This is a genomic window from Streptomyces sp. NPDC006487, assembly GCF_042870555.1.
GTDB lineage: Bacteria > Actinomycetota > Actinomycetes > Streptomycetales > Streptomycetaceae > Streptomyces.
Window position 1 is genome coordinate 1 of record NZ_JBIAHN010000012.1, and the last position, 57530, is coordinate 57530.

General features: G+C 71.1%; 51 protein-coding genes (1 of these 51 running past the window's edge). 12 read left to right on the top strand and 39 right to left on the bottom strand.

The genetic code is table 11. The features are described 5' to 3' along the window. The first annotated feature begins 377 nt into the window (after positions 1-377). Complete coding sequence (locus ACFYM0_RS21520) at positions 378-1085, top strand: bleomycin resistance protein (protein ID WP_388503646.1); 708 nt, start codon at positions 378-380, stop codon at positions 1083-1085. A gap of 519 nt (positions 1086-1604) precedes the next feature. Here the strand turns inward: ACFYM0_RS21520 and ACFYM0_RS21525 are convergent. Continuing rightward, positions 1605-2603 (bottom strand): helix-turn-helix transcriptional regulator, encoded by a 999-nt coding sequence (locus ACFYM0_RS21525; protein ID WP_388503649.1) that lies wholly within the window; start codon positions 2601-2603, stop codon positions 1605-1607. Between the two features lie 137 nt (positions 2604-2740). On the opposite strand from ACFYM0_RS21525, the gene ACFYM0_RS21530 reads away from it, so the two are divergent. After that, complete coding sequence (locus tag ACFYM0_RS21530) at positions 2741-3142, top strand: RidA family protein (RefSeq protein WP_388503651.1); 402 nt, start codon at positions 2741-2743, stop codon at positions 3140-3142. 11 nt (positions 3143-3153) lie between these two features. Here ACFYM0_RS21530 and ACFYM0_RS21535 read toward each other — a convergent pair whose 3' ends face one another. Continuing rightward, on the bottom strand, positions 3154-4602 hold the full coding sequence (locus ACFYM0_RS21535) for a transcription antitermination factor NusB (RefSeq protein ID WP_327251760.1): 1449 nt from the start codon (positions 4600-4602) through the stop codon (positions 3154-3156). Between the two features lie 148 nt (positions 4603-4750). Next, positions 4751-5698: a methionyl-tRNA formyltransferase gene (fmt, locus tag ACFYM0_RS21540; RefSeq protein ID WP_388503653.1), complete on the bottom strand. Its 948-nt coding sequence runs from the start codon at positions 5696-5698 to the stop codon at positions 4751-4753. A gap of 261 nt (positions 5699-5959) precedes the next feature. On the opposite strand from fmt, the gene ACFYM0_RS21545 reads away from it, so the two are divergent. After that, on the top strand, positions 5960-6475 hold the full coding sequence (locus ACFYM0_RS21545) for a hypothetical protein (protein WP_388503655.1): 516 nt from the start codon (positions 5960-5962) through the stop codon (positions 6473-6475). 164 nt (positions 6476-6639) lie between these two features. On the opposite strand, the gene ACFYM0_RS21550 is transcribed toward ACFYM0_RS21545, so the two are convergent. The 16 genes from ACFYM0_RS21550 to pyrR all read right to left on the bottom strand — a co-directional run bounded on the left by ACFYM0_RS21550 (position 6640) and on the right by pyrR (position 25505). Then, entirely contained in the window at positions 6640-8766 is a 2127-nt protein-coding gene (locus ACFYM0_RS21550; RefSeq protein ID WP_388503657.1) for a primosomal protein N', read from the bottom strand. A 141-nt stretch (positions 8767-8907) separates the two neighbouring features. Continuing rightward, complete coding sequence (metK, locus tag ACFYM0_RS21555; protein WP_243334350.1) at positions 8908-10116, bottom strand: methionine adenosyltransferase; 1209 nt, start codon at positions 10114-10116, stop codon at positions 8908-8910. Between the two features lie 195 nt (positions 10117-10311). Next, the gene (gene coaBC / locus ACFYM0_RS21560) at positions 10312-11541 is read right to left on the bottom strand and encodes a bifunctional phosphopantothenoylcysteine decarboxylase/phosphopantothenate--cysteine ligase CoaBC (RefSeq protein ID WP_388503659.1); all 1230 of its coding nucleotides are present in this window, start codon (positions 11539-11541) and stop codon (positions 10312-10314) included. 130 nt (positions 11542-11671) lie between these two features. Next, the gene (rpoZ, locus tag ACFYM0_RS21565) at positions 11672-11944 is read right to left on the bottom strand and encodes a DNA-directed RNA polymerase subunit omega (protein WP_004948662.1); all 273 of its coding nucleotides are present in this window, start codon (positions 11942-11944) and stop codon (positions 11672-11674) included. An 80-nt stretch (positions 11945-12024) separates the two neighbouring features. Next, a complete protein-coding gene (gene gmk, locus ACFYM0_RS21570) occupies positions 12025-12588 on the bottom strand; it encodes a guanylate kinase (RefSeq protein WP_388503662.1) in 564 nt (187 codons plus the stop codon). Between the two features lie 61 nt (positions 12589-12649). Beyond that, a complete protein-coding gene (gene mihF, locus ACFYM0_RS21575; protein WP_243334344.1) occupies positions 12650-12973 on the bottom strand; it encodes an integration host factor, actinobacterial type in 324 nt (107 codons plus the stop codon). Positions 12974-13217: 244 nt separating this feature from the next. Further along, positions 13218-14186, bottom strand: a complete 969-nt coding sequence (locus tag ACFYM0_RS21580) for a dihydroorotate dehydrogenase (RefSeq protein WP_388503665.1) — start codon at positions 14184-14186, stop codon at positions 13218-13220. Next, positions 14183-15043, bottom strand: coding sequence for a dihydroorotate dehydrogenase electron transfer subunit (locus tag ACFYM0_RS21585; protein ID WP_388503667.1), 861 nt, complete (start codon positions 15041-15043; stop codon positions 14183-14185). The genes ACFYM0_RS21580 and ACFYM0_RS21585 overlap by 4 nt, the downstream gene beginning before the upstream one ends. Positions 15044-15379: 336 nt before the next feature. Beyond that, complete coding sequence (gene pyrF, locus ACFYM0_RS21590) at positions 15380-16228, bottom strand: orotidine-5'-phosphate decarboxylase (protein ID WP_388503669.1); 849 nt, start codon at positions 16226-16228, stop codon at positions 15380-15382. Then, on the bottom strand, positions 16225-17334 hold the full coding sequence (locus ACFYM0_RS21595; protein WP_388504236.1) for a quinone-dependent dihydroorotate dehydrogenase: 1110 nt from the start codon (positions 17332-17334) through the stop codon (positions 16225-16227). The genes pyrF and ACFYM0_RS21595 overlap by 4 nt, the downstream gene beginning before the upstream one ends. 123 nt (positions 17335-17457) lie before the next feature. Continuing rightward, on the bottom strand, positions 17458-20766 hold the full coding sequence (gene carB / locus ACFYM0_RS21600) for a carbamoyl-phosphate synthase large subunit (RefSeq protein ID WP_388503671.1): 3309 nt from the start codon (positions 20764-20766) through the stop codon (positions 17458-17460). Beyond that, entirely contained in the window at positions 20759-21922 is a 1164-nt protein-coding gene (gene carA, locus ACFYM0_RS21605; RefSeq protein ID WP_388503674.1) for a glutamine-hydrolyzing carbamoyl-phosphate synthase small subunit, read from the bottom strand. Before carA ends, carB begins: the two co-directional genes overlap by 8 nt. Then, a complete protein-coding gene (locus tag ACFYM0_RS21610; RefSeq protein WP_388503676.1) occupies positions 21919-22503 on the bottom strand; it encodes a hypothetical protein in 585 nt (194 codons plus the stop codon). Before ACFYM0_RS21610 ends, carA begins: the two co-directional genes overlap by 4 nt. Continuing rightward, positions 22500-23786, bottom strand: a complete 1287-nt coding sequence (locus ACFYM0_RS21615; protein WP_388503678.1) for a dihydroorotase — start codon at positions 23784-23786, stop codon at positions 22500-22502. The genes ACFYM0_RS21610 and ACFYM0_RS21615 overlap by 4 nt, the downstream gene beginning before the upstream one ends. A 2-nt stretch (positions 23787-23788) precedes the next feature. Continuing rightward, positions 23789-24778, bottom strand: a complete 990-nt coding sequence (locus tag ACFYM0_RS21620) for an aspartate carbamoyltransferase catalytic subunit (RefSeq protein WP_356517230.1) — start codon at positions 24776-24778, stop codon at positions 23789-23791. A 130-nt stretch (positions 24779-24908) separates the two neighbouring features. Further along, on the bottom strand, positions 24909-25505 hold the full coding sequence (gene pyrR, locus ACFYM0_RS21625; protein WP_388503680.1) for a bifunctional pyr operon transcriptional regulator/uracil phosphoribosyltransferase PyrR: 597 nt from the start codon (positions 25503-25505) through the stop codon (positions 24909-24911). Positions 25506-25745: 240 nt separating this feature from the next. On the opposite strand from pyrR, the gene bldD reads away from it, so the two are divergent. Further along, the gene (gene bldD / locus ACFYM0_RS21630) at positions 25746-26246 is read left to right on the top strand and encodes a transcriptional regulator BldD (RefSeq protein WP_069929708.1); all 501 of its coding nucleotides are present in this window, start codon (positions 25746-25748) and stop codon (positions 26244-26246) included. 178 nt (positions 26247-26424) lie between these two features. Here bldD and nusB read toward each other — a convergent pair whose 3' ends face one another. The 13 genes from nusB to ACFYM0_RS21695 form a co-directional block, all read right to left on the bottom strand. Next, positions 26425-26862, bottom strand: a complete 438-nt coding sequence (gene nusB, locus ACFYM0_RS21635) for a transcription antitermination factor NusB (protein WP_214948214.1) — start codon at positions 26860-26862, stop codon at positions 26425-26427. Between the two features lie 2 nt (positions 26863-26864). Beyond that, positions 26865-27431 carry an elongation factor P gene (gene efp, locus ACFYM0_RS21640; protein ID WP_243334327.1) on the bottom strand — a complete coding sequence of 189 codons (567 nt, stop codon included), beginning with the start codon at positions 27429-27431 and terminating at the stop codon, positions 26865-26867. A gap of 59 nt (positions 27432-27490) precedes the next feature. Beyond that, positions 27491-28600 (bottom strand): M24 family metallopeptidase, encoded by a 1110-nt coding sequence (locus tag ACFYM0_RS21645; protein WP_388503684.1) that lies wholly within the window; start codon positions 28598-28600, stop codon positions 27491-27493. Positions 28601-28680: 80 nt separating this feature from the next. After that, positions 28681-29439, bottom strand: coding sequence for an AAA family ATPase (locus ACFYM0_RS21650; RefSeq protein ID WP_388503687.1), 759 nt, complete (start codon positions 29437-29439; stop codon positions 28681-28683). A 166-nt stretch (positions 29440-29605) separates the two neighbouring features. Then, on the bottom strand, positions 29606-30697 hold the full coding sequence (aroB, locus tag ACFYM0_RS21655) for a 3-dehydroquinate synthase (RefSeq protein ID WP_388503688.1): 1092 nt from the start codon (positions 30695-30697) through the stop codon (positions 29606-29608). Further along, complete coding sequence (locus tag ACFYM0_RS21660; RefSeq protein WP_388504238.1) at positions 30694-31176, bottom strand: shikimate kinase; 483 nt, start codon at positions 31174-31176, stop codon at positions 30694-30696. The genes aroB and ACFYM0_RS21660 overlap by 4 nt, the downstream gene beginning before the upstream one ends. A 44-nt stretch (positions 31177-31220) precedes the next feature. Then, on the bottom strand, positions 31221-32405 hold the full coding sequence (gene aroC / locus ACFYM0_RS21665) for a chorismate synthase (RefSeq protein WP_388503691.1): 1185 nt from the start codon (positions 32403-32405) through the stop codon (positions 31221-31223). A 179-nt stretch (positions 32406-32584) separates the two neighbouring features. Then, complete coding sequence (locus ACFYM0_RS21670) at positions 32585-33412, bottom strand: shikimate dehydrogenase (RefSeq protein WP_388503694.1); 828 nt, start codon at positions 33410-33412, stop codon at positions 32585-32587. Between the two features lie 465 nt (positions 33413-33877). Continuing rightward, positions 33878-35617: an endolytic transglycosylase MltG gene (mltG, locus tag ACFYM0_RS21675; protein ID WP_388503697.1), complete on the bottom strand. Its 1740-nt coding sequence runs from the start codon at positions 35615-35617 to the stop codon at positions 33878-33880. 127 nt (positions 35618-35744) lie between these two features. Then, positions 35745-36215 carry a Holliday junction resolvase RuvX gene (gene ruvX / locus ACFYM0_RS21680; protein ID WP_327251784.1) on the bottom strand — a complete coding sequence of 157 codons (471 nt, stop codon included), beginning with the start codon at positions 36213-36215 and terminating at the stop codon, positions 35745-35747. Between the two features lie 2 nt (positions 36216-36217). Next, complete coding sequence (gene alaS / locus ACFYM0_RS21685) at positions 36218-38887, bottom strand: alanine--tRNA ligase (protein WP_388503701.1); 2670 nt, start codon at positions 38885-38887, stop codon at positions 36218-36220. Beyond that, entirely contained in the window at positions 38887-39234 is a 348-nt protein-coding gene (locus tag ACFYM0_RS21690) for a DUF6167 family protein (protein WP_388503702.1), read from the bottom strand. The genes alaS and ACFYM0_RS21690 overlap by 1 nt, the downstream gene beginning before the upstream one ends. Positions 39235-39242: 8 nt before the next feature. Next, positions 39243-39683: a DUF948 domain-containing protein gene (locus tag ACFYM0_RS21695; RefSeq protein WP_388503705.1), complete on the bottom strand. Its 441-nt coding sequence runs from the start codon at positions 39681-39683 to the stop codon at positions 39243-39245. Between the two features lie 169 nt (positions 39684-39852). Between ACFYM0_RS21695 and ACFYM0_RS21700 the strand changes: the two genes are divergently transcribed. Further along, positions 39853-42120: an ATP-binding protein gene (locus tag ACFYM0_RS21700; protein WP_388503706.1), complete on the top strand. Its 2268-nt coding sequence runs from the start codon at positions 39853-39855 to the stop codon at positions 42118-42120. A gap of 33 nt (positions 42121-42153) precedes the next feature. Here ACFYM0_RS21700 and rpsD read toward each other — a convergent pair whose 3' ends face one another. Beyond that, positions 42154-42765, bottom strand: a complete 612-nt coding sequence (gene rpsD, locus ACFYM0_RS21705) for a 30S ribosomal protein S4 (protein ID WP_008740451.1) — start codon at positions 42763-42765, stop codon at positions 42154-42156. Between the two features lie 55 nt (positions 42766-42820). Between rpsD and ACFYM0_RS21710 the strand changes: the two genes are divergently transcribed. Further along, positions 42821-43711: a DUF2470 domain-containing protein gene (locus ACFYM0_RS21710; protein ID WP_388503708.1), complete on the top strand. Its 891-nt coding sequence runs from the start codon at positions 42821-42823 to the stop codon at positions 43709-43711. Between the two features lie 12 nt (positions 43712-43723). Here ACFYM0_RS21710 and ACFYM0_RS21715 read toward each other — a convergent pair whose 3' ends face one another. The 3 genes from ACFYM0_RS21715 to ACFYM0_RS21725 form a co-directional block, all read right to left on the bottom strand. Beyond that, a complete protein-coding gene (locus tag ACFYM0_RS21715) occupies positions 43724-44431 on the bottom strand; it encodes an HNH endonuclease family protein (protein WP_388503710.1) in 708 nt (235 codons plus the stop codon). 297 nt (positions 44432-44728) lie between these two features. Beyond that, positions 44729-46084, bottom strand: a complete 1356-nt coding sequence (locus tag ACFYM0_RS21720; protein WP_388503712.1) for a replication-associated recombination protein A — start codon at positions 46082-46084, stop codon at positions 44729-44731. Between the two features lie 76 nt (positions 46085-46160). After that, on the bottom strand, positions 46161-46781 hold the full coding sequence (locus tag ACFYM0_RS21725) for a vitamin K epoxide reductase family protein (protein WP_388503714.1): 621 nt from the start codon (positions 46779-46781) through the stop codon (positions 46161-46163). 151 nt (positions 46782-46932) lie between these two features. Here ACFYM0_RS21725 and ACFYM0_RS21730 point away from each other — a divergent pair, with 151 nt between their 5' ends. From ACFYM0_RS21730 to ACFYM0_RS21745, 4 genes are read left to right on the top strand one after another with little or no spacing between them, the layout of a single operon-like run. Continuing rightward, a complete protein-coding gene (locus ACFYM0_RS21730; protein ID WP_388503716.1) occupies positions 46933-47811 on the top strand; it encodes an ABC transporter ATP-binding protein in 879 nt (292 codons plus the stop codon). Further along, entirely contained in the window at positions 47808-48695 is an 888-nt protein-coding gene (locus ACFYM0_RS21735) for an ABC transporter permease (protein WP_388503717.1), read from the top strand. Before ACFYM0_RS21730 ends, ACFYM0_RS21735 begins: the two co-directional genes overlap by 4 nt. Next, a complete protein-coding gene (locus ACFYM0_RS21740) occupies positions 48653-49891 on the top strand; it encodes a sensor histidine kinase (protein WP_388503720.1) in 1239 nt (412 codons plus the stop codon). Before ACFYM0_RS21735 ends, ACFYM0_RS21740 begins: the two co-directional genes overlap by 43 nt. 13 nt (positions 49892-49904) lie before the next feature. Beyond that, complete coding sequence (locus tag ACFYM0_RS21745; protein WP_388503722.1) at positions 49905-50537, top strand: response regulator; 633 nt, start codon at positions 49905-49907, stop codon at positions 50535-50537. A 168-nt stretch (positions 50538-50705) separates the two neighbouring features. Here ACFYM0_RS21745 and hisS read toward each other — a convergent pair whose 3' ends face one another. Both hisS and ACFYM0_RS21755 read right to left on the bottom strand, forming a co-directional pair. Beyond that, on the bottom strand, positions 50706-51965 hold the full coding sequence (gene hisS / locus ACFYM0_RS21750; RefSeq protein ID WP_388503725.1) for a histidine--tRNA ligase: 1260 nt from the start codon (positions 51963-51965) through the stop codon (positions 50706-50708). Positions 51966-51975: 10 nt separating this feature from the next. Further along, positions 51976-52686 carry an MBL fold metallo-hydrolase gene (locus ACFYM0_RS21755; RefSeq protein WP_274547944.1) on the bottom strand — a complete coding sequence of 237 codons (711 nt, stop codon included), beginning with the start codon at positions 52684-52686 and terminating at the stop codon, positions 51976-51978. A 153-nt stretch (positions 52687-52839) separates the two neighbouring features. Between ACFYM0_RS21755 and ACFYM0_RS21760 the strand changes: the two genes are divergently transcribed. Together ACFYM0_RS21760 and ACFYM0_RS21765 are read left to right on the top strand one after the other, a co-directional pair. Continuing rightward, on the top strand, positions 52840-53628 hold the full coding sequence (locus ACFYM0_RS21760) for a peptidylprolyl isomerase (RefSeq protein ID WP_388503728.1): 789 nt from the start codon (positions 52840-52842) through the stop codon (positions 53626-53628). Between the two features lie 209 nt (positions 53629-53837). Continuing rightward, on the top strand, positions 53838-55067 hold the full coding sequence (locus tag ACFYM0_RS21765; protein ID WP_266876534.1) for a DUF349 domain-containing protein: 1230 nt from the start codon (positions 53838-53840) through the stop codon (positions 55065-55067). 72 nt (positions 55068-55139) lie between these two features. Here the strand turns inward: ACFYM0_RS21765 and ACFYM0_RS21770 are convergent, their stop codons facing one another. Next, positions 55140-57530, bottom strand: the 3' portion of a protein-coding gene (locus tag ACFYM0_RS21770) for a RelA/SpoT family protein (protein WP_388503731.1). It continues 45 nt past the right edge of the window; 2391 of the gene's 2436 nt are visible here — the last part of the coding sequence; its start codon lies beyond the right edge, outside the window; the stop codon is at positions 55140-55142.

A 57530-nucleotide genomic window follows, 5' to 3' on the forward strand; every position in this document is an offset into this window, starting at 1 on the left:
AAGCCACAAGACTTCCGGGATCCCCCCGGGGAACGGCCGGGAGGGAGGAGGGGGGAGGAGCGGCCTGGTCTGGATGCGCAGCCCCCTTGGGCCAGAGGGCATCTGGACACGGCCCCGGCAGGACCGTGACCTCGGCCGGAACGGACGCGCGGGGCGATCGGAGCATCCAGGGGCGGGCGTCTGGACACCCTTCCCGTGACCGTCGACCGCCACCACGAGCGCAAGGACGACGGGAAGGGCTTCAGGGTCGGTGGGCGCGACAGATCGCTACACACTCCCACTCGGCTAAGCGACTACCGGCCGTCCGTGGCCGAGGGGACGAAGAGATGCCACTACTCAAGTTTGACTAGTTGAGATGCTGGTCCTACGGTCGGAGGATGAGCGAGAAACTGGCTGCGATTCTCCCTTGCAGGTCCATCCCTGAGACAGTCGACTTCTACAAAGCCCTAGGTTTCGAGGTCACGTTCCACCAAGAACGTCCGTACGCCTATGCCGTCGTGCAACACGGTGAAGTCGAGTTGCAGTTCGCGGCACTGAAAGGCTTCGAGCCGGCCGCTTCGTACGGCGCGTGCTACATCACGACGGACGACGTCGATGGTTTGTACGCGAAGTTCCGCAAGGGACTGAAGCAAGAACTCGGCAGGATCCCGATTCGTGGCCTCCCCCGGATCGGTCCGCTGAAGGACACCACCTACGGGATGCGGCAGTTCATCATGGCCGACCCGGGCGGCAACAGCATTCGCATCGGCCAACCGATCAGCGAAGACCTCCACCACTCCCCGGTTCCGAAGGAACCGGTGGCCAAGGCCCTCCACATGGCCTCACTCCTCGGCGATTCCAAAGAGGACTACGCAGCCGCCGCCAAGATCCTCGACCGCCTCCTTTCCTCCGACGTCCCTCCCCCGTCGCGCGTCCAAGCCCTGATCCTCCGCGCCGCCATGGCCGTCCACCTGGACGACACCTCTCTAGCCGCCCGCCTCCTGTCCGAGGCCGACGAGATCCCCCTCCCGGCCCCCGACCGCATCTCCCTGGCCGACGACCTCCTCCGCGCCGAGGACCTCCGCGACAACCTCTCCGATAGTTGACAGAAGCCCTCCCTGGATCAGCCACGGACGGTCGGTAGTCGCTTAGCCGAGCGGGAGTGTGTAGCGATCTGTCGCGCCCACCGACCCTGAAGCCCTTCCCGTCGTCCTCTCGCTCGTGGTGGCGGTCGACGGTCACGGGAAGGGTGTCCAGACGCCCGGCCCTGGATGCTCCGATCGCCCCCGCGCGTCCGTTCCGGCCGAGGTCACGGTCCTGCCGGGGCGGTACCCGGATGCCCTCTGGCCCAAGGGGGCTGCGCATCCAGACCAGGCCGCTCCTCCCCCCACCTCCCTCCCGGCCGTTCCCCGGGGGGATCCCGGAAGTCTTGTGGCTTTTCGGCGTGGGTCGGTCGGTCAAGGGTGGCCGAAGGCCATCGCGAAGCGACGCGACCGCAGGGAGCGCCCTTGAGGGACCGGCCCACGCCGAAAGAACACTGGACTACCGGGACGCCCCCCGAACCCCTGCCAAAGCCACCACCCCACCCGCAGCACAAGCCCCCCCACACACACCCCGATCCCGCCTCACTCCCCACCCACCCCTCGAGGCAAGTCCCCATAGCGCGCCGCGACCGCCGCAGCACGGTCGTGCAGCACCGTGCGCAACGACTGCGGGGCCAGGGCTTCCCCGTCCATGCCGAGCTGCCACAGGGCCCATTGGGCATGTCGTGCATCCTGGAAGGTCACCTCCAGACGCAGCCAGCCGTCCGCATCTGCGTCGGGCTCTTCCGCGCGGACCGCCAGTGCGGTGTTCAGCAGGTCTTCCCGCCTCGCCGGGTTCACCCGGACCAGCACGGCGATATGGTCGCCGCCGGAGAGGAACTGCGCGGAGCGTTCCCGCCAGATCCGGTCCAGATCGACCCGGTTCGGTCGCTGTGCCGCTTCGGGGAGTTCCTCGGCAGCCAACACGCGCGACAGCCGGTAGGTGCGGTCCTCGCCGGACTTCGTGGCCAGCAAGTAGCCCCGGTCCCGTACGGTGACCAGCCCGATGGGGTCCACCGTGCGCCACTGTGGCGGCTCCCCCGTGGCCGCGTACCGGATCCGCAGCTTGTGTCCGGCGAGCACCGCGCGCCGGACCTCGATCATCGTGGTTCCGGGCACCTCCTCGGCAACGAGCCGGCGCGAAAGCAGGTCGGCCTCCGGGTCCACGAGAAATCGCTGGGCCGCGTCGCTCGCCGTGGCCCGGTGGCTTTCGGGCAGCGCGTCGACCACCTTGCGCATCGCCGAAGCGAGCGCCGAGCCCAGGCCGAACACCTGCTCGCCGCGCCCCGATCCGGCGGCCAGCAGGGCGAGGGCCTCTTCGTGGTTCAGGCCGGTGAGCTCGGTCCGGAATCCGGGGGACAGCGCGAAACCACCGTGCCGGCCGCGTTCCGCGTAGACCGGCACCCCGGCAGCCGACAGCGCCTCGATGTCGCGCAGCACCGTACGGGTGGACACCTCAAGCTCGCGGGCCAGCGTGTCCGCAGTCAGCCGACCGCGCTGACGCAACAGCAGCACCAGCGAGACCAACCGGTCTGCGCGCATGCAAAAACTTTATCGGAATACACGACAGAGGGTGTCGTGATTCCTTGCGAGGCTCGTCAACAGAACAACCGGCGGCGCCAACCGACCCAGCGCCCGCACACCCACACGCACACCCACGCACCCGATGGAGACCAGACATGGCAACGCAACGAACCGCAGTCAACCCGGTGACCTGGTCAGTCGACATGGGCTTCAACCAGGGCGAGGTCGTCTCCGGCCAGACCCGGACCCTGTACCTCTCGGGGCAGACCGCGATGAACGCGGACGGCAAGCCCGAGCACGACGGGGACATGGCGGCGCAGCTGGCGCTGAGCATCGACAACGTGGAGGCCGTGCTCGCCGAGGCCGGCATGTCCCTGGCGAATCTCGTCCGCCTCAACGTCTACACGACCGACGTCGACGTGCTCTTCCGGCACTACGGCGTGCTCGCGGCGCGACTGGGCGCCGCCGGGGTGGCACCGACCACCACCATGCTCGGCGTGACGCGGCTGGCGATCCCCGGCCAGCTGGTCGAGCTGGAGGGAACCGCCGTCGCGTAAGGCGGCCTCGGCTAGCCGGTCCTGCGGATCAGCGCCAGGTACATCGCGTCCGTCCCGTGCAGGTGCGGCCACAGCTGCACGTCCGGGCCGTCGCCCAGCGCCGGGACCTCCTGCATGTACGGGCGTGCGTCGATCAGTTCCGCCGCGATCGGGGCCGCGCCCGCGCCCCGTCCCTTCAGTACGTCCTCCACGACCACCCGGGTCTCCGCCAGGTGCGGGGAGCAGGTCGCGTAGCCCACGACGCCGCCCACCCGGACGGCCGACAGCGCTTCGCGCAGCAGCCCGCGCTGGAGCGGCGCGAAGCTCTCCAGGTCCTCCGGCCGGCGGCGCCAGCGCGCCTCCGGCCGGCGGCGCAGGGCGCCCAGGCCGGAACAGGGCACGTCCATCAGGACGCGGTCGAAGGAACCCGGCAGCCACGGCGGGCGCGTTCCGTCGGCCGTGATGACCTGGTAGGGGCCGGGGTTGCCGGCGAGCGCCCGCTCGACCAGCCGGGCACGGTGGGGCTGCTTCTCGGAGGCCAGCAGGAACGCCCCGCGCTGGGCGGCGAGCGCGGCGAGCAGGGCCGCCTTGCCGCCCGGGCCCGCGCAGCCGTCCAGCCAGCGCTCGTCGCGGCCCTCGACCGGCACCGCCGCCAGGGCCATCGCCACCAGCTGGCTGCCTTCGTCCTGGACACCGGCGCGGCCTTCGCGCACCGCCTCCAGGGCGCCCGGTTCGCCGCCCTCGGCCATCCTGACCGCGTACGGGGACCAGCGCCCGGGCAGCGCCGAGTCCTCGCCCACCGCTTCCAGCAGCTCCTGCGCCGTGGACCGCCCGGGCCGCGCCACCAGCGTGACCTCGGGCCGCTCGTTGTCGGCCTCCAGCAGGTCCTCGATCCCGGCGCGGCCGCCACCCAGCGAATCCCAGAGGGCGCTGACGACCCACCTCGGGTGCGAGTGGAACACCGCGAGGTGCTCCTCGGCGTCGTCCTCGTACGGCGGGGCGACCTTCTCCAGCCACCCCTCCAGGTCATGCGCGGAGATCTTCCGCAGCACCGCGTTGACGAACTTCGCCCGCCCGTCGCCGAGCACCACCCGGGCCAGCTCCACGCTCGCGGACACCGCCGCGTGGGTGGGGATCCGCGTCCCGAGCAGCTGGTGCGCGCCGAGCGAGAGCACGTCGAGCACCGGCGGGTCGACCTCGCGCAGCGGCCGGTCGATGCAGGCCTTGATGACCGCGTCGTACGTGCCCTGGCGGCGCAGGGTCCCGTACACGAGCTCGGTGGCCAGCGCAGCGTCCCGCGCCTGGAAGGTCTCGTCCTTGCGGGCCTTCTTCAGGAGCGGGGGCAGCACGAGGTTCGCGTACGCGTCACGCTCGTCCACCGCCCTCAGCACCTCGAAGGCCAGCATCCGGACGGGGTCCTTCTTGGGCCTGCGGTACGGCTTGGCCGTCTTGGCCGGCTTGCTACGAGGCTGCTCGCTCACGTGAAAGGTGCTCCGGGGGTTACGGGAAGAAATGCAAGAACCGAAAAACAAGGAACGAGGAACCAGGACCTACGAACCAGTACCTACGCAACAGAAACTACGGACGACGGCCTACCGACGACGGACTACCGACTACCGACTACGAAAATCAGCCTACGTCGGCCCCGCCGCCCAAACGCTCACCAGGAGCGATCCGCACCCCGCGCGCCCAGTCGGCGGCCTTCATCGGCTTCTTGCCCTGCGGCTGCACCCAGAGCAGTTCCACGGCGTGCGAGCCGGTGCCGACGTAGACGTTGTTCTTGGCCGCGCTCAGGTCGCCCGGCTTCAGGTCGGTCCGGTCCGCGACCAGTCCGAGCGAGATCAGCTTGAGCCGCTCCCCCCGGAAGACCGTCCAGGCGCCGGGCGCCGGCGTGCAGCCGCGCACCAGCCGGTCGGCGCGCATCGCGGGCGCGTTCCAGTCGACCCGGGCGTCCTCGACCGTGATCTTCGGCGCGAGCGAGATCCCGTCGGCGGGCTGTTCGACCGCGCGCAGGGTGCCGTCCTCGATGCCGTCCATGGTGGCGACCAGCAGCCCGGAACCGGCGAAGGCGAGGCGGGTCAGCAGGTCGCCGCTGGTGTCGGTGGGCCGGATCTCCTCGGTGAGGATCCCGAAGACGGGGCCGGTGTCCAGCCCCTCCTCGATCCGGAAGGTGGAGGCACCGGTGACCTGGTCCCCCGCCATGATCGACTGCTGCACGGGCGCCGCACCGCGCCACGCGGGCAGCAGCGAGAAGTGCAGGTTGACCCAGCCGTGCCGGGGGATGTCCAGGGCTCCCTTGGGAATCAGCGCGCCGTACGCGACCACCGGGCAGCAGTCGGGGCCGATCTCGCGCAGCCGGGTCTGGAAGTCCGGGTCGCGCGGCCGGGCGGGCTTGAGCACCTCGATGCCGGCTTCCTCGGCGCGTTCGGCGACGGGGCTGGCGACGAGGCGACGGCCTCGGCCGGCCGGCGCGTCGGGCCGGGTGACGACGGCGGCGACCTCGTGGCGCCCGGAGGCGATCAGAGCGTCCAGGGCGGGCACGGCGACCTCGGGGGTGCCTGCGAAGACGAGCTTCACTGGGGTCTACCTCGCTATCTCGGCTGTCAGCAGCACATCAGTCTATGGTCTGTCCGCCCACGGTCCCACCTGCGTCGCGGTGCCCGCCCGAGGGGGCGTACGCACACACGCGCGCTCCTCGCATATGCCGACACGCCCCCACAGCGTGACCTGCCCACCGGGTAGCGCGTTGGTCAAGAGAGATTGACCGAAACGGGCCGCGAAACAGAACGGTGTCTGCGGCCCGATCCGCTCTTCAGCACCGGTTCGAGAGGCTTCTTCATGGCCGACCACGCCACCCACGACGCCCAAGCACGGGCCAGCCTGCACCTCCTGGTGCGGGACATCGAGCGGGTTCGCCGGCAGGTGGATGCTCTGCGTACGCTCACCGCCCAGCTCGGCAACGTCTACCGCCCGCGCCGCTCAGGCCCCTCCACGGGCTTCGTCGTCTATGGCCGGGCACCCGCGCCCACCGTCCGCCTCGCGCAGGAGCTGCGGGACAGCGTCGAGACGCTGGTCACCGCCGCGGTGGACTTCGACCGCTCGCTCGGCTTCTCGTGGGACGCGGTCGGCTCGGCGCTCGGCGTCACCAAGCAGGCCGTCCACCGGCGCTACGGTGCCCGGCGGGCGCAGAGCGCCGAGTCCGCCGAGCGGGAGCCGCTGGCCGAGGGCACGACGACCCGGACCCTGGGCCCCCTGCCCACCGTCCCGGCGGCGCGCTCGGTGCCGCCGCAGCCGGTGCGCGAGGAGGCGGGCGCGTCCCGTCCCGGCGCCTTCCCCGGCCCCCGCAACGGCTGACCCCCGGCCGCCGGGACGCCGACCCCCGACGGCCCCCCAGCCCCCGCCGGAGCGACCCACGCGGCCGCCCCGCCGGGGGCTTCCGTCGTCCCCGGCGGGACCGCCCACCCGCCCGGTCCGGGCCGGGCAGGACCCGTGCAGCCGTGCAGCCGTGCACGGAGCCCTCAGCCGATGTCCAACGGATCGATCCGGATCCGGACCGCCTCCGCCGCCGGAACTCCCCGTGCCATCCGAGCCACCTGCGCCGCCTTCAGCGCAGTCGCCAGCGCGGCCCCGCTCCCCGGCGGGACCCGGACCAGCGCCCGCTCCCCCGCGGACGGCTCCCCCCGGAGCCCGGGCAGCGGCACCGGTCCCAGGACCTCCGCGTCCGGCGGCAGCCCGGCCCCCGCCAGGAAGGCCGAGACGGCCTCCGCGCTGCCCGCCGCCACCGCCGCCATCCGGGAGACCGGCGGGAAGCCGAGCTGCGCCCGCTCCGCGAGTTCCCGGACCGCGTGCCCGACGGGATCCCACCGCACCAGCGCCTGGACGGGCCGCAGGGTCGGCTCGGCGACGACGACCACCTGCCCGTCCCCCCGTACCAGCGAGGCCGCCGCGATCCACCGCCGCAGGGCGTCCTCGCTCGCCCGCAGGTCGGGCCGGCTCAGCATGGCCCAGCCGTCCAGCAGCAGCGCCGCCGCGTACCCGGCGCCCGCCGCGACCGGCTCGGCGCCGGGCGTGGACACCACCAGCGCGGGCCGGTCCGGCACCTCGTCCAGGATGTGGTCGCGCCCGGAGGTCCGTACGGGGACGGCCGGGAAGGCCCGCCCCAGCTCCTCGGCGGTCCGCCGCGCGCCCACCACCTGGGCCCGGAGCCGGAACGATCCGCACTCCTCGCAGTGCCAGGCCGGCTCGGCCCGCCCGCACCACCCGCAGTGCAGGTCCCGCGTGTCGGGCGCCTCCAGGGGTCCCGCGCAGACCGTGCACCGCGCGGGCGTCCGGCACCGTTCGCACGCCAGCCGGGGCACGTAGCCGCGCCGGGGCACCTGTACGAGCACGGGCCCGGTCTTCAGGCCCTCCCGTACGGTCTCCCACGCGAGGCTCGGCAGCCGGGCGGCCCGGGCGGCTCCGTCTCGGGCCAGCAGCTCGTCGCCGACGGTCCGGATCCGGGGGGCGTACGTGCGTACCGTCTCGCGGTCGGCGACCAGCGGGCGGGCCCAGCCGGACTCGACGAGCTGCGCGGCCTCCACGGTGCAGCTGGTGCTGCCCACCAGGAAGGCGCAGCCGTCGGTGACCGCGCGCAGTTCCAGGACCTCCCGTACGTGCGGGAAGGGGGCGTGGACGTCGCTGTGGCTGGAGTCTCCGTCGTCCCAGACGGCGACGAGCCCGAGGTCCCGTACGGGGGCGAACATCGCGGCCCTGGTGCCGACCACGGCCCGCACCGCGCCCCGGCTGACGGCCAGCCACTGGCGGTAGCGCTTCTCCGGCCCGGACTCCGCGGTCAGCAGCGCGTGCCGCCCCTCCCCGAGCAGGGCGGTGAGCGCCGCGTCGACGCGGGCGGCGGTGCGCCCGTCGGGGACCACGGCGAGGGCGCCGCGTCCGGAGGCGAGGGTGGCGGCCATGGCGCGGGCCAGTTCGTCGGCCCAGCCGGGCCCTGGCAGGGCGGTCCACACGGCGCGCGGGGTTCCGCCGCCCGCCAGGGCCCGCAGGAAGCCGGGGCCGGCTCCGTACCGCTCCCAGCCGGCGGGCTCGGGCGCGGCGGGCGGCGGCAGCGGTTCGGGGGACGGCTTGGCCTCGGCGCGGGCGCTGCGCGCGGGCAGCGCGAGCTGGAGCACGTCGGCGAGGCTGCCGGCGTACCGGTCCGCGACGGCGCGGGCGAGGGCGAGCATGCGGGGGCCGAGAACGACCTCGGGCGAGACGACCTGGGCGAGGGCGGCGAGGGCGCCGTTGTAGTCGGACTCGGCGCGGCGCTCGATGATGAAGCCGTCGATGAGCCCGCCGCCCTCGCGGCGGCCGCCGTGTACCCGGTGGGAGCCGGCGCCGAAGCGGACCCGGACGCGGACGCCGGGCTGGGCGGACTCGGCGAGCTCGGCGGGGACGGCGTAGTCGAAGAGCCGGTCGAGGTGCAGCACGCCCTTGTTCACGAGGACCCGGGCCACGGGCAGTTCCTCGGCCACGGAGGCCCCGCGCCAGGTCCGCGGCTTGGCCTTGGGCGCCTTGGCCTTCGCCTCGGCGACCATCTCCCGCATCAGCGCGAGCTGCTCCGGCGGACCGCCCGGTCCGCTCCGCTCCCCCGCGTCATTGGTGCTGCTCACACCCGCATTCTTACCAAACCCCACCGACAACGGCGGACGGGGCGCCGCACGCGGACGGCCCCGGACCACAAGGGGTCCGGGGCCGTCCGTAGAGCAGGTTCCCGGCCTGGAAGGGCCCGGCCTGACCTGGTCGAGCAGGTGCTACAGGCCGGCAGCGGTGCGCAGGGCGTCCACGCGGTCGGTGCGCTCCCAGGTGAAGTCCGGCAGCTCGCGGCCGAAGTGGCCGTAAGCGGCGGTCTGGGCGTAGATCGGGCGCAGCAGGTCGAGGTCGCGGATGATCGCGGCCGGGCGCAGGTCGAAGACCTGGCCGATGGCGTTCTCGATCTTCTCGACGTCGACCTTGTGCGTGCCGAACGTCTCCACGAACAGGCCGACGGGCTCGGCCTTGCCGATCGCGTACGCGACCTGGACCTCGCAGCGCGAGGCGAGGCCGGCGGCGACCACGTTCTTGGCGACCCAGCGCATGGCGTAGGCGGCGCTGCGGTCGACCTTGGACGGGTCCTTGCCGGAGAAGGCGCCGCCACCGTGACGGGCCATGCCGCCGTAGGTGTCGATGATGATCTTGCGGCCGGTCAGGCCGGCGTCGCCCATCGGGCCGCCGATCTCGAAGCGGCCGGTCGGGTTGACCAGCAGGCGGTAGCCCTCGGTGTCGAGCTTGATGCCGTCCTCGACGAGCTGGTTCAGCACGTGCTCGACCACGAACTCGCGGATGTCGGGCGCGAGCAGCGAGTCCAGGTCGATGTCCGCCGCGTGCTGCGAGGACACGACGACCGTGTCGAGGCGGACGGCCTTGTCGCCGTCGTACTCGATGGTGACCTGGGTCTTGCCGTCGGGACGCAGGTACGGGATGGTCCCGTTCTTGCGCACCTCGGACAGGCGCTTGGAGAGGCGGTGCGCGATGTGGATCGGCAGCGGCATCAGCTCGGGGGTCTCGTCGCAGGCGTACCCGAACATCAGGCCCTGGTCGCCGGCACCCTGCTTGTCGAGCTCGTCCTCGTCGCCCTCGACCCGCTTCTCGTACGCGGTGTCGACGCCCTGCGCGATGTCCGGGGACTGCGCGCCGATGGACACCGACACGCCGCAGGAGGCGCCGTCGAAGCCCTTCTTCGAGGAGTCGTAGCCGATCTCGAGGATCTTGTCGCGGACGAGCTGCGCGATCGGCGCGTAGGCCTTCGTCGTCACCTCTCCCGCGATGTGGACGAGACCGGTGGTGATGAGGGTCTCCACGGCGACGCGCGAGGTCGGGTCCTCGGTGAGGAGCGCGTCGAGGATGGTGTCGCTGATCTGGTCAGCGATCTTGTCGGGGTGACCCTCGGTCACAGACTCCGAGGTGAACAGGCGACGGGACACAACGCTCCCTGGGGTTGCAGCGGCTGCTGGCTGAAATATTGGTGGAACCACATCGGAGGCTGCGCCCGATCACGTTCCGGCTGCAGTTTATCGGTCGCCACCGTTCGCCGGACCACCCGTCTCGCCCTATGGGAGCCGTGTGACCTGCGACACTCCATTCTTACTCAAGGATCAGTCTGCGGAAAGAGCCTCCGCTCAGGCGCGTCGCGCTCCGATGCGCGCTGCCACCTGATCCCAAATCACGTCTGCGAGCGTTTCCTTCGGACCGTAGGGGACGGCCAGCTCGCTTCCGTCGGAGGACAGGATGACCGCTTCGTTCTCCTCGGAACCAAAGGTCTTCGCTTCACCCACCTCGTTGACGACGAGAAGGTCACACCCCTTGCGGAGGAGCTTGCTCCGCCCGTTGGCGAGTACGTCGTCGGTCTCGGCGGCGAAACCCACCACGACCTGGCCCTCCCGGGCCCGGTCGGCGGAAATCTCCGCGAGAACGTCCGGATTGCGTACGAGGGCGACCGGCGCGGGGTCCTGCCCGTCCTTCTTCTTGATCTTCCCGCTTGCGTACTCGGCAGGCCGGAAGTCGGCCACGGCCGCGGCCATCACCACCACGTCGGCGTCCGCGGCGGCCTTGAGCACGGCCTCGCGCAGCTGCAGGGCCGTCCCCACCCGTACGAGGTCCACCCCGGCCGGGTCGGCGAGCGCGGTGTTGGCGGACACCAGGGTGACCCGGGCCCCGCGGGCCACGGCCGTACGGGCGAGGGCGTAGCCCTGCTTGCCCGAGGAGCGGTTGCCGAGGAAGCGGACCGGGTCCAGCGGTTCGCGCGTACCGCCCGCGCTGATCACCACGTGACGGCCGGCGAGGTCGGGCTCGGCCACCCCGTGGGCGAGGCTTCGCCTTCTCAGTACGCTCGCGCACACTTCGAAGATCTCCTCGGGGTCGGGCAGCCGCCCCTTGCCGGTGTCCTTGCCGGTGAGCCGGCCGACGGCCGGCTCGATGACCACGGCGCCGCGGCGGCGCAGCGTGGCCACGTTCTCCCGGGTGGCGGGGTGCTCCCACATCTCGGTGTGCATCGCGGGTGCGAACACGACGGGGCAGCGCGCGGTGAGCAGCGTGTTGGTGAGCAGGTCGTCGGCCAGCCCGTGGGCGGCCTTGGCGAGCATGTCGGCGGTGGCCGGGGCGACGACGACGAGGTCGGCGGTCTGCCCGATGCGCACGTGCGGCACCTCGTGGACGCTCTCCCAGACCTCGGTGGAGGCCGGGTTCCCGGAGAGGGCGGCCCAAGTGGCTTCCCCGACGAAGTTCAGCGACGCCGCCGTCGGCACCACGCGGACGTCATGTCCGGACTCGGTCAGCCGGCGCAGCAGCTCGCACGCCTTGTAAGCGGCGATCCCGCCACTGACTCCGAGCACGACCTTCGGCTTACCCACCACACACGCCCCTTCGGCTGACGACCCGCCGTCACACCTGTACGGCACCACGACACCTGTGAACACCTATGACACACCACAGGCCCGGCAGATGTTCTGCCGGGCCTGTGGTGAAAGGAAAACTCGTGCCTTACTGAGCCGGGGCCTCGATGGCCTCGGAGGTCAGCAGACCCGCGTTGATCTCGCGCAGCGCGATCGAAAGCGGCTTCTCGTGGACGTGGGTGTCCACCAGCGGGCCGACGTACTCGAGCAGGCCCTCACCGAGCTGCGAGTAGTACGCGTTGATCTGACGGGCACGCTTGGCCGCGTAGATCACGAGGCTGTACTTCGAGTCCGTGGCCTCGAGCAGCTCGTCGATCGGCGGGTTGATGATGCCCTCGGGCGCAGTAATGGAAGAGGACACGCTCTACCTTCCGAAGATGGGGTAATACCTAGAAGTGTCGAATCTCGGACCGTCCGGACCGGCTGGACACCGGTCAACGATCAGACGACATTCATCAAGGCTAGCAGCTCGCGCGCGACGTCCTCGACCGAGGTGTTGACCAGGGTGGTGTCGAACTCGGATTCGGCAGCCAGTTCGATCTTGGCGGCAGCGAGCCGGCGCTCGACGACCTCGGCCGTTTCGGTGCCCCGGCCGGTGAGCCGGCGGACCAGCTCTTCCCAGCTCGGAGGAGCCAGGAAGACCAGCTGAGCCTCGGACATGGACTCGCGTACGAGCCGTGCGCCCTGGAGATCGATCTCCAGCAGGACCGGCTCGCCGTTCTCCAGGCGTTCCAGCACTGCGCCGCGCGGTGTGCCGTAGCGGTTGCCCGCGAACTCGGCCCACTCCAGCAGCTCGCCATTGGCGATCAGCTTGTCGAACTCGTCGTCGTTGACGAAGAAGTAGTGGACTCCGTGTCGCTCACCGGGCCGCGGCTTGCGGGTGGTGGCCGACACCGAGAGCCAGACCTCGGGGTGAACCTTGCGCATATGCGCGACGACCGTGCTCTTGCCGACCCCCGAAGGGCCGGAGAGCACGGTCAGCCGCGGACGAACCTCTGCTGCCATAGAGCGATTATCCAGCTTCTCGGGACTGCCTGAGAACGCCGGGAGAACTTCGGACGACGCCTTAGGCGGCGTTGCCGCCGAACTCGCGCTCCAGAGAGGCGATCTGGTTGGAACCGAGACCTCGGACACGCCGGGACTCGGAGATGCCGAGGCGCTCCATGAGCTGCTTGGCGCGCACCTTGCCGACGCCAGGCAGGGACTCCAGGAGAGCGGAAACCTTCATCTTGCCGATGACGTCGTTCTCCTGCCCCAGCTTGATGACGTCATGCAGGGAGGCGCCGGAGTGCTTGAGTCGATTCTTCACCTCGGCCCGCTCCCGGCGAGCCGCGGCGGCCTTTTCGAGCGCTGCTGCGCGCTGTTCAGGGGTAAGGGGCGGAAGAGCCACGCCTACGTCACCTCGGATGTCGAACTGTCGGATACGGACCAGTGGAATGCCGGAAGGCATCACACCAGGCGAGCGCCCGAACAGCGGTGGTGCTCGATCGCTGCTCGTTACTCTGCTCGGAGACTAGCGGCCATGACCGCTCCAGTCAGCGAGAACGGACGAAAAGTCCTGGTCAGCCTCCACTGAACCGTACATCACGGACAAAACACCCCGGATTTGTCCGGTGAAGGACGTTCGAATTTCGTCAGAGAGTGCGATGAGCCAGTCCGACGGCGTCCTCGAACGCCCCGATCCCGCGTACGGCGAGTGCCGCGCGCAGGTCGTCGCGGATCCGCAGGGGCGCGGACGGATCGTTGAACAGGGCGGTCCCCACCGCCACGCCCGAAGCGCCCGCGAGGACGAACTCGAGCGCGTCCCGGCCGGAGGAGATCCCGCCCATCCCGAGGATGGGGACCCGCCGGACGGCGCCGGCCAGCATCGCGCCGTACACCTGGAAGACACAGCGGACGGCGACGGGCCGGATCGCCGGGCCGGAGAGGCCTCCGGTGACCCCGGCGAGGGCCGGGCGCATGGTGTCGGTGTCGATGGTCGTCCCGAGGACGGTGTTGATCATCGAGAGCCCGTCGGCGCCCCCTTCCGTGCAGGCGGCCGCGATGTCGGTGATACGCGTCACGTCGGGGGTCAGCTTGGCGTAGACGGGCAGTGCGGGGTCGGCCGCCGCCTTGACCGCCTTGACCACCTCGAAGGAGGCATCGGGGTCGCAGGCGAAGACGAGGCCGCGGTCCGCGACGTTGGGACAGGAGATGTTGGCCTCGATGCCGACCACTCCGGGCCGACCGGTCAGCCGGGCGGCCGCCTCCGCGAACTCCTCCGTACGCTCCCCCGCGATCGATACGAGGACCCGCGCGCCGCGCTCGGCCAGCCAGGGCAGCTCGTGCTCGACGAAACGGTCGATGCCGCAGCCCTGGAGCCCGATGGAGTTCAGCATCCCGCTGGGGGTCTCGGCCATCCGGGGAGTGGCGCGGCCGGAGCGGACGTACGGCATCACGGTCTTGGTGGTGATGGTGCCGAGCTCGTCCAGGGGGGTGAACCGGTGCAGCTCGCGGCCGTAGCCGGCGCAGCCGGAGGCGGTGGAGACGGGGTTGGGGAGGGTGACGCTCGCACCGAGGGGTGCGGACATGTCGACGCCTTCGGGGCGCAGGGTGTTGTTCACCGGTCGTCGCTCGCCTTCGGAGTCATGGCGGCTGCGCCTTCGAGGTCCTCGGGCAGGGTTCCGGCGTCGTCCCAGCGGACGGTGGCACCGTCGAAAACGGGGCCGGATGTGCAGGAGCGAAGAAAACGGGTGACGCCGTCGGGGCCCGTGACCGGCAGGACGCAGCTCATGCAGATCCCGATGCCGCAGGCCATGGCCTCCTCCACGGCGGTGTGGCTGGCGGCTCCGGCGGCCGTGGCGATCTCCGTGACGGCCTTGAGCATGCCCATCGGGCCGCAGGAGTGGACCTCGGTGGCGCCGGTCACCGTGATGGCCTCCGGGAGCACGTCCGTGACCCGGCCCCGGCGTCCGGCCGAACCGTCGTCGGTGACCACGTACACGTGCTCGGCGAGGGCCTCGGCCCGCTCCACGCCGAACAGCCGGTCCTCGGTGACCGCACCGAGCACGAAGGCGACCCGGCCGCCGCGCCCGAGGATCTCCTCGGCGAGGGCGAACATCGGGGCGCTGCCGTAGCCGCCGGCCACGAGGACCGCCCCGACCTGGCCGCCGGGGAGCGGGAAGGGAGTGCCGAGGGGGGCGATGAGGTCCACGGTGTCGCCGGGGCGGTGCGCGGCCAGTGCCCTGGTTCCGCGGCCGGCCTCGGCGAAGACGAACTCGACGGTGCCCTGGTCCGGGTCGGCGCGGTGGATGGAGAAGGCGCGGCGCAGGAGCATCGCGGAGTCCCGGCCGCCGATGGCGAGGGCGCCGAAATGTCCGGGGCGCACCCCGGTGACGCCGGGGGCGTCGAGGACGAGGTGGTGGTAGGCCCCGATGGGCGTGATCCGCCGGATGGTGGCGACGGTCTGTACTGGGGGCACGCGGGGCGCTCCGATCGGCGTAGGGGGCGTAACCCCCCACCCCATGCTGGCCCGGGGACCCCCCGCACCACACCGGTCCGAAGCCCCGACCCTCCGGGCCCTACGCCCTGCGCCGCGCCCCGGATCCCCGCTGCGCGGGCCGGAGTTCCCCTACCCGCCCTTCCACCGTTCCCCGGGGGCCAGCCCCCGGACCCCCCTCCTCAAACGCCTGGTGGGCTGACGCCGGCCAAAATCCAGCCCCTCCGGCGTTTGAGGAGCGGGGTCTGGGGCGGAGCCCCAGGGAACGGCGGAAGGGCGGGTAGGGGACAGCCCCCGCAGGGCTCCGCTCCCAGCCGGCTACGCCGCTACGGCCGCGCGGATCTCCTCCGCGAAGGTGCGCGCCGAGGCGCGGAGCGCGGCCGCGTCCGGCCCGTGCTTCAGCACGCCCCGCGACACGTTCGGGACGACGTTGCGGACGGCCGCGCCGAACACCGCCGGGAGGTCCGCCGCGGTAGCGCCCTGCGCCCCGATGCCGGGGGCCAGCAGCGGCCCGTTGATGTCCAGGTCGAAGGAGGACAGGTCCCCCAGCGTCGCCCCGACCACGGCTCCGAAGGAGCCCATCGGAGAGGCCCCCGCGTTCTCCGCCGCCAGGTGCGCCAGCATCGTCGCGCCGATCGTGAGGCCGTCGGACCGCACCGCCCGCTGGACCTCCGCGCCCTCCGGGTTGGAGGTCAGCGCCAGCACGAACAGACCGGCCCCCGACTCCCGCGCCAGCTCGACCGCCGGCTTCAGCGAGCCGTAGCCGAGGTACGGGGAGACCGTCAGCGCGTCGGAGAACAGCGGTGACGAGGGCGAGAGGAAGGTCTCCGCGTACGCGGCCATCGTCGAGCCGATGTCACCCCGCTTCGCGTCCATGAGGACCAGCGTGCCCGCCGCACGGGCGTCGGCCACGGTCTGCTCGAGTACGGCGATCCCGCGCGATCCGAACCGCTCGAAGAACGCCGCCTGCGGCTTGAAGACCGCGACCGAGTCGGCCAGCGCCTCGACGACGGTGCGGGAGAACTTCTCCAGGCCCGCGACGTCGTCGTTCAGGCCCCAGGAGGCCAGCAGCGCCGCGTGCGGGTCGATGCCCACGCAGAGCGGCCCACGGGCGTCCATCGCCTCGCGCAGGCGGGTACCGAAGGGGATGACGGGGGCAGAGGTCACAGGGCGGCCTTTCGGGTTTCCGCGCCCACCGCTTCGGCGAGCGTCGCGTACGGGCTGGCGGCCAGGCGCGCGGCCAGGCCCTTGTGGATGGCGCGGGCGTAGCAGGGGCCCTCGTAGATGAAGGCGCTGTAGCCCTGGACCAGGCTCGCGCCGGCCAGGATCCGCTGCCAGGCGTCCTCGGCGTTCTCGATGCCTCCGACGCCGACCAGGACCAGCCGGTCGCCGACGCGGGCGTACAGCCGGCGCAGGACCTCCAGGGAGCGCTCCTTGACGGGGGCGCCGGACAGGCCGCCGGTCTCCTTGATCAGCGAGGGGTCGGACTTCAGGCCCAGGCCCTCGCGGGCGATCGTCGTGTTCGTCGCGATGATGCCGTCCAGGCCCAGCTCCAGGGCCAGGTCGGCGACCGCGTCCACGTCCTCGTCCGCGAGGTCCGGCGCGATCTTGACGAGCAGCGGGACCCGCCGGTCGGTCACGACGCGGTCCGCCGCCTCGCGCACGGCGCTGAGCAGGGGCCGCAGCGACTCCGTGGCCTGGAGGTTGCGCAGGCCCGGGGTGTTCGGGGAGGAGACGTTGACGACGAGGTAGTCCGCGTGCCGGGCGAGGCGCTCCGTGGAGGCGACGTAGTCGGCGACGGCCTCCTCCTCGGGGACGACCTTGGTCTTGCCGATGTTGACGCCGACGACCGTCTTGAAGACCGGGTTGCGGGCGGCCAGTCGGTCCGCGACGGCCGCCGAGCCCTCGTTGTTGAAGCCCATGCGGTTGATCAGCGCGCGGTCCGGGACCAGCCGGAACAGCCGCTTCTTGGGGTTGCCGGGCTGAGGTTCGGCGGTGACGGTGCCGATCTCGATGTGGTCGAAGCCGAGCATCGACATGCCGTCGATGGCGACGGCGTTCTTGTCGAAGCCCGCCGCGAGCCCGAAGGGGCCGTGCATCCGCAGGCCGAGGGCCTCGGTGCGCAGGGGCGCGTACCGGGGGGCCAGGTAGGCCGCGACGAAGGTGCGCAGCACGGGCGTGCGGGCAGCGAGGCGGATCCAGCGGAAGGCCGTGTAGTGGGCCTGCTCCGGGTCCATCCGCTTGAAGACCAGGTTGAAGAAGGTTTTGTACATCGTGCAGGGGTTCCCTTGTGCGCTCATGAAGCTCATGAAGAGGGGGACGACCGTCGCGCATCGCGCTTGACGGTGTCCCCCTCCCCTCTACGGGCCGTACGGGCTGTCGGTCCTGGCGGGGACCTAGTCGCGGGCCGCGGTCAGCCGCTCCGCGTGCTCCTGGAGCGAGCGGACGCCCACGTCGCCGCGGTTGAGCGCGTCGATGCCCTGGACGGCCGCGGCGAGCGCCTGGACCGTGGTGAGGCACGGGACTCCGCGCGCCACGGCTGCCGTACGGATCTCGTAGCCGTCGAGGCGGCCACCGGTGCCGTACGGGGTGTTGACGATCAGGTCGACCTGGCCGTCGTGGATGAGCTGGACGATGGTCTTCTCGCCGTCCGGGCCCTCGCCCTCGCTGAGCTTGCGCACGACGGTGGCGTTGATGCCGTTGCGGCGAAGGACCTCGGCGGTGCCGGAGGTGGCCATCAGCTCGAAGCCGTGGGCGACGAGCTCGCGGGCCGGGAAGATCATCGTGCGCTTGTCGCGGTTGGCGACGGAGATGAAGCAGCGGCCCTTGGTGGGCAGCGGGCCGTAGGCGCCGGCCTGCGACTTGGCGTACGCCGTGCCGAAGACGGAGTCGATGCCCATGACCTCGCCGGTGGAGCGCATCTCCGGGCCGAGGACGGTGTCGACGCCGCGGCCGTGGATGTCGCGGAAGCGCGACCACGGCATGACGGCCTCCTTGACGGAGATCGGCGCGTCGAGCGGCAGGGTGCCGCCGTCGCCGGTCTTCGGGAGCATGCCCTCTTCGCGGAGCTCGGCGATGGTGGTGCCGAGCGAGATGCGGGCGGCGGCCTTCGCGAGCGGTACGGCGGTCGCCTTCGAGGTGAAGGGGACGGTCCGGGAGGCGCGCGGGTTGGCCTCCAGGACGTAGAGGATGTCACCGGCCATCGCGAACTGGATGTTGATCAGGCCGCGGACGCCGACGCCCTTGGCGATCGCCTCGGTGGAGGCGCGCAGGCGCTTGATGTCGTAGCCGCCGAGGGTGATCGGGGGCAGGGCGCAGGCCGAGTCGCCGGAGTGGATGCCGGCTTCCTCGATGTGCTCCATGACGCCGCCGAGGTAGAGCTCGTGGCCGTCGTAGAGGGCGTCGACGTCGATCTCGATCGCGTCGTCGAGGAACCGGTCGACCAGCACGGGGCGGGTCGGCGAGATCTCGGTGGACTCGGCGATGTACGAGGACAGCCGGTCCTCGTCGTAGACGATCTCCATGCCGCGGCCGCCGAGCACGTACGAGGGGCGTACGAGGACGGGGTAGCCGATCTCGTCGGCGATGGCCTTGGCGCCGGCGAAGGTGGTGGCGGTGCCGTGCTTGGGGGCGGGCAGGCCGGCCTCGGCGAGGACCTGGCCGAAGGCGCCGCGGTCCTCGGCGGCGTGGATGGCCTCCGGCGGGGTGCCGACGACCGGGACGCCGTTGTCCTTCAGCGCCTGGGCGAGGCCCAGGGGGGTCTGGCCGCCGAGCTGGACGATGACTCCGGCGATGGGACCGGCCAGCGATTCGGCGTGGACGATCTCCAGCACGTCTTCGAGCGTGAGCGGCTCGAAGTACAGGCGGTCGGAGGTGTCGTAGTCGGTGGAGACGGTCTCCGGGTTGCAGTTGACCATCACGGTCTCGTAGCCGGCGTCGCTGAGGGCGAAGGAGGCGTGGACGCAGGAGTAGTCGAACTCGATGCCCTGGCCGATGCGGTTCGGGCCGGAGCCCAGGATGATGACCGCGGGCTTCTCGCGCGGGGCGACCTCGGACTCCTCGTCGTAGGACGAGTAGAAGTACGGGGTCTTCGCGGCGAACTCGGCGGCGCAGGTGTCGACCGTCTTGTAGACCGGGCGGACGCCGAGCGCGTGGCGGACCTCGCGGACGACGTCCTCGCGCAGGCCGCGGATCTCGGCGATCTGGCTGTCGGAGAAGCCGTGGCGCTTGGCCTCGGCGAGCAGCTCGGGGTGGAGCTTGTCGGCGGCGGCCAGCTCGTCCGCGATCTCCTTGATGAGGAAGAGCTGGTCGACGAACCAGGGGTCGATCTTCGTGTACTCGAAGACCTCTTCCTGGGTGGCGCCGGCGCGGATGGCCTGCATGACGGTGTTGATGCGGCCGTCGGTGGGGCGGACCGCGGTGGCGAGGAGCTCTTCCTTGTCGCCGGTGGGGCCGACGAAGGTGAACTGCGAGCCCTTCTTCTCCAGCGAGCGCAGGGCCTTCTGCAGGGCCTCGGTGAAGTTGCGGCCGATGGCCATGGCCTCGCCCACCGACTTCATGGTGGTGGTGAGGGTGGCGTCGGCGAGCGGGAACTTCTCGAAGGCGAAGCGCGGTGCCTTGACGACGACGTAGTCGAGGGACGGCTCGAAGGAGGCCGGCGTCTTCTCGGTGATGTCGTTGGGGACCTCGTCGAGCGTGTAGCCGATGGCCAGCTTGGCGGCGATCTTGGCGATCGGGAAGCCGGTGGCCTTCGACGCGAGCGCCGAGGAGCGCGAGACGCGCGGGTTCATCTCGATGACGATGACGCGGCCGTCGACCGGGTCGATCGCGAACTGGATGTTGCAGCCGCCGGTGTCGACGCCGACCTCGCGGATGATCGCGATGCCGATGTCGCGCAGCCGCTGGTACTCGCGGTCGGTGAGCGTCATCGCCGGGGCGACGGTGATCGAGTCACCGGTGTGGACGCCCATCGGGTCGAAGTTCTCGATGGAGCAGACGACGACGACGTTGTCCTTGGTGTCGCGCATCAGCTCCAGCTCGTACTCCTTCCAGCCGAGGATGGACTCCTCCAGGAGCACCTCGGTGGTCGGGGAGAGCATCAGGCCCTGGCCGGCGATGCGGCGCAGCTCGTCCTCGTCGTGGGCGAAGCCGGAGCCGGCGCCGCCCATGGTGAAGGAGGGGCGCACGACGACGGGGTAGCCGCCGAGGGTGTCGACGCCCTGGATGATGTCGTCCATCGTGTGGCAGATGACCGAGCGGGCGGACTCGCCGTAGCCGATCTTGGCGCGGACGGCTTCGACGACGCCCTTGAAGAGGTCGCGGTCCTCGCCCTTGTTGATCGCCTCGACGTTGGCGCCGATGAGCTCGACGCCGTACTTCTCCAGCACGCCCTGCTCGTGCATGGAGATGGCGGTGTTCAGCGCGGTCTGGCCGCCGAGGGTCGGGAGCAGCGCGTCGGGGCGCTCCTTCGCGATGATCTTCTCGACGAACTCGGGGGTGATCGGCTCGACGTACGTGGCGTCGGCGATCTCCGGGTCGGTCATGATCGTGGCGGGGTTGGAGTTCACCAGGATCACCCGCAGGCCCTCGGCCTTGAGGATGCGGCAGGCCTGGGTCCCGGAGTAGTCGAACTCGGCGGCCTGGCCGATGACGATCGGGCCGGAGCCGATGACCAGGACGGACTGGATATCGGTGCGCTTAGGCACGATCGGCCTCCATCTGGGCGGTGTTCATCAAAGACGTGAAGCGGTCGAAGAGGTACGCGGCGTCGTGCGGGCCGGCGGCTGCTTCGGGGTGGTACTGGACGGAGAAGGCCGGCTGGTCGAGCAGCTGGAGGCCTTCCACGACGTTGTCGTTCAGGCAGACGTGGGAGACCTCGGCGCGGCCGTAGGCGGTCTCGGACACCTTGTCGAGGGGCGCGTCCACGGCGAAGCCGTGGTTGTGCGCGGTGATCTCGACCTTGCCGGTGGTGCGGTCCTGCACCGGCTGGTTGATGCCGCGGTGACCGTACTTCAGCTTGTAGGTGCCGAAGCCGAGCGCGCGGCCCAGGATCTGGTTGCCGAAGCAGATGCCGAAGAGCGGGGTCTTGCGGGCGAGGACGCCCTGCATGACGGAGACCGCGTGGTCGGCGGTGGCCGGGTCGCCCGGGCCGTTGGAGAAGAACACGCCGTCGGGGTTGACCGCGTACACGTCCTCGACGGTGGCGGTGGCGGGGAGCACGTGCACCTCGATGCCGCGCTCCGCCATCCGGTGCGGGGTCATGCCCTTGATGCCGAGGTCCACGGCGGCGACGGTGAACTTCTTGGTCCCGATCGCGGGGACGACGTACGTCTCCTTGGTGGCGACCTCGGCGGAGAGGTCGGCGCCCTTCATCTGCGGGGCGGCCTGGACCTTGGCCAGCAGCGCCTCGTCGCGCACGCCCTCCCAGGCCTCGCCCGAGAAGATGCCGACGCGCATGGCGCCGCGCTCGCGCAGGTGGCGGGTCAGGGCGCGGGTGTCGATGCCGGAGATCCCGACGACGCCCTGGTTGACGAGCTCCTCGTCCAGCGAGCGCACCGATCGCCAGTTGGAGGGGACGCGGGCGGGGTCGCGTACGACGTACCCGGCGACCCAGATGCGGGAGGACTCGGGGTCCTCGTCGTTGACTCCGGTGTTGCCCACGTGCGGGGCGGTCATCACGACGACCTGCCGGTGGTACGACGGGTCGGTGAGGGTCTCCTGGTAGCCGGTCATGCCGGTGGAGAACACGGCCTCGCCGAAGGTCTCCCCCACAGCGCCGTAGGCGCGGCCGCGGAAGATCCGACCGTCCTCCAGGACGAGTACGGCGGGAGCTTTGGCTGCTCCCCTGGTGGAGGTCGTCATCGTTCGGCGCCTTCCGTCGTGGTGATTGAGTGGTTCATGTCGTTGATCGCTTCGACCCAGGCGGCGTGTTCCGCCGCACGGTCGGAGCGGAATCCGGAGTCGATCAGCCTGTCGCCGTGCGCCCATGTGACGACGAGGAGACCGCCCTCGGTGAGTACCTTGCCCGCGATTCCCTTGTCGAGGCGGGCGCCGCGCAGCTGCGCGGCCGGTACGAAGAAGTCGGTGGCACCCGGACGGACCACGTCGAGGCCCGCGTCGGTGAGCGTGAGCTCGACCCGGCTGCGGACGCCCAGTCCGTGGGCGACGATCCGGTCGAGCCATTGCCCGGCGGTGGTGGACCCGTGGTACCGGCCGGTCAGGGCCAGCCGGTGTTCGGGGAGACCGCCGGGGGCGGCGGGCAGCTCCGGCAGATCGCTCTGCAGGGTGCCGCGCCATTTCCAGCCCTGCCGCATCAGCCAGTACACGAACGCGATGAAGACGAGCAGACCGATCACCCACGCGATGCGGGCGCCCCAGTCCGTCACCTCCGCCGACTGTCGCTCGGCGGCCTGTGCGGCCAGTTGGATTACTGCAGGTGTCACGCCAGCGTCCCGTCCACGACCGTTGCCCGGCCCCGCAGGAAGGTGTGAGTGACGCGACCCGGCAGCTCACGGCCCTCGTAAGGCGTGTTGCGGCTGCGGGAGGCGAAGTGTGCGGGGTCCACGACACCACGGTACGAGGTATCGACCAAGGTCAGGTTCGCGGGTTCACCTGCCGAGACGGGGCGTCCGTGGTTCGGAAGGCCGCCGATGCGCGCCGGGGCGAAGGACATCCGGTCCGCGACGCCCGCCCAGTCGAGCAGTCCGGTCTCCACCATCGTCTGCTGGACGACGGAGAGCGCGGTCTCCAGGCCCACCATGCCCATGGCGGCGGCGGCCCACTCGCAGTCCTTGTCCTCGTGCGGGTGCGGGGCGTGGTCGGTGGCGACGATGTCGATCGTGCCGTCGGCCAGTGCCTCGCGCAGGGCCAGGACGTCGGCCGCGGTGCGCAGCGGCGGGTTGACCTTGTAGACCGGGTTGTACGAGCGCACGAGCTCGTCGGTGAGGAGCAGGTGGTGCGGGGTGACCTCGGCGGTGACGTCGATGCCGCGGGACTTGGCCCAGCGGATGATCTCGACGGAGCCGGCGGTGGAGAGGTGGCAGATGTGGACGCGGGAGCCGACGTGCTCGGCGAGCAGGACGTCGCGGGCGATGACCGATTCCTCGGCGACGGCCGGCCAGCCGCCGAGGCCGAGCTCGGCGGAGACGATGCCCTCGTTCATCTGGGCGCCCTCGGTGAGGCGGGGCTCCTGGGCGTGCTGGGCGACGACGCCGCCGAAGGCCTTCACGTACTCCAGGGCGCGGCGCATGATCACGGCGTCGTCCACGCACTTGCCGTCGTCGGAGAAGACGGTGACGCGGGCGGCGGACTCGTGCATGGCGCCCAGCTCGGAGAGCTGCTTGCCCTCCAGGCCGACGGTGACGGCGCCGATGGGCTGGACGTCGCAGTAGCCGGACTCCTTGCCCAGGCGCCACACCTGCTCGACGACGCCGGCGGTGTCGGCGACGGGGAAGGTGTTGGCCATGGCGAAGACGGCGGTGTAGCCGCCGGAGGCGGCGGCGCGGGTGCCGGTGAGGACGGTCTCGGAGTCCTCGCGGCCGGGCTCGCGCAGGTGGGTGTGGAGGTCGACGAGGCCGGGGAGGAGGACCTGGCCGGCGGCTTCGATGACGGTCGCGTCGCCGGCGTCGAGGCCGGTGCCGACGGCGGCGATGGTCTCGCCGTCGATCAGGACGTCCTGGACGTCGCCACCGAGTACCTTCGCGCCACGGATAAGGATCTTGCTCATCTTTACTTGCTCTCCTCGGTGCGGGGCGTGCTGGTGGTGGTGACGGCCGGCTCGGAGCCTCCGAGCAGCAGGTACAGGACGGCCATGCGGATCGAGACGCCGTTGGTGACCTGCTCGATGACCGTGCAGCGGTCGGAGTCGGCGACCTCGGCGGTGATCTCCATGCCGCGGACCATCGGGCCGGGGTGCATCACGATGGCGTGCTCGGGCATGCGGGCCATCCTGGCGCCGTCCAGGCCGTAGCGGCGGGAGTACTCGCGCTCGGTGGGGAAGAAGGCGGCGTTCATCCGCTCGCGCTGCACGCGCAGCATCATCACGGCGTCGGACTTCGGCAGCACCTCGTCCAGGCTGTACGAGATCTCGCACGGCCAGGCCTCGACGCCGACGGGCACCAGGGTGGGCGGGGCCACCAGGGTGACCTGGGCGCCGAGGGTGTGCAGCAGGTGGACGTTGGAGCGGGCGACCCGGCTGTGCAGTACGTCGCCGACGATGGTGATCCGGCGGCCGTTGAGGTCCTTGCCGAGCCCGGCGTCCTTGCCGACCAGGCGGCGGCGCATCGTGAAGGCGTCGAGCAGGGCTTGGGTGGGGTGCTCGTGGGTGCCGTCGCCGGCGTTGATCACCGGGGCGTCGATCCAGCCGGAGGTGGCGAGGCGGTAGGGGGCGCCGGAGGCGTGGTGGCGGATGACGACCGCGTCGACGCCCATGGCCTCCAGGGTCTGGGCGGTGTCCTTGAGGGACTCGCCCTTGGAGACGCTGGAGCCCTTGGCCGCGAAGTTGATGACATCGGCGGAGAGGCGCTTCTCGGCGGCCTCGAAGGAGATCCGGGTCCGGGTCGAGTCCTCGAAGAAGAGGTTGCAGATCGTACGGCCGCGCAGGGTGGGCAGCTTCTTGATCGGCCGGTCCGCGACGCGGGCCATCTCCTCGGCGGTGTCGAGGATCAGGACGGCATCGTCGCGCGTGAGATCGGCGGCCGAGATGAGGTGGCGCTTCATCCGGGTGCTCCGTAAGTCGGTGAGGTCAAGGCCGTGGTGAGGTCAAAGCCGTGGGAGGGCAGACGGGCTGGGGGGTGCGGGCAGGGCAAGCGCCGGCGCGGACCCCGAGGGGCCCGGCCGTCGTCAGGGGCTACTGCCCGGCTGCCCGGTCGGTCCGCTGGCCGAGCAGCACGGCGTCGCGGCCGTCCTCCTCCTGGACCTGGACCTGGACGTTCTCCCGCAGCGACGTGGGGAGGTTCTTGCCGACGTAGTCCGCGCGGATCGGCAGTTCGCGGTGGCCGCGGTCGACGAGGACCGCCAGCTGCACCGCGCGGGGGCGGCCGAGGTCGCCGAGGGCGTCGAGGGCGGCGCGGATGGTGCGGCCGGAGAAGAGAACGTCGTCGACGAGGACGACCAGGCGGCCGTCGATGTCGTCGCCGGGAATCTCGGTGCGGCCGATCGCCCGGGCCGGCTTCATCCGCAGGTCGTCGCGGTACATGGTGATGTCGAGGGAGCCGACCGGGATCTTCGCACCGGTGATCTCTTCGAGCTTGGCGGCCAGCCGGCGGGCGAGGAACACGCCGCGGGTGGGAATGCCGAGGAGCACCACGTCGTCGGCGCCCTTGGCGCGTTCGACGATTTCGTGGGCGATGCGGGTCAGAACCCGGGCGATGTCCTGCGCTTCGAGAACGGGGCGCATGACATCGGCAGCTGTTTTCTGATCCTGCTGACCGTGCTGAGTGTCCATGAAAAGGACCTCCTTCTCCGCCTCACGGGACGGACCTTAAAGGACGTCGGATGTACGTGTTCCACGGTACCAGGGGGATTCCCGCGACCTGGCATCGGGGCAGACCAGGACCCCTCTTACGTGGGCGTCGGAGACCATTCGGCTTGACGCATCCAAGTAACGCTGCGTAACCTCACAGTGAGTTACCAGCCGCGCGGCGGAGCCGCACGTGGTCATGTCGTCACAGCGTCCGGGAGCGTTATGTCCAGCGAATACGCCAAACAGCTCGGGGCCAAGCTCCGCGCCATCCGCACCCAGCAGGGCCTTTCCCTCCACGGTGTCGAGGAGAAGTCCCAGGGCCGGTGGAAGGCCGTGGTGGTCGGTTCTTACGAGCGCGGAGACCGCGCCGTGACCGTACAGCGTCTTGCCGAGCTGGCGGACTTCTACGGGGTTCCGGTGCAGGAACTGCTGCCGGGTACGACCCCCGGCGGAGCGGCCGAGCCGCCGCCGAAGCTGCGCCTGGACCTGGAGCGCCTGGCCCACGTGCCCGCGGAGAAGGCCGGCCCGCTGCAGCGTTACGCGGCGACCATCCAGAGCCAGCGCGGCGACTACAACGGCAAGGTGCTGTCGATCCGCCAGGACGACCTGCGCACCCTCGCCGTCATCTACGACCAGTCGCCCTCGGTCCTGACCGAGCAGCTGATCAGCTGGGGCGTGCTGGACGCGGACGCGCGTCGTGCGGTGGCGCACGAGGACATCTAGTCCCCCGAGCCTCAGCAGAAACGTTTACCGGTGGGTGCAGGGAGCCGATGGGCCCCCTGCACCCACCGGTTTTTTCATGCCCGCACGGGGCCCGAGGGCGGCATCGGGCCGTACGACGGAGGGCCCGCAGCGCGCGTGCGCTGCGGGCCCTCCGTTCACGCCGTACCGGCGGCGCCGGTCAGCTCTCGCTGCGGCGCAGCTTCGGCTTGAGGTCCTTGAAGCGGCCGAGCAGTCCGTTCACGAACGAGGGAGACTCGTCCGTGGAGAACTCCTTGGCCAGCTGGACGGCCTCGTCGATGGCCACGGCGTCCGGGGTTCCGTCGACCCAGATCAGCTCGTAGGCACCGAGACGCACGATGTTCCGGTCCACGACCGGCATGCGGTCGAGGTCCCAGTCCACGGCGTAGGTGGCGATCAGATCGTCGATGCGGTCCACCTTGTCGGCGTACCCCTCGACGAGTTCCATGGTGAACTCGTTCACCGCGGGCTGGCGGTCGGTGTCCGACCGGGAGTGGCGGACCCAGTCCGCGAGGACCTCGCGCACGGAGACCCCGCGCTGGTCGGCCTCGAACAGGATCTGGAAAGCGCGCTTGCGCGCGTTGCTCCGGGCAGCCACGGTTAGCTGTTCACCCGGCCGAGGTAGTCGCTGGTGCGGGTGTCGACCTTGATCTTCTCGCCGGTGTTGATGAAGAGCGGGACCTGGATCTCGTGGCCCGTCTCCAGCGTCGCCGGCTTGGTGCCACCGGTGGAGCGGTCGCCCTGGACGCCCGGGTCGGTGTGCTCGATGGTCAGCTCGACGGCGGCGGGGAGCTCGACGTAGAGCACCTCGCCCTCGTGGCGGGCCACGGAGGCCGTGAAGCCCTCGATCAGGAAGTTGGCGGCGTCGCCGACGGCCTTCTTGTCGACCATCAGCTGGTCGAAGTCCTCCATGTCCATGAAGACGAAGTACTCGCCGTCCATGTAGGAGAACTGCATGTCGCGGCGGTCGATGGTGGCCGTCTCGACCTTGGTGCCGGCGTTGAACGTCTTGTCGACGACCTTGCCGGACATGACGCTCTTCAGCTTGGTGCGCACGAAGGCCGGGCCCTTGCCGGGCTTGACGTGCTGGAACTCGACGACGGACCAGAGCTGGCCCCCGTCGAGCTTCAGCACCATGCCGTTCTTGAGGTCGTTCGTGGAAGCCACGGTGTGGGAATCTCCTGCACTGGAAGACCACGGGTGCGCGCACAGCCCGGCGACGCGGGCTAGAGCGCGAGCAGCTCCTTGGTCGTAATGGTGAGTAGCTCGGGACCGCCGTCCGCCTCGGGGCGTACGACGAGCGTGTCATCGATCCGGACACCACCCCGGCCAGGGAGGTGAACCCCCGGTTCGACGGTGACCGGCACGCAAGCGTCCAGTTTACCCATGGCCGTAGGTGCAAGCTGCGGGTCCTCGTCGATTTCGAGACCGACACCGTGTCCGGTCCACGCCGCGAGGGCCTCCCCGTGACCGGCGGAGTCCAGTACGGAACGGGCCGCGTGATCCACATCGCGGTAGGCGGCCCCGGGCACCAGGGCCTCCCGGCCCGCCCGCTGGGCGGCGAAGACGAGTTCGTACAGCTCGATCTGCCAGTCGGCGGGGGTCGTTCCGATCACGAAGGTGCGGCCGATCTCGCAGCGGTATCCCCGGTAGTTCGCGCCGAGGCAGACGGAGAGGAAATCACCCTCCTCGACCCGCCGGTCGGAGGGCCGGTGCCGGGAGCGGCCGGAGTGCGGGCCGGTGCCGACGGAGGTCGGGAAGGCCGGGCCGTCGGCCCCGTGGTCCACGAGCCGGCGTTCCAGCTCCAGCGCGAGGTGCCGTTCGGTACGGCCCACCAGGATCGATTCCAGCAGCTCCCCGAGGGCCTGGTCGGCGATCTCGGCGGCGATCCGCAGGCAGGCGATCTCCTCCTCGTCCTTGACGAGGCGCTGCTGTTCCACCGCGGTCCCCAGATCGGCCAGGCGCAGTCCGGGCGCCACCGACCCCAGGGCGCGGTGGCGCCCGACGGTGAGGTGGTGTTCCTCGACGGCGAGGGAGTCGGCGCGGGCCGCGGAGGCCGCGTCGGCCGCCGCGACGGCGGGATCCGCCCCGGGCCCGGCCAGCACGGAGAGCCGCAGGTTCTCGTCGAGCCGCCCCTCGTCGGCCTCCCCGGTGGGCTGCCCGGCGCAGAACAGCATGTCCGTACCCCCCGGACCGAGGAGCAGGACCGCGCCCAGCGGCGACGCCCCGGAGAGGTAACGGACGTTCGCCGGACGCGTGATGAGTGCGGCGGCGTTCCCGGCGGCCGCACAGCGGTCGCGAAGCAGGCCCCGGCGGGCCGCGTACACGTCTGACATGTTTCCGAGCCTACGAGCGTGGCGCGCATCCGGCCTGGTGAGCGCGGCCGTACGGGGGCCGGCCCGGGCCCGGTGCCGATTCAGTAGGACGGCTGGGAGATGACCCGGGCCAGTGTCTCGTCCAGGGCGCGGGCGGTGCCCTCGACGTCCAGGTGGGAGTTGTCGATGATCGGCAGCCCGGATCCGTACCAGCCGGCCATCCGGCCGTGGATCCGCGCGACTTCCTCGTCGGAGAGCCGCCTGTTCCCGGAGCGGGCGGCGTTGCGCTCCAGGACGATCTCCAGGCCGGGCAGCAGGACGACGGGGAGCAGCGCGGGCCCGACGTGGCGCTTCCACCCGCCGAGGCCCACCACCGGCCGGTCAGGGAACACGGCGTCGTCGAGGATGCAGGAGATCCCGTTGGCCAGGAAGTTCCGGGCGGCGAAACCGCAGGTGCGGCGGGCGAGGCGGTACTGGGCCTCGGAGTGGTCGTTCCAGCCGGCCTGGGGATCCGCGAAGCCCGAGCAGACCCATTCCCGTACGTCGTCCAGGCTGATGTGCGCGGTGGGAACGGGCCGGGTGCCGGCCCAGTGGCGGGCCACCGTGGTCTTGCCCGCGCCGGCGGGGCCGATCAGCAGGACCGCGAGGGTGGCACCGCCGGTGCCGGGAACGGCGGGCGGCAGCGGGACGTGCCCGGTGAACCCGTCCGGCTGAACCGGCGCGGCCAGGGACGCGGCGTGCCCGGAGGGCATGGGAGGCGCCGACCAGCCCTCCACCGGCCGTACCGGCGGCTGCGGGGGCGCCGCCGGGTGCTGACTCCCCGACGGCTCCCAGCCCCCGCCTCCCACTCCCTGCTGCATGCGCTGCCACTCCGTATCGTTCCACCACGACTGATGCGAGAACGTTATATGACCCCGGAGGCTCACCGGGCCACACGGTCGCGGGATGGCAGCTCCCCGGACCGGCGCAGACCGGCAGGGACCGGTTCAGACCGGTTCGTGCGGGTTCGTACCGGCCCTGGTGGGCTCAGGCCGTGACTTCTCCGAAGGCTGCCACGAGGACGGCCGGGTCGGGACCCTCCAGGACGGTCGGCTTCGCCAGCCCGTCGAGGACGATGAAGCGCAGCAGGTCGCCCCGGGACTTCTTGTCGAGCTTCATGGTCTCCAGCAGCTTGGGCCACTGGTCGCCGCGGTAGGTCAGCGGCAGCCCCACCGAGGCGAGGACGGCCTTGTGCCGGTCGGCCGTCTCGTCGTCGAGCCGGCCCGCGAGCCGGCCGAGCTCGGCGGCGAAGACCATGCCGACCGAGACGGCCGCGCCGTGGCGCCACTTGTAGCGCTCGTTCTTCTCGATGGCGTGCGCGAGGGTGTGTCCGTAGTTGAGGATCTCCCGCAGGCCCGATTCCTTGAGGTCGCTGGAGACCACGTCGGCCTTGACCTGGATGGAGCGGCAGATCAGCTCGGCCGTGTGCGGGCCCGCGGGCGTGCGCGCCGCCTCGGGGTCCGACTCGATCAGGTCGAGGATCACCGGGTCGGAGATGAACCCGGCCTTGATGATCTCGGCGAGACCGCTGACGTAGTCGTTGACCGGCAGCGATTCCAGCGCGGCCAGGTCGCAGAGCACGCCGGCCGGCGGGTGGAAGGCGCCGACGAGGTTCTTGCCCTCGGCGGTGTTGATGCCGGTCTTGCCCCCGACGGCCGCGTCCACCATCGCCAGGATGGTGGTCGGGACGGCGATCCAGCGCACCCCGCGCAGCCAGGAGGCCGCGACGAAGCCCGCGAGGTCGGTGGTGGATCCCCCGCCGACGCCGACGATGGCGTCGGTGCGGGTGAAGCCGGACTGGCCGAGCGCCTTCCAGCAGTACGCCGCCACCTCGGCCGTCTTGGCCTCCTCGGCGTTCGGCACCTGGATGGCGACGGCCTCGTACCCCTGGGCGGCGAGGTCGTCGCGCAGGGCCTCACCGGTCGAGGCGAGGGCCTCGGGGTGGATGACGGCGACCCGCTGGGCCTTCGTACCGATCAGGGAGCCCAGCTCCCCGAGCAGCTGCCGGCCGACCAGCACCTCGTACGCATCGTGCCCGGCGCTCGCGCCGACCTGAATCCGCGTCACCTTGTCCGTCATGCGTTCTTCAACTCCAGAGCGTCGAGGACCGCCTGGGCGACCTCTTCGGGCGTGCGCTCGTCGGTGGCCACCACGACGCGCGCGACTTCGGTGTACAGGGGACGCCGGGCGTCCATCAGCTCGCGCCACTGGCGGCGCGGGTTGACGGCGAGCAGCGGGCGCGCGGCGCCGAGGCCCACGCGCTTGACCGCTTCCTCGACGTCCATCGAGAGGTAGGCGACGGGCAGCCCGGCGAGCAGCTCGCGCGTCTTCTCGTCGAGGACGGCGCCGCCGCCGAGGGCGAGTACGCCCTCGTGGCCGGCGACGGCCGCGGCCACCGCCTCCCGCTCCAGCTCACGGAAGTACGGTTCGCCCTCGTCCACGAAGATGTCGGAGATCTCCCGGCCCTGGGCCGCGACGATGTCGGCGTCGGTGTCCCGGTAGGAGACTCCGAGCCGCCGGGCGATCAGCTCGCCGACGGTGGACTTGCCGGACCCCATGGGGCCGACGAGGACCACCAGGGGTCCGGTCGCGCTGGTGCCCGTCACCGGATCTGCAGGTTGTCGAGGTAGGACCGGACGTTGCGGCGGGTCTCGGGGACCGAGTCGCCGCCGAACTTCTCGACGACCGCGTCGGCCAGCACCAGGGCGACCATGGCCTCGGCGACGATGCCCGCGGCGGGCACGGCACAGACGTCGGAGCGCTGGTGGTGCGCGACGGTGGCCTCGCCGGTGGCGACGTCCACGGTCGCGAGGGCCTTCGGCACGGTCGCGATCGGCTTCATCGCGGCGCGTACGCGCAGCAGCTCGCCGGTGGTCAGCCCGCCCTCGGTGCCGCCGGAGCGGCCGGAGGTGCGCTTGATGCCCTCGGGGGTGTTGACGATCTCGTCGTGCGCCTGCGAGCCGGGCACGCGGGCCAGGTCGAAGCCGTCGCCGACCTCGACGCCCTTGATGGCCTGGATGCCCATGAGCGCGGCCGCGAGGCGCGCGTCGAGACGGCGGTCCCAGTGCACGTGCGAGCCGAGGCCGACGGGCACGCCGTAGGCGAGGACCTCGACGACGCCGCCGAGGGTGTCGCCGTCCTTGTGGGCCTGGTCGATCTCCGCGACCATCGCCTTCGACGCGTCGGCGTCGAGGCAGCGCACCGGGTCGGCGTCGAGCTTCTCGACGTCCGCGGGGGTCGGGTAGACGCCGTACGGGGCCTTGGCGGAGGCGAGCTCCACGACGTGGGAGACGATCTCGATGCCCGCGACCTCCTTGAGGAAGGACCGGGCGACGGCGCCGAGGGCCACGCGGGCGGCGGTCTCACGGGCGCTGGCGCGCTCCAGGATCGGCCGGGCCTCGTCGAAGCCGTACTTCTGCATGCCGGCCAGGTCGGCGTGGCCGGGCCGGGGCCGGGTCAGCGGCGCGTTGCGGCCGGTGTCCTTGAGCAGCGAGGGGTCGACGGGGTCGGCCGACATGACCGTCTCCCACTTGGGCCACTCGCTGTTGCCCACCATCACGGCGACCGGGGAACCGAGGGAAAGTCCGTGGCGAACACCCCCGAGAAATGTCACCTCGTCCTGCTCGAACTTCATCCGGGCACCGCGGCCGTAGCCGAGCCGGCGCCGCGCCAGGTGGTCGGCCACCAGCTCGGTGGTGACCGGGACGCCGGCGGGAAGCCCCTCCAGCGTCGCTACCAGAGCCGGGCCGTGAGATTCCCCGGCCGTCAGCCAACGCAACCTGCTCAACGATGCTCCTCGTGCTCGCGCCTGATTCATCGATGGCGCGATCGGGTGCGCGGCCCTGACCCGCCTTCACCCGATCCTCCCATGTCCGGGCCGGTACACCGCCCTCCGGTCCAGCTGTCGGACGGCGGCGCACCCCTGCCCGCGGCGACATGTGGATCTAGAAAGGGTTCCGCTCCGGCTCAGTGGCGGGCGCGCAGCGCCGCCTCGCCCGCTGCGCGCATGGCCCCGAGCGGAGCGGTGGGGCAGCCGGTCATCAGCTCGACCTGGAGGACCGCCTGGTGGACCAGGAGGTCGAGGCCGCCGAGGAGCTTTCCGCCCCGCTGCGTCCAGGCCGCGGCCAGGGGCGTGGGCCAGGGGTCGTAGAGGACGTCGAAGAGGGTGCCGGCGGCAGCGGGCACGGAGGCCGCCAGCTCGTCCGTGGCACCGGCCGGGGTGGTGGCGATGACCAGCGGCGCGGCCAGCGCCTCGGCCGCCCGCGACCAGTCGGCCGTACGGACGTCCACGCCGAGCCGCTCGCCCCACGCGCGCATCTCCGTGGCCCGGGCCTCGGAGCGGACGTACGCGGTCACCTCGCCCGTGCAGATCCGGGCCAGCGCGGCGAGCGCCGAGGAGGCGGTGGCGCCGGCGCCGAGGACGGCGGCGGACTCCACCTTCTGAACGCCCTGCTCGCCCAGCGCCGCGAGGAGGCCGGGGATGTCGGTGTTGTCGCCGACCTTGCGGCCGTCCTCGGTGAAGACGACGGTGTTGACCGTCTCCACCGAGGCGGCGGTGTCGCTGATCTCGTCGAGCAGCGGGATGATCGCCCGCTTGAGCGGCATGGTCAGCGACAGCCCGGCCCACTCGGGGCCGAGCTGTGCGAAGAACGCGGGCAGCGCCGCCTCGTCGATCTCGAACCGGTCGTACGACCGCTCGTCGAGGCCGAGCTCCTGGTACGCGGCGCGGTGCAGCACCGGCGAAAGGGAGTGCTCGATGGGCGAACCCAGCACCGCGGCCCGTATGCCGTGCATAGCACTCCTAAAGTGCCGACTTTCAGTTTCCCTCATCACGGGACGCGATTTTAGCACCCGGCGGAACGCGCTGCGCTCGACCTAGCGCCCTGGAGGAGACACTGCCGGGCCGCATGTGAAACCCATTCGACTCGGATTCACATCCACACCACTATTGAGCTCATACCCTCACGGCGAGCGCGATAAATTGCCCATTCTCACGTTCCGCGCAGGTCGCATATTTCGCGCTCGCATCATGGCCGAGTCGACACCCGGACCGTGAACCAGCCAGCCCGGTTCCGCGGGAGCCATCGCCCACTCCCCGTCGGCCCGTGCCGCACCCTGCGGATTCTCCGGACCGGCAGCACCGGCATGACGGGCAATTTCGATATTCATCCACCGCACGCGACAGGAGAGCGGGCTCCCATCCGACCTTGCGATCAGACGGGAGCCCGCCGGTCAAGCAATTTTCAAGCCATCAATCGGCTACTGCCCGCGCCCCTTCTCATACTCTTCGCGATTTCGATTGTGCTCGGCGTTCGTGACGGCGAATAGGGTCTTGTCCTCATTCACCGACACGAAGTAGTACCAGGGCCCCGGCTCCGGATTGAGCGCCGACTTGAGTGCATCGGGGCCCGGGTTGCCGATCGGACCTGCGGGCAGACCCTTGATCTTGTACGTGTTGTAGGGGTCGTCAAGCTTTCGAAGTTCGTCGACCGAACCGACGTCCAACGTGCTCTGGCCCTTCATGTAGTTGATCGTGGAGTCGAAGTCGAGCAGGCCGTACGTCTCGGTGTTTCCGGGCTTCAGGCGGTTGTAGACCACTCGCGAGATCTTGTCGAAGTCGTGCTGGTACTTGCCTTCGGCCTGGACGAGGCTCGCGACGGTGACGAGCTGGAGCGGGTTGCTCAGCCCCAGCTTGGCCGCCTGCCCCTTGAGGTCCGCGTTGCCGTAGGCCTCGTTGGCCTTGCCCACCATCTGCTTGAGCAGCAACTGGGGGGTCGCGTTCTTGCTCAGGTCGTAACGCGCCGGGTAGAGGAAGCCCTCCAGCGGGTCCTTGATGTCCTTGTTGGTGTTGGCCCAATCCGGCAGCCCGAGGTTCTTCGCCTCCTTGGCGGCGACCCCCTTCGTCGTGCCGGGGGAGAGTTTGAGCCGCTGGTCGATCGCCTCGTAGACCTGGACGTTGCGCCAGCCCGGGATGACGTCCAGGGCGTTCATGCCGGCCCCGTTCACCATGAGGGTCACGGCGGCCTGGGCCGACATGTGCTCCTTCATCGTGTACGAGCCGGCATGGATGGCGTTGCCCTTGGGGTTGGCCGCGGCGGCGGCCACGAAGGCACCGGCGCTCTTGACCACGCCGGCCGCCTTGAGGATGCGGCCCATCTCCCCGGTGCCTGCGCCCTTGGGGATGTCGACGGTGACCGAGCCCGTGCCTTCGCCGGCGAAGTCCTCGGCCGCGGAGAACTTGTCCTTCAGGTAGCTGTAGCCGTAGTAGCCGCCACCGCCGACCACGCCGACGATGACCACCGCCGCGATGAGGCAGGCCATGCCGCTGCGCTTCTTCGGTTTGCCGCCGGAGCGGCCCGACCGGCGGCCGCCGCGCCCGCCGTCGTCCCCGTCGCCGTCGTCGTCGCCGTCACCGCCGGAGCCGCCTGCGCCGCCCGCGAGGAAGGAGTCGGCCGCGGCGTCCTCTTCTTCCTGCCACGGCTCCTCGGTCTGCAGGTGCCTCATGCTCGGGGGCCGCGGGGGCGGAAAGGCCTCGGGGGTGCCGTAGAGGTCGGGGGCCTCGCCGGGGTAGCCGCTCGCCTGCTGCTGCGCGTACGGATCCGCGCCCGCGTACGGGTCCACTGCCTGCGGGACCGCGGCGTACTGGCCCTGGCCGGTGTCCCATACCTGGTGCTGGCCCGTGTCCCAGGCCTGGCCCTGATCCCCGTACGTCTGGGGGTGGGGGTGCTGCTGGGGGTGCTGTGGGTGCTGCTGCACCTGCTGCGGATACGGCATCTGCTGCTGGTACTGCATCTGCTGGGCCTGGGAGTACTGGTCCTGGCCCTGCTGCTGCGGGTAGTAGACCTGCTGGGGCTGAGGCTCCTGCTGGTACTGCTGCGGGCCTCCGACGTAGGGCATCTGACCCTGCTGGGCCTCGTGCCCGGTCCACCCCTGGTCCCCGTACTGCGGGTCCTCGGGATGCCACGGTTCGGGGCCAGGGCCCCGGCCATACTCAGTCATCGATCCCCTAGCGCGCCGCAGGGCGTTGGCCGCGGCTCCGTCCGCCGCGGCACACGGTGCCGCCTCTTCTGATGGGCGACGGCTGTTCGAATGCCGTCACATCGCGCGGAACGTTACCGTATCGCGATCAGACAACCACTTCGACGCACTCACCGGGCGGATTACCTGATACCCGTTCGGTCTCAAGAGCGTTCTGCAGGATCACCACGGCGGCCGCCTGGTCGATGACCGACCGGCTCTTCTTCGCGTTCTTCCCCGAGGCCCGCAGGCCCTGGGCGGCGGTGACCGTCGTCATCCGCTCGTCCACCAGACGCACCGTCACGGGCTTGATGCCCTTGGCGAGTTCCATGGCGAAGGCCCGGCACTTGGCCGCGGCCGGCCCTTCCCGCCCGCTGAGCGAGCGGGGCAGACCGACCACCACCTCGATGGGCTCGTACTCCGCGACGAGCTGCCGCAGCCGCCGGTGGGCGAAGGGAATGTCCCGGCCCGGAACGGTTTCCACCGGTGTGGCCAACACCCCGTCGGGGTCGCACGAGGCGACCCCGATCCGGGCGTCACCGACATCGATGGCCAGACGGCGGCCGCGGCGCAGTGTCATCTTCAGGCCGTCTCTACGACGAGGCGCTCGACCGCGGCGATGGCCTCGGGAATGGCGGCCGGGTTCTGGCCACCGCCCTGGGCCACGTCCGGCTTGCCGCCACCGCCGCCACCGAGGGTCTTGGCGGCCGTACGGACCAGGTCGCCGGCCTTGAGACCACGCTCGCGGGCGGCCTCGTTGGTGGCGATGACGGTCAGCGGGCGATCGTTGGCCGTGGTGAAGAGGGCCACGACGGCCGGGCGGTCGCCCTGGATGCGGCCGCGGACGTCGAGGACCAGCTTGCGCAGGTCGTCGGCGCCGGTGCCGTCCGGGACGGTGCCCACGACGAGGGCGACACCGCGAATGTCCTGGGCGCCGGCGGCGAGACCGGCGGCGGCCTGGAGGACCTTCTCCGCGCGGAACTTCTCGATCTCCTTCTCGGCGTCCTTCAGCTTGCCGAGCATGGAGGCGATCTTCTCCGGAAGCTCCTCCGGACGGCCCTTGACCAGCTCCTGGAGCTGGGCGACGACCGTGTGCTCCTTGGCGAGGAAGTTGTACGCGTCCACGCCGACGAGGGCCTCGACGCGGCGCACGCCGGAGCCGATGGAGGACTCTCCGAGCAGCTTCACCAGACCGAGCTGGCTGGTGTTGCCGACGTGCGTGCCGCCGCACAGCTCCTTGGAGAAGTCGCCGATGGTCACGACGCGCACGCGCTCGCCGTACTTCTCGCCGAACTCGGCGATGGCGCCCTGCTTCTTCGCCTCGTCGATGCTCATGATCTCGGCGGTGACGTCGAGCTCGCGCGAGAGCACGTCGTTGATCTTGTGCTCGACGTCGGTGAGGACCGAGCCGGGCACCGCGTTCGGCGAGCCGAAGTCGAAGCGGAAGCGGCCGGGCGAGTTCTCGGAACCGGCCTGGGCGGCCGTCGGGCCGAGCGCGTCGCGCAGGGCCTGGTGCGTCAGGTGCGTGGCCGAGTGGGCGCGGGCGATGGCCCGGCGGCGCTGGATGTCGATGGCGGCGTACGCGGAGGCGCCCACCGTCACCTCGCCGACCTGGACGGAGCCCTTGTGCACGGAGACGCCCGGGACCGGCTGCTGCACGTCGCGGACGACGATGACGGCGCCCGAGTCGAGCTTGATGCGGCCCTGGTCGGCGAGCTGGCCGCCGCCCTCGGCGTAGAAGGGGGTGCGGTCCAGGACGACCTCGACCTCGTCGCCCTCGGAGGCGGCGGGTGCGGAGACGCCGTTGACCAGGAGGCCGACGATGGTGGACTCGCCCTGGTTGGTGGCGTAGCCGGTGAACTCGGTGGCGCCGGAGCCGTCGGCGATCTCCCGGTAGGCGGACATGTCCGCGTGGCCGGTCTTCTTGGCTTTGGCGTCGGCCTTGGCGCGGTCGCGCTGCTCCTGCATGAGGCGGCGGAAGCCGGGCTCGTCCACGGCGAGGCCCTGCTCGGCGGCCATCTCCAGGGTGAGGTCGATCGGGAAGCCCCACGTGTCGTGGAGCAGGAACGCCTTGTCGCCGGCCAGGACCGTGCCGCCGGCGGCCTTGGTCTCGGTCACGGCGGTGTCGAGGATGTTGGTGCCGCCCTTGATGGCCTTGAGGAAGGCGGCCTCTTCGGCGAGCGCGACGGTCTCGATGCGCTTGCGGTCGGTCACGAGCTCCGGGTACTGCTGCCCCATCGTCTCGATGACCACGTTGACCAGGTCCTGGACGACCGGGCCGGTGGCGCCCATGAGGCGCATGTTGCGGATGGCGCGGCGCATGATGCGGCGCAGCACGTAGCCGCGGCCCTCGTTGCCGGGGGTGACGCCGTCGCCGATGAGCATGGTCGAGGTGCGGATGTGGTCGGCGACCACGCGCAGCGAGACGTCCGTGCCCTTCTCGGCGCCGTACTGCACGCCGGTCAGCTCGGTGGCCTTGTCCATGACCACGCGCAGGGTGTCGGTCTCGTACATGTTCTGCACGCCCTGCAGGATCATGGCGAGGCGCTCGAGACCGAGACCGGTGTCGATGTTCTTCGACGGCAGGTCACCGAGGATCGGGAAGTCTTCCTTCCCGTCGCCGGCGCCGCGCTCGTACTGCATGAAGACCAGGTTCCAGATCTCCACGTAGCGCTCGTCGTTGACGGCGGGGCCGCCCTCGACGCCGAACTCGGGGCCGCGGTCGTAGTTGATCTCCGAGCAGGGACCGCAGGGGCCCGGGACGCCCATGGACCAGAAGTTGTCCTTCTTGCCCAGGCGCTGGATGCGCTCCTGCGGGACGCCGACGACGTCGCGCCAGATGGCCTCGGCCTCGTCGTCGTCGAGGTAGACCGTGATCCAGAGCTTCTCGGGCTCGAGGCCGTAGCCACCGTCCGCCACGGAGCTGGTGAGCAGCTCCCAGGCGTACTTGATGGCGCCTTCCTTGAAGTAGTCACCGAAGGAGAAGTTGCCGCACATCTGGAAGAACGTGCCGTGGCGGGTGGTCTTGCCGACCTCTTCGATGTCCGGCGTACGGACGCACTTCTGCACGCTGGTGAGCGTGGACGCGGGCGGCTTGACCTCGCCGAGGAAGTACGGCTTGAACGGCACCATGCCCGCGGGCACCAGCAGCAGAGTCGGGTCGTCCGCGATGAGCGACGCCGAAGGGACAACGGTGTGACCGCGCTCTTCGAAGAAGCTCAGCCAGCGGCGGCGGATTTCAGCCGACTCCATCAGTGGTCCTCATTCCGGTTGTACGTAATCTTCGACATGCGGTTCTTGGTCTGGTCGTGCTCGATGGCCCGCAGCCGCCGCGGCCCGGGAAGGGCGGTGACGTTGCCGGGCAGGTCGGGATCCTGATGGAGTCCCAGTGCGTCGTTCAGCTCGTCCTCGCGCTGCGACATCCCCGACTTGACGTCGAGGGCGAAGTCCTTGAGGCGGTGGCCCGCCTCGATCGCCTTGTCGGCGGCCTGGGCGGCGAGGCTCTCCGGCGTCAGCTTCTTGAGCTGCCGGTTGACCTTGGTGGTGGCCCACACGCCGGCGGCCGCGCCGGCGGTGAACCAGAAGGCTCGGCGGAACATCGGAGATCTCAGCCCTTCTGCTTCCGGCGCCGGGCCGCCGGCACCGTACGGCCGACGATCACGGTCCGTCGGGGGGTCTTGGCCGGCGCGTCCTGCGGGGTCGCGCCGCCCTTGCCCAGCGCCTTGCGGACGCCGTAGCCGAAGGCCGCGACCTTGACGAGCGGGCCGCCGAAGGTGGACGCGACGGTGGAGGACAGTGCGGAGGCGTTGGAGGTGACTTCCTGTACGTCGCTCGCGATGGCGTCGACCCGGTCGAGCTGGGTGCGGGCGGAGCGGACGGTGGTGGAGGCGTCGGCGAGCAGCGGGACGGCCTGCTCGGTCACGTCGGCCACGAGCTTGGTGGTCGCCTTGAGCACCTGGGCCAGCCTCACCAGCACCACGGCGAGGAAGGAGACCAGGATGGCCCAGAAGACGGCCACGAGGATCCCGGCCACCTCTCCACCGGACACGTTCACACCGCTCTCTACAGATTGATCACCAAGCGAAAAAGTCGTCCTCCGACCCTATCGCGCCGGAGATCCGCCGCAGTACCGGAATTCCCGGGCGCCGCGCCCTGCGGGCGCCGGGAACCGACCCGTCTTGTACGCAGCGCATGCGGACCAGTACGCTCCGTGTCCCATGCGACAAAGACCCATTCCCCGAAGGACGCCGGGCAATCTTCCCTCGGACCTGAGCGGCTTCGTGGGGCGGGGCGGGGAACTTTCCGAGCTAGAGCAGCTGCTGGACGCCTCGAGGCTGGTCACGGTGACCGGCGCGGGCGGCGTGGGCAAGACCCGCCTGGTACTGGCGGCTGCCAGGGCCGCCGCCGACGCGGCGGCCGGTCCCGGCGGAGCCGGTGGCGCTCCGGACCCTGCGCAGGAACGCTACTGCGACGGCGTGTGGCTGGCCGAGCTGGCCTCCGTACGGGATCCGGCGCTGCTGGAGCTGACGCTCGCCGAGGCGCTCGGACTGACCGACCACACCACCCGTCCGCCCCGGACGGTCCTTGCCGAACACCTGGCCGAGCGGCGGCTGCTGCTGGTCCTGGACGGCTTCGAGCAGCTGGTCGACGAAACCGCCGACCTGGTACGGGACCTCCTGCGCCGCTCCCCCGGCCTGCGTGTGCTCGCCGCCGGCCGGCGCCCGCTGACCCTCGACGGGGAGCTGTCCTGGCCGCTGGCCCCGCTGGGTCCGGAGGAGGCCCTGGCCCTGCTGATCGAGCGGACCTCGGCGGCCGATCCGGCCTTCGCCCTGACGGAGGCCAACCGGGCGGAGCTGGCCGAGCTGTGCGCCCGCCTCGACGGCCTGCCGCTGGCACTGGAGCTGGCGGCGGGCCGGCTGCGCACGCTGTCGCCGGCGCAGGTGCTGTCCCGGCTGGAGGACCGCTTCGCCTTGCTGACGGGGGGCTCGCGCGGCGCGCTGCCCCGGCACCGGGCGCTGCGCACGGCGATCGGCTGGAGCCACGAGCTGTGCACGTCCGGGGAGCGGCTGCTGTGGGCGCGGCTCTCGGTCTTCGCCGGGCAGTTCGACCTGGACGCCGCCGAGTACGTGTGCGCGGGGCCGGACCTGCCGGTGGATTCGGTGCTGGACCTGATCGGGGAGTTGCTGGGGCAGTCCCTGCTGGTCCGCGAGGAGACGGCTGCCGGGGTCCGCTACCGGATGCTGGAGAGCGTCCGGATCTACGGGGCGGGCTGGCTGGAGTCGCTGGGCGACGCCCGGCGGCTGCGGCGCCGGCACCGGGACTGGTACATGGGCCTGGCCACCTGGTGCGAGCTGGACTGGTTCAGCCCGCGCCAGGAGGAGGTGGCCGCGCTGGTGGAGGCGGAGCTGGCGAACCTGCGGCTCGCACTGGAGTGCTGCCTGGACGAGCCGGAGGAGATCCACCTCGGCCAGTACCTGGCGGGCACCCTCTGGTTCTACTGGGCGGGCTGCGGCCGGCTCACCGAGGGCCGGCACTGGCTGGACCGGACCCTGGAGGGCGACCTCGGGCGCACCGGCTCGACGGGGGTGGAGTACGAGAGCTCCCGGCTGAAGGCGCTGTGGGTGCTCGGGTACGTCGCGGCGCTGCAGGGCGACTCGGTTGCCTCGATGAGCGCGCTGTACGAGTGCCGGGACGGGGCCGCGCGGAGCGAGAACCCGCTGGCGGGGGCGTACGCGGTGCACCGCATGGGCTGTCTGGCACTGGTCTCGGACGACATGACCCGGGCCGGGGAGCTGCTGGGCTCGGCGCTGGAGCGCTACCGGGAGGCCGGGGAGCTCAACAGCAACGTCCTGATGTGCCAGGTGGAACTCGCGATGGCGCTGGCCTTCCAGGGTGAGCTGGCGGGCGCGCTCACCTTGTGCCGGGAGGTCCGGGACATCTGCGAGGAGCGCGGGGAGCGCTGGACGAAGGCGTACGCCCTGTACGTCCTGGCGTACGCGGCGCTGGACGCCGGGGGCACGGCCGAGGCACGGCGGCTGCTGGCCGAGTGCGTGGCCATCAACCACACGTTCCGCGATCTGGTGGGGCTGGTGCTGGCGGTGGAACTGCTGGCTCTGGTCACGGTGTCCGAGGGGCATCCGGCGGAGGCGGCGGTCCTGCAGGGGGCTGCGGAGCCGCTGTGGGACGGGGTGGGGATGCGGCTGTTCGGCTCGGGCTACTTCAACGCCCCGCGGCTGATGTGCCAGGAGCGGGCGGGCGAGCTGCTGGGCGCCGAGCGGTACGCGTCCTGCGCCCGGCACGGCCGGACGCTGGCGCTGGACGTCCTGGTGGAGCGGGCCCTGCGGGGACCGGAGCCGGCGCCCGTGCCGGCGGGGCCGCTGCCGAGGCCGCGCGGGGCCGCGGACCGGGCGGATCGGCTGATGGAGCGCCCGGAGGCGAAAAGCAGGAAACCCGCCGGCTCCCCCAAGGGGGAACCGGCGGGCTGACCAGCCTGTGAGGCTACGTCCGCTGGTACGAGATCAGCGGGCGTAGTACTCGACGACGAGCTGCTCGTCGCAGATGACCGGGATTTCCTTGCGGTTCGGGTCGCGGTCCAGGCGGAAGGCCAGGGCCTTCAGGTTGACCTGCAGGTAACGCGGGGTTTCGCCCTCGCCTGCGTAGCCACCCTCACGGGCAACCTGGAACGGAACCTTCTCGCGGCTGCGCTCGCGCACCGTGATGACGTCGTCCGGACGGACGCGGAACGACGGCTTGTCGACCTTGTCGCCGTTGACCTCGATGTGGCCGTGAACGACCATCTGGCGAGCCTGGTAGATGGTGCGGGCGATGCCCGAACGCAGGACCAGGGCGTCGAGGCGACGCTCGAGCTCGACGACCAGCGCCTCGCCCGTCTTGCCTTCGGCCTTCTTGGCGCGGTCGTACGCGCGGGCCATCTGACGCTCAGAGATGTCGTACTGAGCGCGCAGACGCTGCTTCTCCAGCAGACGAACCTTGTAGTCCGAGTTCTGCTTGCGGCCACGGCCGTGCTCGCCCGGCGGGTAGGGGCGGGCCTCGAAGTACTTGACGGCCTTCGGGGTCAGCGCAATGCCGAGGGCACGCGACTTCTTGACCTTGGGTCGCTTCTGGTTCACGTGGAACCTACCTCCATGTAAGTTAGGTGAGGCTTACCTTAGCGAGGAGGACGTAATGTCTCGACCACATGGGATCCCCCTGCCCAGTGCGCACCGAAGTTCAGATCCAAACGAAACAGGATCTGCTTTCGGCGACGATAAGCAAGGTCAGCCGCGTCCCAGGGAAGGCGTTCGGCAGCTCACCGGAGCCGAACGCGTACGAACCCTCGTAGAGTCCAACGCCTCAGTATCCCTCACGCTCCCCGGTGCTTGTGACCAGGGGGAGCTCGGGACAGGGATGCCGGCCGCTAGGACCGTCACCCCGGACGGGGACGTGATTCTCCTGGTATCAGGGGAATCCGCGGCTGCCAGGGCAGCCGCTCACGCCCAGGACGACGACCTCACCGCCGTGATCGAGATCACGGATGTGGCGCCGGTGTCCGTGCCCCATCGTATCCGAGGCCGCGCCTGGCTCGCCGGGTGGCTCACGCCGGTGCGCGGGGCCGCCGACCGGGCGGCCTGCGCGGCGCTGCTGGCCGAGCGGCACCCGGTGGGCGAGCTCCTCGGGCTGACCGAGTCGCTCGACGCCACGCCCGCCGGCCGGCCCGCGTGGATGCTGCTGCGCCTGGAGGTCGGCGAGATCTCGGTGGACGACCTGTGGGGCGCCGAGCACGTGGACCCGGAGCTGCTGGCCGCCGCCGAGCCGGACCCGATGGTGGCCCACGAGACGGAGCTCCTCCAGCACCTGGCCTCGTCGCACGGGGACCGGATGGGTGACCTGTGCGGCCTGCTGGGCACCCGGGAGACGGCGGACCTGACGGCGGTCCCCCTCGCACTGGACCGGCTGGGCCTGCGGGTGCGCTTCACCCGGGGCGCCACCGCCTTCGACGCCCGCTTCGACTTCCCGGAGCCGGTGACCGACGTCTGCGGCCTGCGCCGGGCGATGAGCACGCTGTTCGCCGGCTAGGCCGGAGACGGTCTAGGGGCAGGTGCCGAGCATCTCCTGCAGCGCCTGCTTTTCGGGCGGGGTCACGGAGAGCGCGTACTTCGCCTTGATCCCGGTGTACCGCCGCGCGTACTCGCACCAAAAACCCTTCTGGGGCGGCTTCCACTTGTCCGCGGTCTTGCTGCTCTTGTCGTAGTTCGTCTGCTTGTCCACGGCGAGCAGCACGTCCAGGTCGTTGGCGTACTCCAGGCGCCGCTGCGGGGTCCAGGCGTACGCGCCCCCGCGCCAGGCGGCGCCGAGGGCAACGACGTGGTCGGTCTGGATCTGCGAGGCGCGGCGGTAGTAGTAGGGGAGCTCCTTCCCCGTGTACGGGTCCTTCAGCACCCCGGACAGCACGACGCAGGGGTTCCTGTCGCCCTCGCGCAGCTCCCGCAGGTCCCGGCGCAGGACGTCGTCGCGGGTGTCGCAGCCGTTGCGGCCGCCGATGGCGTCGGTCTCGTCGGACCAGTACCTGCCGAAGTTCTCGCGCTTGTACGTCTCCCAGTTCTTGCCCCACTCGACCTTGAGCCTGCCGAGCTCGGTCCTGGCGGCGGCCGCGGCGGGCGGGAAGCCCGCGCTCGCGAGGGGGACCCGGGCGACGAGTGCGGCGGCGCTGGCCTGCGCCCTCTCCCCGTCTCCATGGTGGCACCCACTGAGCAGCAGCCCGGCTGCGAGGGCAATGAACGGAGCGGGACGTCCCATGCGACGGAGCCTAGGCCCGGCTTCCCCGCCCCGCGACGCCGACACGAGGCCGCTACGCGGAGCCCGTCCCCTCCCCGCCCTTCCACCGTTCCCAGGGCTCTGCCCTGACCCCCCGGCCCCGGGCTCCGCCCGAGCCCCTGGGGCTCCGCCCCAGACCCCGCTCCTCAAACGCCGGAGGGGCTGGATTTTCCCAGCCCCCGGCGGTCACCTGGCGACCGACGCCGGCCCAAATCCAGCCCGGCCGGCGTTTGAGGCGCGGGGGTCCGGGGGCGGCGTCCCCGGGAACGGCGCCGCAGGTTACGAGCCGGCGCCCCGGAGCCGCTCGCGGACCTTTTCCACCACGTCCGCGTAGCGGGCCTCCGCCCCGTACCGGGTCGGTTCGTAGTACCGCTTTCCGTGCACCTCGTCCGGCGCGTACTGCTGCGCGGCGATCGCGCCGGGCACGTCGTGCGGGTACACGTACCCGACCGCGTGCCCCAGCTTCGCCGCCCCCTTGTAGTGCCCGTCACGCAAGTGCGTCGGCACGGATCCCGCCAGCCCCGCCCGGACATCGGCCAGCGCCGCGCCGATCGCCGTCGTCGCGGTGTTCGACTTCGGGGCCAGCGCCAGCGCGATCGTCACGTGCGACAGCGTGAGCGAGGCCTCCGGGAAGCCGATCAGCGCCACCGCCTGGGCCGCGGCCACCGCGAGCGGCAGGGCCGTCGGGTCGGCCAGCCCGATGTCCTCGCTCGCCGAGATCATCAGTCGGCGCGCGATGAACCGGGGGTCCTCCCCCGCTTCGATCATGCGCGCCAGATAGTGCAGGGCCGCGTCCACGTCCGAGCCCCGGATCGACTTGATCAGCGCGCTCGCCACGTCGTAGTGCTGGTCGCCGTCGCGGTCGTACTTCACCGCGGCCCGGTCGACGGCCTCCTCCACCGTCTGGAGGCTGATCTCCGCTTCGCCCTTGGCGATCGCGGAGCCCGCACCCGCCTCCAGGGCCGTCAGCGCGCGGCGCGCGTCTCCGCCCGCGATCCGCAGCAGGTGCGCCTCCGCGTCCGCCGGCAGGGTGACCGCGCCGCCGAGGCCCCGCTCCTCCGTCAGCGCCCGGTGCATCAGGGCGCTCAGGTCCTCGTCCGTCAGCGGTTCCAGCGTCAGCAGCAGGGAACGCGACAGCAGCGGGGAGATGATCGAGAAGTACGGGTTCTCCGTGGTCGCGGCGATCAGCGTGACCCAGCGGTTCTCCACGGCCGGCAGCAGCGAGTCCTGCTGCGCCTTGCTGAAGCGGTGGATCTCGTCGAGGAAGAGGACGGTGTCCTTGCCGTATCCGCCGGCCGCCCGCTTGGCGCCCTCGATGACGGCCCGGACTTCCTTCACTCCGGCGGTGATCGCGGACAGTTCGACGAACCGCTTCTTCGTCGCCTGGCTCACCACGTACGCGAGCGTGGTCTTCCCGATGCCCGGCGGGCCCCAGAGGATCACCGAGGAGGCACCCGCGGGCCCGCCCGCCCCGTCCCCGACGAGCCGCCGCAGCGGGGAGCCGGGCTTCAGCAGGTGCTGCTGACCGACGACCTCGTCCAGGGTGCGCGGGCGCATCCGGACGGCGAGCGGAGAACTGGAGGGGTCCTTCGCCTGGCGGTCTTCGGCGGCGGCGGTGAAGAGATCTGGTTCCACACCGGAAGCCTATGCGAGCCCACCGACACTCCCGCCCGGACCGATCGGCCCGTCGGGCGGCCAGCAGGTCAGGGGGTCAGGAGGTCCAGAAGTCCCACCAGCGGGTCAGGATCAGCATCCCGATGATCCCGATGTGCAGGACGGGCAGCACCCAGGTGAACTCGTCGAAGAAGCCCCGCAGCAAGCCCGGGGCCGGCAGCAGCCGGTTGCGGACGTTGTGCGAGGTGACGTACCAGAACATGACGATGGTGGCGACCCAGGCCAGGCAGCACCACAGGCACAGGGAGTTGATGGTGTAGAGCGACTGGTACATCAGCCAGGTGCAGAAGCCGACGCCGAAGAGCATCCCGGCGTTCAGGGTGAGCCAGTACCAGCGCGGGAAGCGCGCCCGTGCGAGCAGGCTCATGCCGACGCAGACGACCATGCCGTAGGCCACCAGCCCCAGCATCGGGTTCGGGAAGCCGAAGACCGACGCCTGGTCGCTCTTCATGATGTTGCCGCAGGAGACGATCGGGTTGAGGCTGCAGCCCGGGACGAAGTCCGGATCCTCCAGCAGCTTGAACTTGTCGATCGTGATCACCCAGGCGGCGAGCAGTCCCGCGGCTCCCGTGATCACCAGCAGCAGGGCGAGCGCCCGGCTGCCGCCGACGGCCGTCCGCGGCTCGACGGTGTCCGTATCGGTCCCTCGTGTCGTCATCCGGCCCGCTCCACATCTGCAAGGTCAACAAGCACCGGCCATTGTGCCGTACCGGGCCGTACCGTCCACTCCTCCTGTCCATCGTTCGACGGACAGGAGGAGGTACGCACGGGGGGACCGGTGGGCGGGCTTCCGCCACACCATGGGAGACATGACAGAGAACGCGGTGGAAGTACGGGGGCTCCGCAAGCAGTACGGCGAGGTCACCGCAGTGGACGGACTGGACCTGACGATCCGGCGGGGCGAGGTCTTCGGCCTCCTGGGGCCCAACGGCGCCGGCAAGAGCACGACGGTGGAAATACTCCAGGGCCACCGGGAGCGGGACGGCGGCGAGGTGCTCGTCCTCGGCGCGGACCCGGCGACCGCCGGCCGGGCCTGGCGCTCGCGCGTCGGCATCGTCTGGCAGGACGAGTCGGCGCCCGCCGAACTGACGGTACGGGAGACGGTCGAGCACTTCGCCCGCTACTACCCGGCCCCGCGCGATCCCGCCGAGGTGATCGCCCTGGTCGGCCTGGAGGACAAGCGCGGCCATCGGCTCAAGACCCTCTCCGGCGGCCAGCGGCGCCGCCTCGACGTGGCGCTCGGCATCATCGGCGACCCCGAGCTGCTGCTCCTGGACGAGCCCACGACCGGCTTCGACCCGGCGGCCCGGCGGCAGTTCTGGGACCTGATCCGGCTGCTGTCCGACTCGGGCACCACCATCGTGCTCACCACCCACTACCTGGAGGAGGCCGAGGCCCTCGCCGGCCGGCTCGCTGTCATCGCCCGCGGCAAGGTCGTGGCCGAGGGCGAGCCGGCCGCACTGCGCGCCCGCCTCGGGACCGGCGCCACCGTCGAGTGGACCGACCGGGACGGCAGCACGCGCAGCGCCTCCACCGATACGCCCACCCGTACGGTCGCCGAACTGGCGGCCCGCTTCGACGGGGAGGTCCCGGACCTCAGGATCACCCGCCCCACCCTGGAGGACGTGTACCTGCGCCTCACGGGTCAGCTCGACCGGAACACGACGCCGCAGGAGGAGTCCCGATGAGCACGCAGACGGGTACCGGTACGGGTAGGGGTACGGGTACGGGCAAGTCCCCGGGCGCGCGCACGGGCAGGAACGGGGCCGGGACGCCGCCCGGCGCCTGGTCGCTCGGTGTGAGCCGCGGGGCGCTGGAAATCCGGCAGTTCGTCCGCCAGCGCGACGCGGTGATCTTCACCTTCGCCTTCCCCATCGTCTTCCTCGCGCTCTTCGCCTCGATCTTCAGCGAAGGCATGGAAGGCACCGGGGTCACCGCCTCCCAGATGTACGCGGCCGGCATGGTCGCCGCCGGCATCATGTCCACCAGCTTCCAGTCCCTCGGCATCTCGATCGCCGTCGAACGCGACGAGAAGGTGCTGCGCCGGCTGCGCGGGACCCCGATGCCGCCGGCGGCGTACTTCCTCGGCAAGGTGTGGATGGTGCTGGCCACCGGCCTCGCCGAGACCGCGATCCTGCTGCTGGTCGGCTCCACCCTGTTCGACCTCGATCTGCCGACGTCCGCCTCGAAGTGGCTGACGTTCGCCTGGATCTTCGTCCTGGGCCTGGCCGGCTGCGCCCTGCTCGGCATCGCGATCAGCAGCCTGCCCAAGTCCGGCAAGAGCGCCAGCTCGGTCGTGGTCCTGCCGTTCCTGATCCTGCAGTTCGTCTCCGGGGTGTTCATCCCGGTCCACCAGATCCCCGACTGGCTGCTGAACATCGGTGCGCTGTTCCCGCTCAAGTGGATGTGCCAGGGGCTGCGCGGGGTGTTCCTGCCGGAGTCCGCGGCCGTTCTCGAACAGGCCGGCGGCTGGGAGTATGGGCGGGTCGCCCTGGTCCTGGGGGCCTGGGTGCTCGGGGGGCTGGTGCTGTGCCTGCTGACCTTCAAGTGGAAGAACCGGCGCGACGGCTGACCGGCTTCGCCAAGGCGGCCGGAGCGCGCGAGTCCCACGTCTGGGACCGCGCGTTCGGGCCGTGGATCCTCTACTTCGCGGTCGTGTGGTTCGCCACCGCGGCCTTCGTCCTCGGCGCGGACTTCCCGGCGCTGCCGTACCGGGTCCTCGCCGTGGGCCTGCTCGCACTCCTGGTCCCCTGGTTCCTCAGCGCCGGACGCCCGCTGCTCGTACAGGTGCCCGGCGCCGAACCGCGCTCGTCCGCCCGCTACCTGGGCGTGGCGCTGGCCCTCTTCCTGCCTGCCGCCTCCCTCGCCGGCGAGACCCGGCTGATCACCTTCGCCCTCGCCCCGCAGTGCTTCATGCTGCTGCCCCTGAGGCGCGCGATCGGTGCGGTGGCCCTGGTGTCGCTGCTGCCGGTGGCCGGCTGGGCGCTGTTGTGGCGGCCGGAGGGGAACCACGTCTTCGTGAGCGTGATCAGCGCGCTCGTCACCTTCGCCTTCTCCGCCTTCTTCGGTGCCTGGACCGTCCGGATCATCGAGCAGAGCCAGGACCGTGCCTCCCTCATCGCCGAGCTCGACGCCAGCCGGGAGGAGGTGGCCCGGCTCTCCGCCGAACGCGGCGCCCATGCGACAAGGGAACACATGTCCCGTGAGATCCACGACACCCTCGCCCAGGGCTTCACCAGTCTGCTGATGCTCGTACAGGCCGTGCAGTCGGAGCTGGACACCGATCCGGAGCGGGCGCGGCGCCATCTGGAGCTGATGGCCGTCACCGCCCGGCAGAACCTGGCCGAGGCCCGTGCGCTGGTCGCGGGCGGCGCGCCCGCCGATCTCGACGGCGGTTCGCTGCCCGACGCGGTACGGCGGCTCGCGGCCCGGCACGATCCGCCGGCGGCCGTCTCTGTGACCGGGGAGGTCCGGACCCTGGCCGCGGTACTGGAAGTCGTGGCCCTGCGGTCCTGCCAGGAATCCCTGTCGAACGCGGCCAAGCACGCCGGACCGCAGACGCCTTGCACGGTGTCCCTCGCCTACGGCGGCTCGGAGCTGACCCTCACGGTCCGGGACACCGGGCGGGGCTTCGATCCGGCTGCCCCCGCACCGGGCTACGGACTGCGGGGGCTGTTCGCCCGCGCGGCGGAGGTGGGCGGCGCCGCGACGGTCGACAGTGCCCCCTCGGCCGGCACCACCGTCACCGTCACCCTCCCGATCCGCTGAGGAGCCGTACGACATGATCCGCATCCTGCTGGCCGACGACCACCCGGTGGTACGGGAGGGCCTGCGCGGCATGCTCGCCGCCGAACCGGACCTGGAGGTCGTGGCGGAGGCCTCGAGCGGCCCGCAGGCGGAGGCGCTGGCCGCGCGGCTGGTCCCCGAAGGCGGCCTGGACCTGATCCTGATGGACCTGCGGATGCCGGGCGGCGACGGAGTCGAATCGATCGCCCGCATCACGGCGGCCCGGCTGCCGGTACGGGTGGTGGTGCTGACCACCTACGAGGAGGACCGGGACATCCTGCGCGCGGTGGAAGCGGGGGCGGCGGGCTACCTGCTGAAGGACATGGCGCGGGCGGAACTGGCGGCCGCGATCCGGGCTGCCGTGCGCGGCGAGACGGTCCTGGCCCCGACGGTGGCCGGCCGCCTGGTGGACCGGCTCCGCACCCGCCCGTCACTGCCGCGGCTGTCGGAGCGCGAGGTGGCGGTGCTCCGGCTGGTCGCGGAGGGCGCGACCAATGCCGAGATCGGCCGCCGCCTGTTCGTGGCGGAGTCCACGGTCAAGACCCACATGCTCCGCATCTTCGGAAAGCTGGAGGTCACGGACCGCACCGCGGCGGTGACCACGGCCATGCGGCACGGCGTGCTGTAACGACGTCCGCTACGCGGGGCTGTCCCCTACCCGCCCTTCCACCGTTCCCCGGGCTCCGCCCGGACCCGTACGTGCGCTGCGCGCCCGTGCCCACAAACGGCGAAGGGGCGGGGCGGGGAGAGTTCCGCGAAGCGGATCCCCCGGCCCCGCCCCACCGGGCAGGGAACCTCAGCCCAGGCGCGCCTGGACCGTGGCGACCACCTCGGCGAGAGCCACCGGCGTCTGCTCCCCGGACTGCATGTCCTTCAGCTGGACCACGCCCTCTTCGAGGTCACGGTCTCCCGCGACCACCGCGAACCGCGCCCCGCTCCGGTTCGCGTCCTTCATCGCACCCTTGAGGCCCTTGCCCCCGTACGAGATGTCCGCCGCGACACCGGCCCGGCGCAGCTCGGTCACCAGACCGAACAGCACCGGCTTCGCCGCGCCGAGCGCGACCGCGAAGACGGAGGTCGCGGACGGGATGTCCAGTTCGACGCCCTCGGCTTCGAGCGCCAGCACCGTACGGTCCACGCCCAGCGCCCAGCCCACCGAAGGCAGCGCCGGTCCGCCGATCATCTCGGAGAGGCCGTCGTAGCGGCCGCCGCCGCCCACCGCGGACTGGGAACCCAGACCGTCGTGGACGAACTCGAAGGTGGTGCGGGTGTAGTAGTCCAGGCCTCGCACGAGCTTCTCGTCGTCCTCGAAGGCGACCCCGGCCGCCGTCACCAGCGCCCGCACCTCCTCGTGGTACGCCTTGCAGGCGTCGCAGAGGTAATCGCGCAGCATCGGAGCGCCGACGAGCTGCTTCTGCACGTCGGCCCGCTTGTCGTCCAGCACGCGGAGCGGGTTGATCTCGGCCCGGCGCACGGTCTCCGCGTCGAGGTCGAGCCCGCGCAGGAAGGCCTGGAGGGCCTCCCGGTACACCGGGCGGCACTCCTTGTCGCCGAGCGAGTTCAGCAGGATGCGGAAGTTGCGCAGCCCCAGCGAGCGGTACGCCTGGTCGGCCAGGATGATCAGCTCGGCGTCCAGCGCCGGGTCCTCGGCTCCGATCGCCTCGGCGCCGACCTGGGAGAAGTGACGGTAGCGGCCCGCCTGCGCCCGCTCGTAGCGGTAGTAGGAGCCGGAGTACCAGAGCTTGACGGGCAGGCCGCCGAGCTTGTGCAGGTTGCCCTGCAGGGCGGCGCGGAGCACGGAGGCGGTGCCCTCGGGGCGCAGCGCGAGCTGGTCGCCGCCCTTCGTCGTGAGGGTGTACATCTCCTTGCTGACGATGTCGGTGGACTCGCCGACGCCGCGCGAGAAGAGTTCGACGTTCTCGAAGCCGGGGGTCTCGACGTACCCGTAGCCGGAGTTCTTCAGGGGCGCGGAGATCGCCTCGCGCACCGCCAGGAAGGTGGCCGAGCGGGGCGGCAGCAGGTCGTACGTGCCCTTGGGGGCCTGAAAAGTACTCACGAAACTCTCGTCACATTCCTCGTCGTGGAGACGTGAAGCCGTCTCCCAGGCCGGCGGCCACCTGCCGCAGGTACGGGTTGGTGGCTCGCTCACGGCCAATGGTCGTGTGCTCGTTGTGTCCGGGCAGCACCACGGTCGAATCGTCGAGCGGCAGGCACACGCGGGCCAGCGACTCGAGCATGTCGGCGTGGCTGCCGCCGGGGAAGTCGGTACGCCCGATGGAGCCGGCGAAGAGCAGGTCGCCCGAGAACAGCAGCGGCGGGATGTCCGCGGCCGCGGGCATCCCGAAGGTCACCGACCCCCTGGTATGGCCGGGGGCGTGCGACACGGTGAGCTCCATGCCGGCCAGGGCGAGCCGCGCACCGTCGGTGAGCTCCTTGACGTCGGAGGGCTCCCCCACCGTGAGCTCGCCCATGAGCTGGGCGCCGAGGGAACGGCCGAGGGCCTTCTCCGGGTCGCTCATCATGAAGCGGTCCTCGGGGTGGATCCAGGCCGGTACGTCGTGTGCTCCGCACACCGGGACCACCGAGGCCACATGATCGATGTGGCCATGGGTGAGGACGACCGCGACGGGCTTGAGCCGATGCTTCTTCAACGTCTCTTCGACGCCCTGGGTGGCCTGGTGGCCCGGGTCGATGATGACGCACTCCTCACCGGCGGCGGGGGCGACCACGTAACAGTTGGTCCCCCAGGCCCCGGCGGGGAATCCGGCAATCAGCACGTTCGTCCTCAATCGTCGTCCGGCGGGAGGCTGCAGTTCGGAATGCTGCTGCTCAGAGCCTACCGGCGCCGCTCATTACACAGCGAACCCATATACGGTACGGCCTAACCCAGCCCGGACAGTGGTATCAGATACGCACAAGGAGACGACCCGGTGGTCACGAGCGATCAGCGGCGGCGCCAGCTCGCCAGGGAGAAGTACGAACGCCAGCAGAAGCGGCGTGCCGAAGCGCGGCAGAAGTCGCGCAAGCGGCTGGCCGTGATCGGTGCGGCGGTGGCCGTGGTCGTTGCCGCGGTGGTCGGCCTCGTGGCCGGCGGTGTGTTCGACAAGGACAAGAAGGACGAGGCGGCCGACCCGGCCGCGACCCCCTCGGCCTCGGCCTCGCCCACCCCGCAGCAGTCCCCCTCCCCGGCGATGGCGATCGACGCCAAGGCGAAGTACACCTTCGACCTGAAGACCAGCGCCGGCGACGTCAAGTTCGAGATGGACGCGGCGAAGACCCCGCAGACGGTCAACTCGTTCAAGTCGCTCGCCGACAAGAACTTCTTCGACAACACCAAGTGCCACCGCCTGACCACGGGCGGGATCTTCGTCCTGCAGTGCGGTGACCCGCAGGGCACCGGCAGCGGCGGCCCCGGCTACACCATCGCCGACGAGAACCTCGACGCGCTGGGCAAGCCCAACGCGACGGGCCAGGTCGTCTACCCGGCGGGCACGGTCGCGATGGCCAACACCGGCCAGCCCGGCTCGGGCGGCAGCCAGTTCTTCCTCGTCTACAAGGACAGCCCGCTCCCCCCGACGTACACCCCCTTCGGCAAGATCGACGCGGCCGGTCTGAAGGTGCTCGAAGAGGTGGCCAAGGCCGGTACGGCCGACGGCGGCCAGGACGGGGCCCCCAAGACCCCCGTGACCATCGAGAAGGGCACCGTCACCAAGAACTGACCGGGACCGGGCGCCCCGGGCCCGGGCTGTCTCCTCGAATTCCTCGACGGCGCTCCGGTACGGCGATATTCCGTCGTGCTGGATGCGGACAGCCGGCCCGGCGGTCGCCTATGTTGGCGTTGTGCAGGGCGGGCGCGGCCCGCCCCAGGAAACTGTGGACGATGCCCAGGGGGTGAACCCCTCGCAAGGCATCAGGTGGAGGAGGCGCTGTGAGCAGCGACCCGTGGGGCCGAGTCGACGAGACCGGCACCGTGTACGTGCGAACTGCGGATGGCGAGAAGGTCGTCGGCTCGTGGCAGGCCGGCACACCGGAGGAGGCCCTGGCCTACTTCGAGCGCAAGTACGAGGGCCTGGTGGTCGAGATCGGCCTCCTCGAACGACGGGTGCGGACCACCGATCTGGCCGCCAAGGACGCCCAGACGGCCATCGAGCACCTGCGGACGCAGGTGGACGAGCACCACGCCGTCGGCGACCTCGACGCGCTGCGCGTCCGGCTGGACAAGCTGGTGTCGACCGTGGACTCGCGCCGCGAGGAGCGCAAGGTCCAGAAGGCCAAGCAGACGGACGAGGCCCGTACGGCCAAGGACGCGCTGGTGGCCGAGGCCGAGGAGCTGGCGCAGAGCGACCAGTGGCGCAGCGCCGGCGAGCGGCTGCGGGCCCTGGTGGACATCTGGAAGGGTCTGCCCCGCCTCGACCGCAAGTCGGACGACGAGCTGTGGCACCGCTTCTCGCACGCCCGCTCCGCCTTCTCCAAGCGCCGCAAGGCCCACTTCGCCTCGCTCGACGCGCAGCGCGAGGACGCCCGCAAGGTCAAGGAGAAGCTGGTCGCGGAGGCCGAGTCGCTGTCGAAGTCGACCGACTGGGGTCCGACGGCCGCGCGCTACCGCGAGCTGATGGAGAACTGGAAGGCCGCGGGCCGCGCGCAGCGCGAGTCCGAGGACGACCTGTGGAACCGTTTCCGCGGCGCCCAGGACGTGTTCTTCGCGGCCCGCAGCGAGGTGTTCGCGGAGCGCGACGCCGAGCAGGTGGAGAACCTGAAGCTGAAGGAGGAGCTGGCCGACGAGGCCGAGAAGCTCGTCCCGATCACGGACCTGAAGGCGGCCCGTGCCGCGTTCCGCTCCCTGAACGAGCGCTGGGAGGCCATCGGCCACGTACCGCGGGACGCACGTCCCAAGGTCGAGGGCCGGATGCACACCGTCGAGCGGGCCATCCAGGAGGCCGAGGAGGGCGAGTGGCGCCGTACGAACCCGGAGGCGCGGGCCCGTGCGGCCGGTCTGACGGGTCAGCTGCAGGCGGCGGTCGACAAGCTCCGCGGCCAGATCGACGCGGCGCGCGCGCAGGGCAACAACTCCAAGGCCGACAAGCTGTCCCGGGAGCTGGAGGGCCGTCAGGCCCTGCTGGACCAGGCGCTGAAGGGCCTCGAGGAGTTCGGCGGCTGATTTCCCCGCCACCCGGCATGTGAAGGGGCCCCGGTACGCAGTGCGTACCGGGGCCCCTTCACATGCGCGCCGCTAAGGCCGGCGGGCCGAGGTGACGCGGTAGACGTCGTAGACGCCCTCGACGCCCCGTACGGCCTTCAGGACGTGGCCCAGGTGCTTCGGGTCGCCCATCTCGAAGGTGAACCGGGAGGTGGCCACCCGGTCGCGGGAGGTCTGCACGGCCGCCGACAGGATGTTCACGTGCTGGTCCGACAGGACCCGGGTGACGTCCGACAGGAGCCGGGACCGGTCCAGCGCCTCGACCTGGATGGCGACCAGGAACACGGAGGACTGGGTGGGCGCCCATTCGACCTCGAGCATGCGCTCGGGCTCCTGGGAGAGGGAGTCCACGTTGACGCAGTCCGCGCGGTGGACGGAGACGCCGCTGCCGCGCGTGACGAAGCCGACGATCGGGTCGCCCGGCACCGGGGTGCAGCAGCGGGCCAGCTTGACCCACACGTCCTCGACGCCCTTGACCACCACGCCGGGGTCGGCGTTTCCGCGGCGGGTGCTGCGGCCGCGGGCCGGCGGGATGCTGTCCTCGATGTCCTCGTTGGCCGCGTCCTCGCCGCCGAGGGCCTGGACCAGCTTCTGGACCACGTTCTGTGCGGTGACGTGGCCCTCGCCGATCGCCGCGTAGAGCGAGGAGATGTCGGGGTAGCGCATCTCGTGCGCGAGGGTGACGAGGGAGTCCCCGGTCAGGATGCGCTGGATCGGCAGGTTCTGCTTGCGCATGGCCCGCGCGATGGCGTCCTTGCCGTGTTCGATCGCCTCGTCGCGGCGCTCCTTGGAGAACCAGGCCCGGATCTTGTTGCGCGCCCGGGGGGACTTGACGAAGCCCAGCCAGTCGCGGGACGGGCCGGCGCCCTCGGCCTTGGAGGTGAAGACCTCGACCAGGTCGCCGTTGTCGAGGGTCGATTCGAGCGGTACGAGCCGCCCGTTGACCCGTGCCCCTATGGTCCGGTGGCCGACCTCGGTGTGGACGGCGTACGCGAAGTCGACGGGGGTGGCTCCGGCCGGCAGGGCGATGACGTCGCCCTTGGGCGTGAAGACGAAGACCTCGTTGCGCGAGAGGTCGAAGCGCAGGGAGTCGAGGAACTCGCTGGGGTCCTCGGTCTCCTTCTGCCAGTCCAGCAGCTGGCGCAGCCAGGCCATGTCGTTGACGGTGTCGTGGCCCGCGCTGCCCTTGGCCGCCTGCGGCACGTCGGTGCGTACCTTCGAGGTGCCGGCGACGGTCTGCTGCTTGTACTTCCAGTGCGCGGCGATGCCGTACTCGGCACGGCGGTGCATGTCGAAGGTGCGGATCTGGAGCTCGACGGGCTTGCCGCTGGGTCCGATGACCGTCGTGTGGAGCGACTGGTACATGTTGAACTTCGGCATCGCGATGTAGTCCTTGAACCGGCCGGGGACCGGGTTCCATCGCGCGTGCACGGTGCCGAGGGCGGCGTAGCAGTCCCGGACGGTGTCGACGAGGACCCGGATGCCGACCAGGTCGTAGATCTCGGCGAAGTCGCGGCCGCGCACGATCATCTTCTGGTAGACGCTGTAGTAGTGCTTGGGGCGCCCGGTGACGGTGGCCTTGATGCGGGCGGCCCGGAGATCGGCCATCACCTCGTCGGTGACGACGGTGAGGTACTCGTCCCGCTTGGGTGCCCTTTCGGCCACCAGCCGCACGATCTCGTCGTACATCTTGGGGTAGAGGATCGCGAAGGCGAGGTCCTCCAGCTCCCACTTGATGGTGTTCATGCCCAGCCGGTGCGCCAGCGGGGCGTAGATCTCAAGGGTCTCGCGGGCCTTCTTCTCCTGCTTCTCCCGCTTGAGGTAGCGCATGGTGCGCATGTTGTGCAGCCGGTCGGCGAGCTTGATCACGAGGACCCGGGGGTCCTTGGCCATCGCCACGACCATCTTGCGGACGGTCTCGGCCTGGGCGGCCTCGCCGAACTTGACCCGGTCGAGCTTGGTGACTCCGTCGACGAGCAGGGTCACCGCGTCGCCGAAGTCGCGCCGCAGGTCCTCCAGCCCGTACTCGGTGTCCTCGACCGTGTCGTGGAGCAGTCCCGCCATCAGCGTGGCCGGGTCCATGCCCAGCTCGGCGAGGATCGTGGTCACCGCGAGCGGGTGGGTGATGTACGGGTCGCCGCTCTTGCGCTTCTGGCCGCGGTGCCAGCGCTCGGCGACCTGGTACGCCTGCTCGATCTGGCGCAGGGTGGCCGTCTCGATCTTCGGGTCGTTGCTGCGGACTATGCGGAGCAGCGGTTCCAGGACCGGGTTGTACGGGTTGGAGCGCTGTCCACCGAGGCGGGCCAGCCGGGCGCGCACCCGATTGGAGGACCCTGCCGACTTCGCGGACGCGGGCTTGACCGGCAGGGCCGGCGGAGCCGGCGGGGGCGTGGCGGCGGCGGCCGCGGCCGGCTGCTCGGCCTC

Excerpts from the sequence above, each read along its gene's own strand:
- ACFYM0_RS21710 (WP_388503708.1), top strand. The coding sequence starts at position 42,821 with ATGTCTCGACCACATGGGATCCCCCTGCCCAGTGCGCACCGAAGTTCA.
- ACFYM0_RS21670 (WP_388503694.1), bottom strand. The coding sequence starts at position 33,412 with ATGCACGGCATACGGGCCGCGGTGCTGGGTTCGCCCATCGAGCACTCC.
- ACFYM0_RS21615 (WP_388503678.1), bottom strand. The coding sequence starts at position 23,786 with ATGAGCAAGATCCTTATCCGTGGCGCGAAGGTACTCGGTGGCGACGTC.
- ACFYM0_RS21525 (WP_388503649.1), bottom strand. The coding sequence starts at position 2,603 with ATGCGCGCAGACCGGTTGGTCTCGCTGGTGCTGCTGTTGCGTCAGCGC.
- ACFYM0_RS21530 (WP_388503651.1), top strand. The coding sequence starts at position 2,741 with ATGGCAACGCAACGAACCGCAGTCAACCCGGTGACCTGGTCAGTCGAC.
- ACFYM0_RS21660 (WP_388504238.1), bottom strand. The coding sequence starts at position 31,176 with ATGGGGTCCGGCAAGTCCACCGTCGGCGAGCTGATCGCCCGGCGGCTC.
- mltG (WP_388503697.1), bottom strand. The coding sequence starts at position 35,617 with ATGACTGAGTATGGCCGGGGCCCTGGCCCCGAACCGTGGCATCCCGAG.
- ACFYM0_RS21645 (WP_388503684.1), bottom strand. The coding sequence starts at position 28,600 with ATGTCAGACGTGTACGCGGCCCGCCGGGGCCTGCTTCGCGACCGCTGT.
- ACFYM0_RS21730 (WP_388503716.1), top strand. The coding sequence starts at position 46,933 with ATGACAGAGAACGCGGTGGAAGTACGGGGGCTCCGCAAGCAGTACGGC.
- ruvX (WP_327251784.1), bottom strand. The coding sequence starts at position 36,215 with ATGACACTGCGCCGCGGCCGCCGTCTGGCCATCGATGTCGGTGACGCC.
- gmk (WP_388503662.1), bottom strand. The coding sequence starts at position 12,588 with ATGGCAGCAGAGGTTCGTCCGCGGCTGACCGTGCTCTCCGGCCCTTCG.
- aroB (WP_388503688.1), bottom strand. The coding sequence starts at position 30,697 with ATGACGGACAAGGTGACGCGGATTCAGGTCGGCGCGAGCGCCGGGCAC.
- ACFYM0_RS21520 (WP_388503646.1), top strand. The coding sequence starts at position 378 with ATGAGCGAGAAACTGGCTGCGATTCTCCCTTGCAGGTCCATCCCTGAG.
- pyrR (WP_388503680.1), bottom strand. The coding sequence starts at position 25,505 with ATGGACACTCAGCACGGTCAGCAGGATCAGAAAACAGCTGCCGATGTC.
- bldD (WP_069929708.1), top strand. The coding sequence starts at position 25,746 with ATGTCCAGCGAATACGCCAAACAGCTCGGGGCCAAGCTCCGCGCCATC.
- ACFYM0_RS21690 (WP_388503702.1), bottom strand. The coding sequence starts at position 39,234 with ATGTTCCGCCGAGCCTTCTGGTTCACCGCCGGCGCGGCCGCCGGCGTG.
- carA (WP_388503674.1), bottom strand. The coding sequence starts at position 21,922 with ATGACGACCTCCACCAGGGGAGCAGCCAAAGCTCCCGCCGTACTCGTC.
- ACFYM0_RS21700 (WP_388503706.1), top strand. The coding sequence starts at position 39,853 with ATGCGACAAAGACCCATTCCCCGAAGGACGCCGGGCAATCTTCCCTCG.
- ACFYM0_RS21715 (WP_388503710.1), bottom strand. The coding sequence starts at position 44,431 with ATGGGACGTCCCGCTCCGTTCATTGCCCTCGCAGCCGGGCTGCTGCTC.
- ACFYM0_RS21545 (WP_388503655.1), top strand. The coding sequence starts at position 5,960 with ATGGCCGACCACGCCACCCACGACGCCCAAGCACGGGCCAGCCTGCAC.
- ACFYM0_RS21595 (WP_388504236.1), bottom strand. The coding sequence starts at position 17,334 with ATGTACAAAACCTTCTTCAACCTGGTCTTCAAGCGGATGGACCCGGAG.
- alaS (WP_388503701.1), bottom strand. The coding sequence starts at position 38,887 with ATGGAGTCGGCTGAAATCCGCCGCCGCTGGCTGAGCTTCTTCGAAGAG.
- ACFYM0_RS21620 (WP_356517230.1), bottom strand. The coding sequence starts at position 24,778 with ATGAAGCGCCACCTCATCTCGGCCGCCGATCTCACGCGCGACGATGCC.
- ACFYM0_RS21725 (WP_388503714.1), bottom strand. The coding sequence starts at position 46,781 with ATGACGACACGAGGGACCGATACGGACACCGTCGAGCCGCGGACGGCC.
- ACFYM0_RS21735 (WP_388503717.1), top strand. The coding sequence starts at position 47,808 with ATGAGCACGCAGACGGGTACCGGTACGGGTAGGGGTACGGGTACGGGC.
- ACFYM0_RS21650 (WP_388503687.1), bottom strand. The coding sequence starts at position 29,439 with ATGCAGCAGGGAGTGGGAGGCGGGGGCTGGGAGCCGTCGGGGAGTCAG.
- ACFYM0_RS21745 (WP_388503722.1), top strand. The coding sequence starts at position 49,905 with ATGATCCGCATCCTGCTGGCCGACGACCACCCGGTGGTACGGGAGGGC.